The 40966-nt window shown below is 40.3% G+C and carries 33 protein-coding genes, 3 tRNA genes, 1 rRNA gene and 1 pseudogene; 34 read left to right on the top strand and 4 right to left on the bottom strand.

Annotation, left to right across the window (positions count from 1 at the left end):
* A pseudogene (locus A3GI_RS11785) lies at positions 1-185 on the bottom strand (IS5/IS1182 family transposase); the annotation flags it as partial.
* Positions 186-450: 265 nt separating this feature from the next.
* Between A3GI_RS11785 and A3GI_RS0104445 the strand changes: the two are divergent.
* On the top strand, positions 451-1293 hold the full coding sequence (locus A3GI_RS0104445) for a hypothetical protein (protein ID WP_026215935.1): 843 nt from the start codon (positions 451-453) through the stop codon (positions 1291-1293).
* A 308-nt stretch (positions 1294-1601) separates the two neighbouring features.
* Positions 1602-1683: transfer RNA gene (locus tag A3GI_RS0104440), tRNA-Leu, on the top strand.
* 92 nt (positions 1684-1775) lie between these two features.
* Here the strand turns inward: A3GI_RS0104440 and A3GI_RS11165 are convergent.
* The 3 genes from A3GI_RS11165 to A3GI_RS0104425 form a co-directional block, all read right to left on the bottom strand.
* On the bottom strand, positions 1776-3413 hold the full coding sequence (locus A3GI_RS11165; RefSeq protein WP_081612802.1) for a S41 family peptidase: 1638 nt from the start codon (positions 3411-3413) through the stop codon (positions 1776-1778).
* Positions 3414-3506: 93 nt separating this feature from the next.
* Positions 3507-5573 (bottom strand): hypothetical protein, encoded by a 2067-nt coding sequence (locus A3GI_RS0104430; RefSeq protein ID WP_115087391.1) that lies wholly within the window; start codon positions 5571-5573, stop codon positions 3507-3509.
* 114 nt (positions 5574-5687) lie between these two features.
* A complete protein-coding gene (locus tag A3GI_RS0104425; protein ID WP_025079585.1) occupies positions 5688-6818 on the bottom strand; it encodes an ISAs1 family transposase in 1131 nt (376 codons plus the stop codon).
* Between the two features lie 777 nt (positions 6819-7595).
* Here A3GI_RS0104425 and A3GI_RS0104415 point away from each other — a divergent pair.
* The 32 genes from A3GI_RS0104415 to A3GI_RS0104250 all read left to right on the top strand — a co-directional run.
* On the top strand, positions 7596-8777 hold the full coding sequence (locus A3GI_RS0104415) for a proline dehydrogenase family protein (protein WP_018360272.1): 1182 nt from the start codon (positions 7596-7598) through the stop codon (positions 8775-8777).
* Positions 8778-8947: 170 nt separating this feature from the next.
* Positions 8948-9018 (top strand) — tRNA-Cys (locus tag A3GI_RS0104410).
* A gap of 237 nt (positions 9019-9255) precedes the next feature.
* Complete coding sequence (locus A3GI_RS0104405) at positions 9256-11298, top strand: transketolase family protein (RefSeq protein WP_025079586.1); 2043 nt, start codon at positions 9256-9258, stop codon at positions 11296-11298.
* A 15-nt stretch (positions 11299-11313) separates the two neighbouring features.
* The gene (gene rpiB / locus A3GI_RS0104400; RefSeq protein ID WP_018360269.1) at positions 11314-11754 is read left to right on the top strand and encodes a ribose 5-phosphate isomerase B; all 441 of its coding nucleotides are present in this window, start codon (positions 11314-11316) and stop codon (positions 11752-11754) included.
* A gap of 297 nt (positions 11755-12051) precedes the next feature.
* Positions 12052-12633: an RNA polymerase sigma factor gene (locus tag A3GI_RS0104395; protein ID WP_018360268.1), complete on the top strand. Its 582-nt coding sequence runs from the start codon at positions 12052-12054 to the stop codon at positions 12631-12633.
* Positions 12634-12694: 61 nt separating this feature from the next.
* Positions 12695-13087: a hypothetical protein gene (locus A3GI_RS0104390; protein WP_018360267.1), complete on the top strand. Its 393-nt coding sequence runs from the start codon at positions 12695-12697 to the stop codon at positions 13085-13087.
* A 120-nt stretch (positions 13088-13207) separates the two neighbouring features.
* Positions 13208-13567, top strand: coding sequence for a hypothetical protein (locus A3GI_RS0104385; protein ID WP_147277721.1), 360 nt, complete (start codon positions 13208-13210; stop codon positions 13565-13567).
* 55 nt (positions 13568-13622) lie between these two features.
* On the top strand, positions 13623-14207 hold the full coding sequence (locus A3GI_RS0104380; RefSeq protein ID WP_018360265.1) for an FKBP-type peptidyl-prolyl cis-trans isomerase: 585 nt from the start codon (positions 13623-13625) through the stop codon (positions 14205-14207).
* Between the two features lie 116 nt (positions 14208-14323).
* Positions 14324-15397, top strand: a complete 1074-nt coding sequence (gene aroC, locus A3GI_RS0104375; RefSeq protein ID WP_018360264.1) for a chorismate synthase — start codon at positions 14324-14326, stop codon at positions 15395-15397.
* Between the two features lie 15 nt (positions 15398-15412).
* Positions 15413-16930 carry a lipopolysaccharide biosynthesis protein gene (locus A3GI_RS0104370; RefSeq protein WP_018360263.1) on the top strand — a complete coding sequence of 506 codons (1518 nt, stop codon included), beginning with the start codon at positions 15413-15415 and terminating at the stop codon, positions 16928-16930.
* Between the two features lie 3 nt (positions 16931-16933).
* Positions 16934-18052 carry a glycosyltransferase gene (locus tag A3GI_RS0104365; RefSeq protein WP_018360262.1) on the top strand — a complete coding sequence of 373 codons (1119 nt, stop codon included), beginning with the start codon at positions 16934-16936 and terminating at the stop codon, positions 18050-18052.
* On the top strand, positions 18049-19335 hold the full coding sequence (locus tag A3GI_RS10515; protein WP_018360261.1) for a glycosyltransferase: 1287 nt from the start codon (positions 18049-18051) through the stop codon (positions 19333-19335). Before A3GI_RS0104365 ends, A3GI_RS10515 begins: the two co-directional genes overlap by 4 nt.
* An 11-nt stretch (positions 19336-19346) precedes the next feature.
* Positions 19347-20087, top strand: coding sequence for a glycosyltransferase family 2 protein (locus A3GI_RS0104355; RefSeq protein WP_018360260.1), 741 nt, complete (start codon positions 19347-19349; stop codon positions 20085-20087).
* A 425-nt stretch (positions 20088-20512) separates the two neighbouring features.
* Positions 20513-22846 carry a TonB-dependent receptor gene (locus A3GI_RS0104345; protein WP_018360258.1) on the top strand — a complete coding sequence of 778 codons (2334 nt, stop codon included), beginning with the start codon at positions 20513-20515 and terminating at the stop codon, positions 22844-22846.
* Positions 22847-22956: 110 nt separating this feature from the next.
* A complete protein-coding gene (locus A3GI_RS0104340; protein WP_018360257.1) occupies positions 22957-24444 on the top strand; it encodes a LysM peptidoglycan-binding domain-containing protein in 1488 nt (495 codons plus the stop codon).
* Positions 24445-24458: 14 nt separating this feature from the next.
* Positions 24459-25124, top strand: coding sequence for a porin family protein (locus A3GI_RS10510; protein ID WP_018360256.1), 666 nt, complete (start codon positions 24459-24461; stop codon positions 25122-25124).
* Between the two features lie 30 nt (positions 25125-25154).
* Positions 25155-26597, top strand: coding sequence for a cardiolipin synthase (gene cls, locus A3GI_RS0104330; protein WP_018360255.1), 1443 nt, complete (start codon positions 25155-25157; stop codon positions 26595-26597).
* Positions 26598-27099: 502 nt separating this feature from the next.
* A complete protein-coding gene (locus A3GI_RS0104325; RefSeq protein ID WP_018360254.1) occupies positions 27100-28737 on the top strand; it encodes a DUF6345 domain-containing protein in 1638 nt (545 codons plus the stop codon).
* A 275-nt stretch (positions 28738-29012) separates the two neighbouring features.
* Complete coding sequence (pyrB, locus tag A3GI_RS0104315) at positions 29013-29921, top strand: aspartate carbamoyltransferase (RefSeq protein ID WP_018360252.1); 909 nt, start codon at positions 29013-29015, stop codon at positions 29919-29921.
* 28 nt (positions 29922-29949) lie between these two features.
* Positions 29950-30405 carry an aspartate carbamoyltransferase regulatory subunit gene (gene pyrI / locus A3GI_RS0104310; protein ID WP_018360251.1) on the top strand — a complete coding sequence of 152 codons (456 nt, stop codon included), beginning with the start codon at positions 29950-29952 and terminating at the stop codon, positions 30403-30405.
* The gene (locus A3GI_RS0104305) at positions 30402-30989 is read left to right on the top strand and encodes a flavin reductase family protein (protein ID WP_018360250.1); all 588 of its coding nucleotides are present in this window, start codon (positions 30402-30404) and stop codon (positions 30987-30989) included. The genes pyrI and A3GI_RS0104305 overlap by 4 nt, the downstream gene beginning before the upstream one ends.
* 44 nt (positions 30990-31033) lie before the next feature.
* Positions 31034-31630, top strand: a complete 597-nt coding sequence (locus tag A3GI_RS0104300) for a LemA family protein (RefSeq protein WP_018360249.1) — start codon at positions 31034-31036, stop codon at positions 31628-31630.
* Positions 31631-31656: 26 nt separating this feature from the next.
* The gene (locus A3GI_RS0104295) at positions 31657-32970 is read left to right on the top strand and encodes a TPM domain-containing protein (protein WP_018360248.1); all 1314 of its coding nucleotides are present in this window, start codon (positions 31657-31659) and stop codon (positions 32968-32970) included.
* A 195-nt stretch (positions 32971-33165) separates the two neighbouring features.
* On the top strand, positions 33166-35691 hold the full coding sequence (locus A3GI_RS0104290; RefSeq protein ID WP_018360247.1) for a TonB-dependent receptor: 2526 nt from the start codon (positions 33166-33168) through the stop codon (positions 35689-35691).
* A 320-nt stretch (positions 35692-36011) separates the two neighbouring features.
* Positions 36012-36893 (top strand): cell division protein FtsX, encoded by an 882-nt coding sequence (locus A3GI_RS0104285; protein WP_018360246.1) that lies wholly within the window; start codon positions 36012-36014, stop codon positions 36891-36893.
* Between the two features lie 21 nt (positions 36894-36914).
* Positions 36915-37139, top strand: coding sequence for a DUF3098 domain-containing protein (locus A3GI_RS0104280; RefSeq protein WP_018360245.1), 225 nt, complete (start codon positions 36915-36917; stop codon positions 37137-37139).
* Between the two features lie 83 nt (positions 37140-37222).
* Complete coding sequence (gene uppP, locus A3GI_RS0104275) at positions 37223-38056, top strand: undecaprenyl-diphosphatase UppP (protein ID WP_018360244.1); 834 nt, start codon at positions 37223-37225, stop codon at positions 38054-38056.
* 48 nt (positions 38057-38104) lie between these two features.
* Positions 38105-38827, top strand: a complete 723-nt coding sequence (truB, locus tag A3GI_RS11780) for a tRNA pseudouridine(55) synthase TruB (RefSeq protein WP_025079591.1) — start codon at positions 38105-38107, stop codon at positions 38825-38827.
* Positions 38828-38830: 3 nt separating this feature from the next.
* A complete protein-coding gene (gene queA / locus A3GI_RS11775) occupies positions 38831-39880 on the top strand; it encodes a tRNA preQ1(34) S-adenosylmethionine ribosyltransferase-isomerase QueA (protein WP_018360242.1) in 1050 nt (349 codons plus the stop codon).
* Between the two features lie 8 nt (positions 39881-39888).
* A complete protein-coding gene (folK, locus tag A3GI_RS0104260; protein ID WP_025079592.1) occupies positions 39889-40356 on the top strand; it encodes a 2-amino-4-hydroxy-6-hydroxymethyldihydropteridine diphosphokinase in 468 nt (155 codons plus the stop codon).
* A gap of 158 nt (positions 40357-40514) precedes the next feature.
* Positions 40515-40587 (top strand) — tRNA-Gly (locus tag A3GI_RS0104255).
* A gap of 237 nt (positions 40588-40824) precedes the next feature.
* Positions 40825-40966: ribosomal RNA gene (locus A3GI_RS0104250) — 16S ribosomal RNA — on the top strand; the annotation flags it as partial.

Raw genomic sequence — 40966 nt, 5'->3', positions numbered from 1 at the left:
CGCGGATGGTAAGCACTGCGCCCACGAACGCGATAGAGACCTTGGATTGATTCTAAATTCAGCGAATCTACAATGCTGTTGACCAGGCGCACAGGGTCATTGGCATCAATATCTTGACCAAGTTCTGCAGGAAATAGCAGGATGGGGTCGGATATGTAAGGACGAAAGTGTAACTTTGTATTCATTAAGTAATTGATATTTGCTAAGTTACTCAAACTTAGTGAACGAACGAAGCCCTAGCTTGTGAAAGTTGGGGCTTTGTCGTTGGATGAGGAATAAAAAAGGAGGCTGCCCCAAAAATGAATTTTGACACAGCCCCTTTTTTGTTTTGAGGAGGAATCAGTTTCGACAAAAATATTAAAATACAATTCTCTTGATAATAATACACAAACTTATTTTGCGTAGCTTTGTCGAAAATATTATTGAGTATTAACCGATTAAAATTCTTTTATGATGAGAAAAACAATTTTGACTTTCTCGGTATTTTTTGCACTGTTTGGTTTTATCGTTTCAGCTAATGCCCAACAAAAACATGATATTGTTTTGAAAGTGCAAAAGGGAGAAAACTTTGACATGAAAAGTGAAATAAAAATGGCGATGACCATCAAGATAGCCGGCCAAGCTGTATACACAGAAATGAATATGAACTCAAAATTCAATTATAAATGTCAGGATCGTGTCAATGACACCTTTGACTGGATTTATAATATGAGTGAAGTGACTACAGATGTAAGTACGATGGGTATGAAGCAACGCATTAGTTCTTCGGATGCTCCGAATGCGATGAATAAGCCCGTAATTGCCATGATTAATAAACCGGTTAAATATAAAACCAATAAATATAATGTCCTTGTCGGCAAGATAGATGCTGCCGATATGGAAAAAGCCATAAATGAAGTTATGCCGGGTCAAAGCAAGCAATTGCTTAAGCAAATCGAAAGCACGCTTACTTTTGGAAACCTTTTGCCGCAAAAGCCCATTGCTCAAGGCGAAGAGTTTAAAATTAGCTATCGTCAGGAATTAGGTATGGGAGGGGCGAATCAAATATCCGGTACCGGAAAATTAGTGAAAATTACAGACACGGATTTTGTTCTTGAATACAAGATTACCAATGTTGCGGAGATACAGGGCAGTACTATTTCCGGCGACGGCAAGATGACTGTTTCTGTTGACAGAAAAAGCGGTATGGTTAAATCTCAATATTTGAAAATGCCTTTGAGTGGCGAAATGAATGTTCAAGGGCAACAGGCAGAGATGAACATGGAGTTAGAGCAATCTACGAATATTTTGTAAGAAAAAGCTATATTTTGTTTGTAGAAAAGGGGGGTAAAACATGGAATTGAGAGAAGTTTCCTTTCATATCGATAGTTAATACCCTTTCTAATCAAATAAAACAATCGCTATCATTGAGTTTTTGGCTCTTTGATAGCGGTTGTTCTTTACAAATGACAGTTGATTTAGGGAGAATGGAGTTTTGACACAGCTTCTTTTTCTATGCTCGAAACTTTCGATAGAGATAGATGCTATCCAGTGTAAGAGATATAAGTACATTGTTTTTCTCAAAGAAAAATTTAACTTTGTGGCGTTTTAGAAGAAACACTGCGGCTGTGGTGTAATTGGTAGCCACGCCAGACTTAGGATCTGGTGGAGCAATCCGTGAAGGTTCGAGTCCTTTCAGCCGCACTTGTATAAGAAGAAGGTATGTCAAAATAAAAGGCATACCTTCTTCTTTTTTACCAGGATTCTGAATGCCGGATATTTGAAGTTCGTACTTTTTACTGCTGTTTTTGTAAAATTTTGCCTTGTTTGATTAGGTCCAGACAGTAGAGAATTTCTGCATCTTCTACAAAATTGTATTTGGCATAATCATTTATTGTCATCGGATAGGTCGGTATAAATACAATTCCTTTTTCTTCGTCGTTGGGAAACATGATTTGAATTGCATTTGAAATACTGCCGGCTATTCCGCTATATGGCAATTCGAACCGTGTGCTTTCCATATATGTATTGCCCGCTTGTGACGAAGGTACTCCAATTATCGTGGCATTGCCTATTTCGGTTAGGAAATACATAAAATGATAGGCTGCGCTAAATGTCGCAGGAGAGGATAAAACAATTACGTGTGGACGATATACCGGACGACCTTTCAGGTTTATGGTGTATTGTTTGCCCGTGCCGTTTTCGTATGATATAAGTGAAAGATCTGTTTGTTTTTGGGATAGAGGAATATCTTTATAAGGAAAGAAAGGACTAAACACATAATCGCCCATTTTATAATCCTTACCCTCTTTTTGATTGAATTTCTCAAGTGTTGTTTTGTATTTTTTTAATAATAAAGGCGATATCAGAGTATGATATTCGGCATCGGAGTGGTAGTTTAGATAGTCATTGCCGTATAGCATATAGAGAAGTGGCATACAAAGCGGTGTCATTCCGCCACCATTCTTGCGTAAATCGACAATCAGATACTCCAGTTTGTTTTCTTTCATCTCCGTAAGCATACGGTAAAATGTACCGTAAAGTTCGGGCAGTCCATCGATTGTTTCGGTAAAGTTTTTCGGTTTTGGTCTTTTCATTATGCCGTAGAGCCAATTTATTGCCCGGTTGGTTTCTTTGTCAGTCGAATCAGCTTCGATAAATATTTCGCGGGAAGCGATGGTATTCCAACGGAAGTAAGCTGCATTGCAATCCGGTAAGAGCCGATAGCTTAACAGCCCGTTGCCTTCATTCAAATTCATTTCTTGAGAAATTGGGGTGAATGTGAATTTTTCTTCAAGTTCTACAGTTATATTTTCGATATTATTTACTCTGTTTTGCAAGGTCAGACATAAATTCTCCACCCTTTCTTTCTTGAGGAGTTTTTCTGCTCCTTTTTGATGAGCGATGACATTTTCCAAAACATTCCAGGCACCGTATTTATTTTCTATCGGAGCGATGACTCTCATTCGTTTTGCCAATGAATCGGTGGTTATACCGTCGACAGCGATCAGTTTATATCCAACGTACTTTTTGTAATTTTCCGTTGTTCGCGCTACGAACAGTCCGTCGGTGGCTGTTTTGAAAGTCAGAGGCAAAAATTTTGCTTGAACAGACAAATTCTTTTTCTTTGAAGAAGCGTAAATAAATGTATGCCCGTCTTCTAAGCGTACAAGCAAATTTCTAAGTATTTGTTCGAATTCATCGACAGATTGAATGTTTTTTATTTGTTCCCGTATCTCCTGTACAGTTTTCCTAAAATAGATTTTTCCGCCGAAGGCTGTATAAGGATCCGGGTGCGTCTGTTCCAAGTAATTTGTAAATAAATCAAAATCAGACAAGTAAGAGGCTGACGATATGGAGTCGTGATTGTTCTGTCCTTGCATAATGAGGCAAAACAAGCTTAGCAGCAGAAAGAAATATTTTTTCATTCTCATTTTGTGCTTGATTTAATCTAAAATGAGGCTGTTCCGGAGTTTGCTGAAAATCTACAAGGGGAACAGCCTCAAAATCTTTGTATGGCAATAAAACTATTTGCCGAATTTGGTTAGAGCCTTATCCACAGCTTTCAACACCGGTTCCACGCCGATCGGTTTACCCACGGCACGTTGCATCCAAACTTGCGGTACGAGTCGTCCCTGTATGTACATCCGTTGCAGTTCATCAGCTATATTTTTTCCTCTCACCTGATCTTCCAACTGGAAGTCGATCAAATGCCCCATCGGATAATTGGGGAGATATAACGGGTTGTCGATCATGTGCGAATAGATTGCCAAAAGCGGCTGGTCTTTGCCTCCCAAAACATCCGCATAGTATTTATTCCAAACCTCTTTGGCTATTGTTATGACCGCCTCTTTCAATTCCGTTTTATTGCAGCCGGGGTTTGCGTACATCCATTCCCAAACTTTCATATCTACCAGCGAAACTCCCATAATTTCATAACAATCCCAAATTGCTTTCAGTGCCATAAAATCTTCCTTGTCCTGATCATCATTGTTTGTCATGCCCAGTAAATCCAAATCGCGTTTTTGAAAGAGGAATGCAACGGCCTCCGTAAATGCCGTGTTGGGTACTCCGTTCAGAACGAAGTAAGGCACATCGTTCATGGTAATCGTTTGTTCCACATTATGTCCGAATTCATGAATGGCAATGTTGTAACCTTTGTAATCCATACCCGTGGGCTGTATACGTGTGCGCAGGTGTGCCTGATCGTTTTTCATCTGAGCCCCCCACGCATGTCCGGAGCCTCTGGCGGCATCGACTGATACCAGACTGGCTATTTCTTTTGCCCGTTCGGGTTTCCAGCCCAGTTTTACCAATATATTGGGCAGGTCAGCCTTTAGAGCCATGTTGTTCGGATATAGTTTTTGTGTGATGGCTGTAAGTTTTTCTTCCGGAAGCGGTTTCGGAGTGAAACCATTATACCAGATATCGAATGGTTCCAACGGTCTGCCCAAGCGTTCGCTGATGAGCGATGCCACACGTTTGATCTGCGGAGAAGATACCAATTCCACAAACAGTGCTCTCACGTCTTCTTGTGGAATTTCCATGTTCAGTTCAAAAGCCCGGCGGATATAAGTCGATGAATCGGGATAGTAAACATCCTCCTTTTTAAGAGCTATAAAGTTGTCCAACAGCACCTGATAGCGTATATCTTCTTCAGCAATTCCTTCTACTTCTTTACCGTTTTGAAGCACTCTGTTTGTCACAGGGTTCCAGAGGTAATTATTGCTATTGATAACTTGAGACGGAATGCTTTGGTCGATGATACGCTTCATCACCTCGTACACCATTCGTTGTTTCTCCAAGCCTCTTTCCACTGCTCCATAATTCGATTTGAGTTCATCTCTCAATCCCCAGTGGGTAATTAATGCCATATCTTTCGGGAAAAGCTGTTCTCCTGTGTCATTAATCAGGCAACCCATATAAATATTATAATTGGAGATGTAGTTGTCCGCCGAAGTCAAAGTTTGCGATGTGTTTTGCTTTATGTTTGCAGGAATACGTGTTTTGAACATGTCACCCATTCTGGCATAAGCCCATTGGCGTGTATTCCAATTCTTACCCAGATTTGTCTTTTCTTCAAGAGTATAATAAGGAAAGTTTAATGCGGTAATTAAACCGATTTTACTGTCGTACATATCATCCTGGAAGTGTGCAGAAACATCGTATCCTCCGAAAAGTTCATCTATAGGGGTTACTTCCGGCCCCACCAGATGTATTCGTTCTTTCAGTTTTAAGTCTATACGGTTGAAAAAACCGAAAAGTGTTTCAAAATTCCGGTCTAAAGAGGAAAACAGATCGTTCAGTTGCATAGAATCGGCAATGAAATTCATTTTGCAGAATGCTGTCCATGCAGATTCATCTCCGTCTTCTTTTCTCCACAGGCCGGCTGTTTGTTTGATGCCGCGTTCGATACGTAATGTCTGACTTTTGCCTATACTGTCTGTCATTTCTTTTATCAGGTTTTTTACAGCATTGGCAGAGATAACCGTCTTTTGATCCATCCTTTCTGTTGTTTTACTGTTTTCTCTGGCACATGCACCTGCTGCAATTGCCATGGCGACAATAAGAAAAATTTTGTAGAGTTTATTCATGTTTTTACGCATTTATAAGGTTGTCAAGTCTTTCTATATCACAAGAATACGAAATAATATGAAAAGTCGGAGTGTTTTTGTTCGGATTTCGGCGTTTTCTACAGGGCTGACGCATTAAAATTGTATTGTCATTAGTTGTTGTGGCTTCATTCGAGCAAGTTTTTTCTGAATACGAGGGATTGAAGACTTCATATTCGTCTTCAATCGCTCTATAATGAGTAAATTAATCTTTTGAATGATATCCATAATCTGCGCCACATTCTTCGTTCTCTTGTGCGAGGCATCGTGTCCGAAATAGACATCCAAACAGTGATGCAACTTGTTCTCTATCGCCCAATGCCCACGAATAGCCTGCTTCAATAAAGAAAGATCTGTCAATGACGAAATGTAGCAGGCCACTTCTTCACTCGTTTTGTCGCTCTTTTTATCCCTTCGTTTGCGTACAACTCTGTGTATCGACCTTAAGCCTTTCCAGCGAGTTAATACCTCGTTGGCTTCTATCTCCAAGGGATTGAGAATACTTTCATAGCGACGTGTTTCTATGCGTCCGTGAGATAGTTCCGTCTGCTCGTCAAGGAGGATATGTTTCTGAAACAGAGGGCAGAAACAGGCTTCCATCTCTTGCAGACTCAAACTTTGATTCGCTTTAACACACAATACATAGTCTCCGCCCTTATCGATAATTTGTTCGGCAATGGCAGTTTGTGTGCCTATGGCATCAATGGAGACAACAGCCCCGTTCAAGTCAAGCAAATGAAGAAGTTGATGTATAGCCGGTATTTCGTTTGTTTTTCGGTCGATGTAGAGTTGGGCAAGACTGCACATATCTTGAGGCGAAAAGGCAGAGACGACATGGGATTGTGTATCAAAAGAGAGTTTCTTGACACCTCGCATCGTCTTGCCATCAATGCAAATATGCTTACCCGAAGTGGCCGGGATAAACCCTTCAATCCATCGCTTATAGGCCCCTTCAAAGGCTTCTACATCCAACAGACTGATGCTCCTGTTGAGGGTATCATGAGAGGGCATGGTATGCGTAAGCCGATCACCGGTAAGCTTTTCGTATAGGCTTTTCAATTCTTCCTCATATTCCTCGGCATAATCTTCAATCTCATACCAAGAGGTGTTGCCTGAGAGTGTAGAGAGGAAAACGATCAGGAGTAAAAAGTCAAGAGGATAAACTTTTTTACGATCTATCCGTGGGTCTGAGACCATGCAGAGGCTTTCCAATAGAGACTGATACATAACTAACGCCCTTTTAACGACCATAAAAATACTTAGAAAGCTGCTTTTTTAATGCGTCAGCCCTGGCGTTTTCTACAGACCGCTTAGTCTTGTATGGCGATTGGCTTTAGACTGTAAAAACAAAAATTGGTTGTCTCCCGACAACCAATCTTTTTCGTTAACCTTAAATCTAATACCATGAAAAACACATTGCAAATATAGTCATAATTTTATGTTATACAACATACTTTGCAGAAAAATCTTGAATTTTTTTAAGTTTTTGGTTCTAAAAAGTCTGATTTTTGAGTTTTTATTCTGTTTACCCTCTTTTTGAAGGTTTGTTTTTTGCATTTGTTTTCTATTCAATAAAAGATAGAGGAGTCATTTTAACGAGAATTCGACTTAAGTACCGCAGTGTAAAGTTTGTTTGCGAACGATTTCGATGACGTGACGTGTGATGACGTGTACTGAGTATGACGTGACGTGTACTGAAAAATTTAGGGACAATAAAATCCATAGCGCAAAGAATAAAAATTCTGTACCTGCTCGTTGAAAATTCTTAGCGCTACGGATTTTCAACGAAGTTAACTTGGATTTTTTTTCTTTGCCTGATGGATTTTCAACCATCAGGCAGATTTTTTTCAGTACACGTCACGTCATACTCAGTACACGTCAACACGTCATGGTTTTAAGAAAATTTGCATTATTCTCAGTTAAAGTTGTCGATTAAAGAATGAATGCAAACACACCTCTCTCTTTGCTTGTTATAATTCTATATCACTTAATTCAAAATAATTTATGATTGACTTTTCTAACACTCATATAGCATTCGAAGGCAAATCGGACCGAGATCTGAAAAAAGCCGAAATATTATTTAAGGCCATGGCATCCACAAGCCTTGTTAAAATCGGCAAAATATTATCGAATATCGCTTTGAGTATAAAATTCCCTATAGGTTGGGCTCTTCGTCCCACCATATATAAACATTTCGTAGGAGGCGAAAGTCTGGAAAACACACGTAAAACGCTTGAAAAATTAGGCCGGCGTAAGGTAAAAGCAGTGTTGGACTATTCTGCCGAGGGGGGAAGTACTGAAAAAGATATTGAAGAAACATACAATGAAACCGTGCGTTCTTTAATGTTTGCCAAAAACAATCCTCATATCAGTCATGGTGTTTTTAAGGCCAGCGGAATAGGCCCCGTGGATGTCCTGAAGAAATATTGCAAGAAACAACCTTTGACAGCGGAGGAGGAAATCCGGTTTAATGCTTTCAAAAACCGTTTTTTCGAGCTTTGTAAGATTGCTTATCAAAATGATATACCCGTTTTGGTCGATGCCGAACATGTTGCTTATCAAGATATTATCGATGAACTTTCCGATGAGGCCATGGCAAGGTTCAACAAAGAAAAAGCTGTTGTCTTTGCCACTTTGCAGATGTATCGGCATGATAGACTTGCCTATTTGAACCGTATTGACGAAAACTCACAAAAACAAGGTTTTATTCCCGGAATCAAATTTGTTCGGGGGGCATATATGGAAGAAGAGCGAATGCTGTCACGGCAGGAGAATTATCCGGACCCGATTTGTAAAGATAAACAGGCTACGGATGAGAATTACAACAAAGGTGTAAGTTTTGTCCTTGAGAGAATAGACCGTTTCGAACTTTTTATCGGAACACATAATGAGGCGAGCTGCCGGTTGGTTGCAGAAAAAATTCAAAGTTTAGGAATCGCTTCCGGCGACAAACGTATATTTTTTGCTCAATTGTACGGCATGAGCGATAACCTTTCATTTAATCTGGCCAAAGCAGGTTACAACGTAACCAAATATCTGCCTTATGCTCCGGTTGATAAAGTTCTTCCTTATCTCATCAGGCGTGCTGAGGAAAATACAGCTATCAAAGGGCAAACCTCACGGGAGTTGCAGCTTATTCGCGTGGAACTTGAAAGAAGAAAAAATGAAAGATTGAACAAAAAATAGTTGTTCATAAGGAAGCAGAAAGCACATAATTATTCGATATAAATCAAATCTCTGATTTTAAGGCTAAATCAGGGTTGTTTATTTATTCTCTATTCGATTGATGAAATGTGCATAAATGAAATTTGTTTACTACAATAAGTTTACTATCTTTGCAATCGCAAATGGGAAATGGTACCTTGGCCGAGTGGTTAGGCACCGGTCTGCAAAACCGTCTACGGCGGTTCGATTCCGCCAGGTACCTCTCAGAATCCTCTAAACTGAAAGAAGTTTGGAGGATTTTTGTTTTTATCGGTTTCTTCTTCCCGAAGCCTTCGCATATAGAGTTTTATTGTTTGCTTCAATCTTCCTTTGCTCCATCTATTTATTTGTATATTTGTTTGCAAATAACGGTTGCCCATGTGTTGTCTATTGCATCATGGCAATAAACGGCTTCTTCTGTTACTTGAGTATATCGAATAAATCTAATAATATCATTACAATGAACGACAACAAGCTAATGCTGAAAGCTGCTGATAACATACGGATATTAGCGGCATCTATGGTTGAACGAGCAAAGAGCGGCCATCCGGGTGGTGCCATGGGAGGAGCTGATTTTATCAATGTCCTTTTTTCCGAATTTTTAATTTTTGATCCTGAGAATCCTGAATGGGAAGGACGCGATCGCTTTTTCCTCGATCCGGGGCACATGTCTCCGATGCTTTACAGCCAGTTAGCTATGATTGGTAAATATTCGATGGAAGATTTGAAAAACTTCCGTCAATGGGGTAGTGTGACACCCGGTCATCCCGAACGAGATGTAAAACGTGGGGTAGAGAATACCAGCGGTCCGCTGGGGCAGGGACATACTTATGCTGTAGGTGCAGCCATTGCTGCCAAATTTCTGCAACAGCGTTTGGGATGGGTGATGAGTCAAACGATTTATGCCTATGTCTCTGATGGCGGTATTCAGGAAGAAGTATCTCAGGGGGCAGGCCGTATTGCGGGGCATTTGGGATTGGATAATCTGATTATGTTTTATGATGCCAATAATATTCAGCTCTCTACTACGGTTGAGGAAGTGAACAGTGAAGATATTGCCATGAAATATAAGGCATGGGGTTGGCATGTGATTGACATCGATGGTAATGATACGGAGGAAATACGCTCTGCACTGCGTGAGGCTAAAGCCACTGCATGCAAACCGGTATTGATTATCGGACATACTGTTATGGGAAAGGGTGCTTACGGCAATAATGGCGAATCGTTTGAGAATCTGGTATCCACGCATGGGCAACCGCTGACTGCAGCCGGAGCTTGTATAAAAAAGACTATTGAAAATATGGGAGGTAATCCTGAAGATCCGTTCGTTATCTTCCCTGAAGTTAAAGCTATGTACGATGCTCGTCTTTCTCATTTGAACGAGTTGATGTCGAAACGTCGTGATGAAGAGTTGAAATGGAAAGCCGATCATCAGGAATTGGCAGCCAAGATGGCAGATTGGTTTTCCAATGAAGTTCCTCATATCGATTGGGCTGCCATTCAACAGAAATCCGATCAGGCGACACGGGCAGCTTCTGCCACAGTCCTTGGAGTATTGGCCGGGAAGGTTGAAAATATGATTGTAGCTTCTGCTGACCTTTCCAATTCTGATAAAACTGATGGTTTTTTGAAGAAAACAAAGATGCTTACCCGTGATGATTTTAGCGGAGCTTTCCTGCAACCCGGTGTATGTGAGTTTACAATGGCTTGTCTTTGTATCGGTATGGCATTGCATGGAGGAGTGATTCCGGCCTGCGGAACGTTCTTTGTTTTTTCCGATTATATGAAACCGGCCATTCGTATGGCTGCGCTCATGGAGCTGCCTGTTAAGTTTATCTGGACGCATGATGCTTTCCGCGTTGGAGAGGATGGGCCTACTCATGAACCGGTGGAACAGGAAGCTCAAATACGTTTGATGGAAAAATTACAAAACCACAGCGGAGGAAACAGTATGTTGGTTTTGCGTCCGGCTGACGTGTATGAGACAACCGTTGCCTGGCAAATGGCCATGGAGAATACAAAAACTCCTACGGGGCTTATTTTTTCTCGTCAGAATATCAAAGACCTGCCTCTGAACTCATCTTTTGAGAGTCATTATCAACAGTCTTTGCAGGCCAAAAGAGGTGCATATATTGTGATGAAAGATGAAAATCCCGATGTCGTGATGGTAGCTACCGGATCTGAGGTCAGCACTTTGGTTGCCGGGGCCGAACTTCTTCGCAAAGACGGCAAAAAGGTACAGATCGTTTCCGTGCCTTCTGAAGGAGTTTTCTCTATTCAGGAAAAGGCTTACAGAGATCAGGTTTTGCCGAAAGGAATCAAACGTTTTGGATTAACTGCCGGATTACCGGTAAATCTTCTGGGGTTAGTCGGTGAAAACGGAATGATTTGGGGGCTTAACTCTTTTGGCTTTTCTGCTCCGTATAAAGTTTTGGATGAAAAATTGGGTTTTACGGCAGAACATGTACGTGAATTGGTGCTGAAAATGTTGAATAAACAGTGATTCATATTTTTATCTATGGAAAAACAAACGATAGGCCTTTGCTGCGATCATGCAGGTTACGAGATGAAGGAGCATGTGAAAAATTATTTGGACAAGAAAGGTTTGCGATATAAGGATTTTGGCACATACTCGGAAGAGCGGTGCGACTATCCCGATTTTGCCCATTTATTGGGACGTTCTATCGAGCGGGGCGAATTGTCCGCAGGTATTGCTGTTTGTGGGTCGGGTAATGGTATTTCCATGACTTTGAATAAGTATCCTAAAGTTAGAGCTGCGCTTTGCTGGGATAAAGAGTTGGCTATGCTTGGGCGTGCTCATAACGATGCCAATGTTTTGTCTATTCCCGGAAGGTTTGTTTCGGAAAATACTGCCGAAGAAATGGTGGATGCTTTTCTGGATACGCCTTTTGAAGGCGGACGGCATACGAATAGAGTTCAGAAGATACCCATACATTAAAAATATTGGCATACTTTCTTGATAACATCTGCATATCTGCATAAAAGTATGATGATTGAGCCGGTTGGGTAAATGTATTTTGTTACCGGCTTTTCTGAACCTGTTACCTTAGGATCCGAAAGATTTAGATAAGCTGTGGTGTATGCCGCCGGCTTGGCTTAATCTTCGGATTCTTTTCCTTTGTGCAGGAGGAGGATGAACGGATATGTTTAGAATAAGGACATGTCTCTGAAAGTGTATAAGTTATGGATAATGATTATCTTTCTAAAGATATTTGATCTTATAAAGTGCTCTTAAATGGGAGATACAATAACGATACCGGCAGACCAATTGACAGATGAGCAACTGCAGAAGATGCTCATCGATCCGCAAAAGACACGTCAGGCTTTCGGTATAATAGTGAAACTTTACAGTGAGCGTATCTATTGGCAGATACGACGCATGGTTTATGATCACGAGGATACCAATGACCTGGTGCAGCAAACTTTCTTGAAGGCCTGGGGAGCAATCGGCGGTTTCAGAGGCGACGCCAAGATTTCCACATGGTTATATCGTATAGCTTTGTATGAGGCATTGAATTTTCTGAACAAACAAAAGAAGGAGAATGAAAACCGATTATCTTTGAATGATGAAAATGCCTATTTGATGGAACGTCTGGAGGCGGATCCCTATTTTGATGGAGATACTGCAGAAAGAGACTTTCAAGCTGCCATAAACGAATTGCCCGAAAAGCAGCGGCTGGTATTCCAATTAAGATATTATGATGAGTTACCGTATGATCAGATTTCGGCAATCACGGGTACATCGGAGGGAGCTCTGAAGGCCTCATATCATCATGCGGTGAAAAAGTTGGAGAGATTTCTTGTTCCCGAGGATTAAACTTCTCGCAGTGTTTGTTGTCTATATTTTTGAGTGTGGAAAGTTATAAAGCACGGAAATAATGAATGAAAAAGATTTACGCATAAAAGACTCGAAAGAAAGCATGAAGCACTATTCTGTGCCGGAGAATTATTTTGATGACTTGGTCGACAATATCATGAATACTCTGCCGGAAGAGCCGGGTATGGTGCACACTGAGGATACACCGGTGAAGATTTCCTTGTTTATGCGTCTTAAGCCTGTCTTATATATGGCAGCTGCATTTATATTTACTCTGGGTGCTTTCCAATTGCTTAAATGGCAGAGTAACCGATTGAGTGTACACGAGGATAATCGTGTTGTTCTTCGTGCCGGAGCCGAGTCTTCTGTAAACTTGGATTCCTTGTATATGGAGTATTTTTATGACCAATGTTCCGAACTGGTCAGTGAAGAATTGAATTTAAGTGACCTTTAATAAATATTTCTAATGAAAAAGAGTCTGTATATCGCACTAACTTTTTTCTTTGTGTTAAGTTCCTCTTTGGCTAATGATTTGCATTTTGAAGTATTTCATTCTCAAAAAACTCGCAAGGAAATGATGCAATTGAAACGTGATTTCTTTGTGAAAGAACTTAATCTTACAGAAAAAGAGGCTAATGATCTGATGCCTGTTATGCAGGAACTGGATGAGAAACGTTTTGAACTGTGGCGTTCGACAGCTGAAATGCATAAACGTATCAGAAATAATGATCCGAGCATAACCGAGGCCGAAATGGGCAGGTATATGGAAAAGGTTGCTGATAATAAGATTAAAGAGGCCGAGTTGGAGAAAGAGTTCATAAAGAAATGTAAAGAGATTTTACCTATGGAGAAAGCTGTGCGTTTACCACATGTCAACCGGAAGTTCGCGGGTGAATATATGAAAAAACATCGTGCCGAAAATTCAGATAAATAATTTATACTCCTTTTATTGTGTTATCTTTGTTCGTTATTAATTTAATATTTTGTATATGACTATTTCTCCTAATAAATTTGTTGCTTGCACCTATGAGTTATTTGTAGGCGAAGAGCAGGAATTGATGGAACATGCTCCTAAAGAAGCACCTCTCAAATATATTCAGGGCATGAATATGATGTTGCCCGCTTTTGAAAAAAATCTCTTCGGTTTATCTGTCGGTGATAAGTTCGATTTTGTTTTACCTGTGGTCGATGCCTATGGTGAAGTAAATGAAGATGCTGTTATTGAATTGCCAAAAGAAGTTTTTAAGAATGAATCCGGCGAGTTTGACAGTGAAATTGTCGCAGAAGGCAATATGGTTCCTATGCGTACCGCTGACGGACAGGTTCTTCAAGGCAATGTTTTGGAAGTAAAAGACGATGCAGTGATTATGGATTTTAATCATCCGCTGGCTGGTGAAGATTTACATTTCGTAGGTGAAATTGTTGATGTTCATGAAGCTACGGCAGAAGAGATACAAGACTTTATCGGCGGTTCTTCCTGTGGCTGTGGTTGCGGCGATGAAGAAGGCAGCAGTTGTGGTTGTGGTTGCGGCGATGAAAATACCGGAAGTTGCTGTGGTGGCGAATGCCGGTAATAAATAAAGCTTTCGGTTATATTTATACTGGATATTGAAGCAAAAATACGAGGCTGCCTCAAAAGTCGGAGACTTTGGGCGGCCTCGTATTTCATAAATAAGGATTTTGCAGCATTATGAATACATTCGGCCGATTGTTCAGGTTGACTTCATTCGGAGAATCTCATGGCATTGCACTCGGAGGTGTTGTTGATGGATGTCCTGCTGGTTTGCCTTTGGACTTTGATCAGATAAAACATGCGGTGCAGATGCGCAGCCCGGGGCAATCCGAATTCATGACTTCGCGTAAAGAAACCGACGAGATTGAATGGCTTTCCGGAATCGTAGACGGAAAGACAACGGGAGCTCCTATTGCATTTATCATTCGTAATGAAGATGTGCATAGTGCTGATTACAGCTGTATGACAGAAGTATTCAGACCGGGGCATGCAGATTATACTTATTTCCAGAAATATGGTATTAAACCTCAGCCGGGAGGGGGGCGTTCTTCTGCCAGAGAAACGGTTGTACGTGTAGTTGCCGGAGCGATAGCCAAACAACTTTTAGGTAATAAGGTCGACATTTTGGCTTATGCTTCATCCATAGGGTCTGTGTCTGTACCCAACGATATTGTTCCTGATAGAGATTCAGTGGAAGATTCTATTGTGAGATGTCCGGACGAAAAAGCCACAGAAGCAATGAAGCAATTGATAAAGAAGGTTAAGAACGAAGGTGACAGTATAGGTGGGGTTGTTTCCTGTATTGTCAAAGGAGTTCCGGCCGGCTGGGGAGAACCGGTTTACGATAAACTGCCTGCCAGATTGGCTTCAGCCATGATGAGTATCAATGCAGCCAAAGGATTTGAGATGGGCGACGGCTTTGGGATTGCTGTAAAACAAGGTTCAGAAGTGAATGGCAGTATAACGGCCCATTCGGGTACTGTTACCTTTTCGAGTAATCATTTTGGTGGAACTTTGGGTGGAATATCTACGGGTCAGGATCTTTTTTTCAGGGTTGTTTTCAAACCGGTGCCGACAATAGGAAAAGCACAGCGGACTATTGATGCTCACATGCAAAACGCTGTGTTGGAATGTGCAGGACGGCATGATCCCTGTGTTGTCCCCCGGGCTGTCCCTGTTGTGGAGGCTATGGCAGCTTTGGTTTTGGCAGACTTATATCTATTGGCCAAATCGTCGGAATATTTTTATTGACAATATTCAGTATAAATGGGACAGGTAGTAGCACAAAGCGTAAAAGGTACCATCATTTCTTACAGTGGAGCTTTTATAGGCTTCTTGACTACTTTCTTCATTCTCACGGCATTTCTTTCTCCGGAAGAGATCGGTCTCACACGTGTTCTGCTTGAAGCTGCAAACTTATTGTCTGCTTTGGCTATGTTAGGTATGACTTCTTCCATTTACCGCTTTTTCCCATATTTTAAAGAAGAACAGACTCATTCGAGAGAGAAACCTCCCAAACATCATGGCTTTTTTTATTACATAATGAAAGTCGCTTTGTGCGGCGGGCTTTTGATAACTCTGATTTATATTTTACTGAGCCATCCTATCGGTCTCTTTTTCAGTAAAAACAGTGCTTTGTTTTTAGACTACTATTATTCCGTTATTCCGCTGACATTCTTTCTGCTTTTTTGGTTGGTTTTTGAAGTCTATGCAGTGCAAATGATGCGTTTGGCCGTACCTAAATTTATTCGGGAAGTTTTATTGCGCTTGCTGCTGATAGCCGTATATCTGGTTTATGCCTTTCGCTGGGTAGACCTTCGTACGATGATTTTTCTTTTTATCGGAGTTTACGGGTTATGTATGTTTGTTTCTTTTCTTTATCTCCGAAAAATAGCTTATACCGGTTTCTACCATGATAAATCTTTTCTTACGCCGGCCATTAAAAGCAGCTTTGTTAAGTATACAGCCTTGTACGTGATTGCCTCTTTTGGTTCTACGCTGGCGAGCAGGATGGATTTGTTCATGGTCAGTTCATTGGATACCGGAGGCCTTTATGCTGCCGGTGTTTTTTCCATTGCCTTTTTCATTGCTTCTGTCATAGAAATACCGTCCAGATCTATTCTCAGTATCTCCACTCCCCGAATGTCGGAAGCCATGAAAGACAATAATATCGTCGAGGCAAACAGACTCTATAAGCAGGTTTCACTGTATCAACTCATGATAGGAGGCATTCTTTTTTTGATAATTTGGTTTAATATTCATAATATATTTGCCATCCTGCCTAATGGGGAGAATTATAAGGGTGGGGTTTATGTCGTTTTCTTTTTAGGGTTGTCTAAATTGGTAGACGTTACCTTTAATTACAGTCATCCTATCGTTAGCTGTTCCAAATATTATCATTGGAATTTATATTATACAGGTATTGTTACGGCCATTTCAATAATTCTCAATATTTGGTTTATAAGCCGATGGGGAATAACGGGAGCTGCTGTGGCTACACTGATTACAATGCTGTGCGGATACGGTTTTCAGCAGTTGCTTTTACTCAGATATTTGAAAATACACCCTTTTTCACCTGCATTATTTAAACTTCTTGTCGTTTTTCTGGGGTTGATAGGTGTAAATCCTTTGTTGCCGTGTATAGCCAATCCCTGGCTGGATTTGTTATTAAGAAGTCTGATATTGCTGACTATAGCTTTTTCCGGATTATATTTTTTGAGGCTTACTCCCGAAGTTTTCGATATCTTAGGTGGAAAGCTCCGCCATAAAAAAACTGTTGATTAGAATATGACAAAAAAGCTGCTGATTATTCATAGGGCATTGGCTCCTTACCGGATAGATTTCTTCAATGAACTTAGCCGGGCTTTCGATACCCGAATCTATTTTGAAAATCATAGTCCCGATGAACAGAGTTTCAGAAAAGATTTATTAGCCGAACGTATCTGTTTCTCGTATGACTTTTTAGATGAAGGAGTTTTGGGTATAAAAAATATGCGCATCCAACTGGTGGATATAGTCCGTGATTTCAGGCCCGATATTATTCTCAGCAGCGAGTTCAATTTCATAACACCCATACTCCTTTTTGCCCGTACTCTGTATGCAAAAACAGCTAAAATAGTGGTGATGTGCGACGATAATTTTATGCAAAGCAAGGCCACGGCGTCGGGCATAGGTGCCAAACAGTTTTTGATACCTAAAGTAGACGGTTTAATTTTATGCGACAGTCGTGCGACAGAGGTGTATCGTACCCGCTTCAATTTGATGGATAAATTCTATACTTTCCCGATAATTCAGGATGACTTATATATTCGCCAGCAGATTCATTTGCAATCATTTTTGGCAAAAGAACTGCGTAACAATATTTTAGGGGGTAGTTCCGGACGGATTATTTTGTATGTTGGGCGCTTATCCGAGGAGAAAAATCTGACGGAGTTGATCAGTACGTTTAGCGGTTTACTTAGAGAAGCCCCCGATTTGCATTTGGTGCTTGTGGGAGATGGACCGCAAGAGCAACAACTAAAATCGCAGGTGGGGCAATTGAAAATTTCCGAGCATGTGACTTTCACCGGCAAAAAAGAGGGCAGTGAACTGTATGCTTATTACCGTATTCCCAATCTGTTTGTTTTGCCAAGTATACGCGAGGCTTTCGGAGCCGTGGTCAATGAAGCTTTACTTGCCGGAGTTCCGGTCGTATGCAGTGAAGTAGCCGGAGCTTCCACCTTGATAACACCATCTAACGGGATGACTTTTAATCCTTTCAGTCCGTTGGATATGGGACATGCTATTCAGCGTGTTTTGCAAGAAAATAATTTTACTCATTACTCTTCGGATATTCTTCCGAAATCTTTGATGAATCTGACCTTTCGGGAAGAAATGGATAATCTGATTAATTATCTTAAACAATGAAAGTGCTTTTCCTTAGTACTTTTACTTCCGGGGGAGGAGCTGCCAATGCTGCAATTCGTCTCATGAACGCACTTCGGGAGGAGGGAGTGGACGTACATATGCTTACTCTGAAAGAAAGTATGCCGGCGAATCGGAATGTGACCGGTGCAGTATGCGGTAAATGGCAACGAATAAAAGCCTTTGTGCGATTTGTGTTCGAGCGGTTACAAATCTTGTTGTATAACGGATTTCACCGGAAAGATATTTTTAAGGTTTCCATTGCTTCCACCGGTTGTAATGTGGTTGAACATGAATGGGTTCAGAAAGCGGATATAATCCATCTTCACTGGATCAATCAGGGATTTCTGTCCATCGATCAGATAGAAAGGCTTGCCGGTTTGGGTAAACCTGTTGTTTGGAGTTTGCATGATATGTGGCCTGTCACAGGAATTTGTCATTTACCTCTGTATCTTAAGGATAATTGTCCGTTTTTTTGTCATGGTTATGAGCAGCGATGCGGCCGTTGTGTGCAAATTCACAGCAGGCGGGAAAAAGATCTTTCTTACCGTGTATTGCAAAAGAAGAAACGACTGGAGTTTGACTCGTTTCATTTTGTACCGGTCAGTAACTGGTTGGCCGGAATGATTGCTAAAAGTGTATTGGTGAACGGGGAGAAGATTTATGTGGTACCAAATACTTTGGATACGACCATCTTCAAACCCTGCGAATCCAGTCAAGATTTAAGCGATTTGCCGCCTGGCGCCATCCCCCTTGTTCTATCTGCTGCCCGCGTGGATCATGAGTTGAAAGGTCTTTCTCTTTGTGTGGCTGCACTGAATGAGTTTTGTAAGCGTTATCCTCATTGGGCTTCATTGTGTTATTTTATACCCGTTGGAGATTTGAGAAATCCACATTGTCTCGATGGACTTGATATGGCCGTTCACCGCATTCCCAAAGTCAGTGATGCCGGTAGATTGGCTGCAATCTACTCTTCCGCCGTTGTTACTCTTTCTACCAGCTATGTGGAGACGTTCGGACAAACTCTTATCGAAGCATTGGCGTGCGGATGCCCTGTGGTGAGTTTTGATTTCGGTGGGCAAACCGATATTATTTCTCAAGGAGTAAATGGATATCTTGTAAAGGCTTATGATGTTTCTGCCATGGCTGATGCCATAGCAAAGGCCATAGAGATGGGGCTGTCTGAAAATGGGCGCAGGCTTTGTATCGAGAGTATACGGAAATTCAGATCGGATGTCGTAGCTTCATCCATGATCGATGTGTACAAAAAAGTATTGAAACTTTAACATACCAAATAATGCAACCGAAATTTTCAATTATAACAGTCTGTTATCAGGCAGAAGATTGCATAAAAAAAACACTTTTAAGTGTTATAGAGCAGACGTATCCGGAAATTGAGCACATCATAGTAGATGGAGCTTCCACCGATCATACATTGGAAATTGTTAATGCACTCAGTACTCATGCAAAAGTACTCAGTGAACCCGATAACGGTATATATGATGCAATGAATAAAGGTCTTTCTATGGCTACCGGAGACTATGTATGGTTTTTGAATGCCGGCGATACATTCGACTCCGAGTATACGGTGCAGCGAGTGGCAGAATGTTGCATGGAATATGGTTCGATGTCTGAACAGTGGCCTGATGTGCTCTATGGAGATACCCGTATCGTGGATGACCAGGATCGTGACATGGGGCTGAGACGTTTACGTCCCCCTAAGAGATTGAACTGGAAGAGCTTCAAAAACGGTATGCTGGTTTGCCATCAGGCTTTTGTAGCCAAGCGTGAAATAGCGCCCCCATACGACCTTTCTTATCGTTTTTCTGCCGATTTCGACTGGTGTATTCGTATACTTAAGAAATCCCGTCTTGTAGTCGATACGGATCAGGATTTGGCAAATTATCTGAATATGGGAACAACAAAGCGAAACCATAAGGCCTCGTTGATGGAGCGTTTCCGGATTATGAGAAAATATTATGGCTTGTTTACGACTCTGTTCCGACACTTTACTTTTATTTTTATTCGCACTCGTTAACTTCGAGTCGTTTAGCATGCGGAAAACTCTCTGCCTGACACTTAGAAATTTTCTGCCGGATGGATTTTTAATCAAGTTAACTTGAATTTTCTTTCTTTGCTTGAGGTGTTTTCAACGGGCAGACAGACTTTTTTTGTTACTCCCGTGAGTATCATAAATCTCTGATTTATAAAACTGTATTTTTATCAGGCTATCTTAATTCTTTTTCAATATCTTTTTCCTGATTTAGGATGTATTTGTTCTAAATAAATGCTAAAATAACGTACGTTTCTGTTCGTAAAGTTATTTTGTTTGGCCATTTTTGTTCAGATACGTATTTGTTTTGATTTATTTTTCTATTTTTTGCTGAATATTTTTGTACAAATACAGCGTATCTATATATTTGAGGGTTTAAAAGAGAGTAGGTTATTTAAAATCACATTTATATGAAACGGATTTATACATTATTTTTCGGTTTGTTTATGTTTTTGCTAACATTGCCTTTTCGTGTTTATGCCTTTAAGTATGTCGATCATGAGCCGGTCGACTCTTTGATTACACATGAATTGGAGGAAGTGGAAATTATAGGATCTTCTTTTATTATGCGTCAGGCAGGAACATTGAACAAAATGCCGGGAACTTATTCATTGATAACCCCTCTTCAGATAGAGCAGTTTGATATACATTCCATTACCGATTTGTCTTCGGTTGTTCCTAACTTTTATATGCCCGACTACGGTTCTCGCTTAACCTCTGCTATTTATGTGAGAGGTATTGGAGCACGAAGTAGCGATCAAACCATTGGGTTGTATGTGGATGGGGTGCCGGTGATGAATAAAGCCGGTTTTAATATGGAAATGCAGGGTTTGCAGGCCATAGAGGTGCTGAATGGTCCACAAGGAACGTTGTATGGCCGTAATGCCATGGGTGGTATCATAAACCTGTACACCTATTCACCGATAGATAAACCGGGAACCGATTTACAGTTTCGTGCCGGCAATTACAACAGCTATCGTATCCGTGCAAATCACAGGATGAAGTTTTCTGATAATTGGGGGCTGACGATAGGAGGATATTTTAGTCGTAGAGACGGTTTTTTCAAGAATGAATATACAAGGAAATATGCTGATGACAATCTTGATGCCGGCGTGAATTTGAAGTTGGAGTGGAGATCCCGAGAGGGCGATAAGCTTGCTTTTTCTTCTCAGTTTGATTTTACGGATCAGGGGGCTTTTCCTTATCGTCGTCTGAGAAAAGACGGCTTGCTCGAGAAAATAAATTACAATGACCCGGGAAGCTATTTGCGCAGAATGAACGGCAACAGACTCCGCTATACGAAAGAATGGAATGAATTTGTTTTGGAGACAGCCACGGGATACAGTTATCTGTCCGATGAAATGAATATGGATCAGGATTATACACCTTTAGACGGTTTTACCATAACCCAGAAGCAGAAGATGAACGGTTTGTCTCAGGAACTTTTGATAAAGAGTAAAGAGAGAGATTTCTACGAATGGAGTTGGGGGGTATTCGGCTTCTATGATCGTAATGAAATGGATGCTTCGGTCAGATTCAAGCCCGAGGGGATAAAAATGATTTTACAGCGTTCGTTCGACAAGTTGAACAGTTCGGGTAAACTGCCATTTATACTGACGGCAGACACTTCGAAGGACGCACTGAACAACAATTTCTTTATCAAATCCAATAAGGGGGTGGCACTTTATCACCAAAGTACCCTGAAAGATTTGCTCATTCCCGGTTTTTCGGTTACGGGCGGTATTCGCTTGGATTATGAGAAACAATCTCTGACCTACCATAGCGATGTGGCTTTTCGTGTAGGCCTGACTCCTCGGAATAAGCCCGGGGCACAAACAAAATGGATTGAAACTCCGGCGATTTTAGAAGGTGAAGGCAAGAAGGATTTTGTGCAAATCTTACCGAAAATAGCATTCAAATATACTCGGGGAAATATGCTGCTGTTTGCTTCGATGGCTAAGGGATATAAAGCCGGTGGATATAATGAACAAATGATGAGCGACGCTGTACAGTTGGAGTTTCAAAGGCAACTGATGTCTGCAAAGAAAGGAACTGACCGAAAGGAGGATCATGCCGGAAATGTCGGTTATGCTCCCGAACATGCCGTAAACTATGAGTTGGGTATGCGTGGTAAGTGGTTTGATAACAGACTTCATGTTTCTCTTGCCGGTTTTTATACCGATATTGCCGATATACAGTTGACACAATTTGTGGCTTCCGGTGCCGGGCGTGTAATTTCTAATGCCGGCAAGGCTAATACTCGTGGTATGGAGTTGACCGTGAGAGCAGGTCTTTTCAGAAGTTTGATGGCTACGGTAAACTATGGGTATACGCACACAGCTTTTGTTCGTTATTTTAAGGAACAGAAAACAGATCGGGGTATTGTACAGCATGATCTTTCCGGTAATTTTGTTCCTTATATACCTCGTAATACATACAACGTTATACTTAGTATGAACGAGGCTCTGGCCAAAAACTTTTTTATTGAACGGGTATTTGCTTCTTTAGATTTACAAGGTGCCGGTCCTATTTATTGGGATGATTTCAACACTGTAAAACAGAAAGCCTACTATTCTTTGAACGCCCGTATGGGTTTTTCGCATGGTATGGTGTCGGTTTCTTTTTGGGGAAGAAATCTTACAAAATCTGATCATACTGTATTCTATTTTGGATCCTTTGGCAATAAATTTCTGCAACAGGCAGCCCCGATGCAGATAGGTGTGGATCTGAATGTTCAATTGTAACGTTATATTTATCTTTTATGGCATATCATGTTTCTTTTTGGGAGGTAAGTAAAAGATTGAAAGACCATTTTAGTATATTTGTTTTTGTATAACTAAATAAATGACAAAGCATGAAACTAAGTTTGGTTTATCGTATCGTCGGCTTATATCTGTTTTTTTTATTTTTGATTTCACTTGCCGATGCATCTGCCCAACAAACCCGGTATCATATTGTACAGCCTCAAGAAACCGTATATTCAATAGCTAAAAGATATAATCTTTCGATTCATGATATTTATAAATTAAATCCTTCATCCAAAGAAAAAATTCGCTCTGGAGAAAAACTTATTTTACCCGATTCGAGAATTTTGCCTCAGCAGGGTCGGAATGGTAAAAAAACGCACACCATAGTCAAGGGAGAAACACTATATTCGGTGTGTAGAAGATACGGTGTTTCTGAAGAGCTTATGATGATTACGAATCCTGGACTTACACCTCGAAATTTTAAGATTGGAGATGTTATAACTATTCCTGAAAAGAACAAGAGAGATACGGTTATTGCAAAATCTTCGGGCGGAGATGATGAGCATGCGTCGAAGAGCATACAGGTGCATAACCGGCAAGTGAAAGTAGCTTTATTGCTTCCGCTGTCTAAGGGAGCACCTTCTCGTTACATGGAGTTTTATGAAGGGTTCCTTATGGGGCTTTATGACTTGAAGAAAAACGGAGTTTCTGTAGATTTAGTTGTGAAAGATGTTGCATCGCTTCTTGACATCCAAAGGTTGGAGCGCTCTCTGATTTTTGAAGATAGAGATTTGGTCATTGGTGGAACAGGTGATGACCAGATAGAATACATGGCAAAAATTGTGGGACAGGCATTGTATGTTGTTCCTTTCAATTCCCGTGAGAAGCTTGCGATGTACAGCTCCAAGCTATATCAGGTCAATTCGCCTCAGGATTTACTGTACAAGGAGGTTTTGGAGGGTTTCCTTTCTCAATACAAGAATCATAAAATCTATCTGGCAAATGCCGATAAAGTAGACTCTGATGGTTTTTATGATTACCTCAAACGATATTTGGATAAAAACAGCATTGATTACCGGATGGTTGATTTTGCCGGTGATGCAGCCATAAGCATTGATTCGAGAGCGGTTATCGTTCCGGCAAATCAAACGCCTCGCATGGCAGAACGTATTTTCAATAAACTGGGGAACAGTAGCTGTTCGATATTTGCCTCTCCCCGTTGGCAATCTTTTAACAGTAGCCTGATACGACAAATGCATAAGTATAATACCACTATTTATACTTCTTTTTTTATGGATAATAAAGATGCGCTTTCTGTGGATTTCTATACGAAATATAATGCCTGGTTCGGGCATCCTATTGCAAATACATATCCTAAGTATGGTGCCGTGGGCTATGATGTGGCAAGATATTTTATTAGGGCTATAGCTTCGTATGGGGCAGATTTTTTGAAATACAGCTATCAAATACCTTCCGATGGCATACAGACCGATTTTAAGTTCAGAAAAGTGTCTTCGACCGGAGGCTATGTCAATCAGAATGTGTTTTTTGTTACCTATCATCCTAATGGCAGGATAACCAAAACATCGCTGTAATAAAAAGGAGTACAATGAGAAAATATGTTTGGTTTTCGGTTATGTTCTTTTTAGTGTTGCCCCTTGTACGGGCACAGCGTCCTGTACAGTATGATTACAAACTGTGGATCGGTATGGGAGGAGGGGTAAATGCTGAGACGGTTTCCTTTAAACCTAAGGTTCAGCAGGAAACATATATAGCACCGATGGGTAGTTTCCTTTTGCGTTGGGATGTTGAGAAACATTGCAGTTTGCAGATTGAGGCGAATTATTCCATTCAAGGTTGGCGCGAACAGTTCGATAAGCCCGGGAAAAAATATGCAAGAGAATTGCGTTATGTAGAGTTCCCCTTATTGACTCATTTGTACATCGAAAACAAAAAAGCCCGTTTTTTTCTTAATCTCGGTCCTAAAATAGGTTATCTGCTGTCTGAAAAGGAGAAAGAAAAAGAGGGTGAGTTTAATGATTTTGAACTTCGCAGACACGAATTGACTGTCGAAAATAAGTTGGAGTGGGGTTTAGTTGGAGGAGTAGGTATCAATTATGCTGTGAACCGACGTTTGGGCGTGGAGTTAGAGGGACGTTTCAGCTACAACTTTAATGATTTGTATAGTACACGGCGTGCAGATCTTTTCGGACAAGCCTCCGAGATGTTTGGCACTGTCCGTATCAATCTTTTTTTTCTGCTATATAAACAATAGTTTTCTATGAAATAAACCTGAACTTCTAAGATGTTAAGTACTCTTTCACCTTGGTTTGTCGCTCTATATCTCATTACCGTATTGAGTTTGATTGGGGTTGTGTTGAGTGAGAACAGAAATCCACTCAAAGCTCTTGCCTGGGTCTTGGTGATAGGGTTTGTTCCGTTTCTTGGCCTGTTGATTTATATTCTGTTCGGACAGGATCAAAGACGCAGGCATATTATCAGCAAAAGGGTTTACAGGAGAATAAATCTCAAGCCTAAAATTGCTTCTGTTATCTGGACCGATAAGGTGGATTACGATACTCCTCATTGGCAGACATTGAAGGATTTGATCAAAACCAATGCAGACAGTCCTGTATTGATAAGTGATGATGTCAGTGTTTACCATGAAGGGCGAAAAATGTTCGCATCTTTGTTTGATGACATACGAAACGCCCGCAGGCATATTCACATAGAAAGTTATATTTTTGAAGAAGATAGTTTGTTTAATGAGCTCGTGGAACTGTTGCTTAAGAAGGTAGAGCAGGGTGTTAAGGTCAGGTTGATATACGATCATGTAGGCTCATGGGGTGTTAAGAAAAAAACTTGGAATAAATTGAGGAAAGCCGGAATTCAAGCCTATCCTTATATGCCTGTTGTGTTTCCTCTTTTTTCAAACTCCGTAAATTATAGAAATCACCGTAAGATTACGGTCATAGATGGTACCGTTGCTTATATTGGTGGAATGAATATTGCAGAGCGATATCGGGGACAAGAGAATGCTTCTAAAGTTTGGTGTGACAGTCATTTCCGGATTACCGGGCCTGCCGTGGCCGGAATACAGAGTACGTTTCTTGTGGATTGGTATGTCGTTTCCCGAAGAGTGATTAATATTGACAGTAGTTTTTCTGATGAATGGACGCCCTCTATTTTTAACCCGAATGGGATAAAAATACAGTTTCTTGCCGGCGGTCCTATTTCCAAATGGCGTACGATCGATCAGGCTTTTACCACAGCTATAGCCCGTGCTTCCAAATATATCTATATACAAACGCCATATTTTTTACCGACGGAAACTTTGGGGAATGCACTTATTGCTGCAGCCTTGTCGGGGATCGATGTCTGGATAATGTTGCCCGGGAAAAACGATTCTGTGGTAGCCGGTTTGGCGTGTGAGTCTTATTATGGTAATTTATTGGCTGCGGGAGTGCATGTTGTACTTTATAAACCGGGCTTTTTACATAGCAAGTTGATGATGATAGATGGAGAGATTTGCTCTATAGGCTCGGCCAATATGGATTTTAGAAGCCTTGAGCATAATTTTGAGTTTAATGCTATCATTTATGATGTTAATATCACTCATCAATTAGATGAGCTTTTTATGGCAGATTTGGCCGAATGTAGAGAAATTTCCTTGGAAGAGTGGAAAACCAGACCGATGAAAAGAAAAGCTTTAAATTCTTTGGTGCGTATTTTCTCTCCATTATTGTAGTTGTTACCTTTCACAATGCCTGTCTTTTTAGGGTTTACCAATATAATATAAGTTTTATATCTGCTTAAAAGGTGCAATATAAGTTCAATTAAACCCAATAGAAAACCTGTTTGAGATTCTTTCTTTGAAATTTCAAAGGATTTTTAGGCTAGCGAAGTTGTTGTCAAATTGAGGGTTGGCAATTCATCCTTCGGTAGAATGCTGGATTATTATGGGAATGGAATTTATTTAAAAGATTCAGCTCGCTTTATTTTAATATATGCTCTATTTCTTTTCGCTCAATATGTTATTGTTTGTATTTTTATGTGAATTATTTATTTATTTACGTGTTTTTTTGTTTGTTTAACTAACAATTTGTATATTTCAATGTGAATTTAATCTTAATGGGTCTTTTGCTCTTTTATATGAAATGGATCCCGATTGCTAATCTGTCGTTTGGGAGGTTTTCATATTTTGATTGTTGTTTTAGTTATAGAAGTTTGAATTTTAATTGTTTTTAATTATGAGTTACAAAAAAATTATTGATCAAAACCCTTTTGCTCCTAAAGAAGAAGCAGGGGTAACCGGTGTTAATTTAGGTGGAACGAGCGGTTGGTATGGTGCTTGTAGTATAGAGGATTTTTTAGGGAATATTAATGATTTGCGTTCGACACACGAAGATGTAGAAGATTTTCTGAATTATCCAACTCAATTTACCCCCGCAAATTTTTGGTATAAAGACCGAGGTGTGGGCGTTTGGCTCTATGAGGAGGAGTATGATAATTGGCAGAATCGTTATGGAATGGATGCCGTAACAGTATTTTATCATGCGGGGCATGGAGATATGGATCCTGATGGAACCTTTTGGGCACCGACAGGAAGTATATGGAACGGTCGTTCTTGGGCTTGTTCTCGTAACATGGCTTTTGCCAATGAGGAGTTAAGATACTTGTTTTGGTCTACATGTTTGGGGCTCAGAGTAAATGATGGGCATTCGCCTATTCGTACATGGTCGAATCCCAATAAAGGTGGATTGAGAATGATTTTCGGGTACGACACCGTTATTACAGATAGTCGTAATTATGGGAAGTATTTTTGGCAAGAATGGAGAAAAAATCGCACTTTTAAGAATGCTTTTATTGAGGCCAGTTGGAGAATTTCGCATAATCAGACACCTGTTGTTTGTGCAATGGGGCGTGATTATTGGGAAGCAAAATCGAGGCTTGTTAATGAGCGGATTTTTGATTGGCCGTCTGTAAGTTCTTGTTGCTGGGCTTGGGAATGGCGGGTTCGGAGCCATAAAAAGAAACGCAAAATGATGACACAAGAACCGGATAATAACAATGCGCTGATTCTCTACCCGAATATGATAAATGACACCCTGCTTTCCACGATGGCCAATAAGGTTGGAATAACTCAACGTACGGCTGCGTCTATTAAGCTCGATAATATTGGAAATCGCATAGTCGGAACCAAAGATATACAAGTAAGTTTGAGCGGAGACGGACAATTAAGCTTTCAGTTGGGGAAAGCCAATTATCAAAATGAAAAGCAAATAGAAGAGAAGAATGCAGTTAAAATTGCAGAGAGCTTGATTTCTGATTTGGGTCTCTCAAAAGGTGTAAAATTAGTACAAGGAACTACTTATAACTCTATGCTTGGAGGTGGAAGCACAAAGAATGAAGAACTGCTGGAGCCTAAAGTAATGGAGACGATTATCCAGTTCCGACAAGAACACAGTGGTATTGAAAGTGTTAACTCTGAACACGGATTGATTTCGGTGGCAGTGGATAATGACGGTAAAGTTACCAGAGTATTCAGTTCTCTTAAACCGGTTGTTGATGAACGTAAGCAAGTTGAATTCGGTGTAAATCGTAAATCCGCATCTTTAAAGCAAAATGCAAAATCAAGGGAGGAGCAATTTCAACAAAAAATCGACAATATCATAGGACAGACAAAAATTTCTTCGAAAATCTCTGATAAACTGGCTGATTCATTGTCTTCGGATGATCAAGCGGAAATGAAACCTTCTGTTAAAATCATCGATGAAAAGATTGGATATGATTTTTCTTCAAATTTTGCAAAACCGGTACATCAACGTGAAGTTGAGATAAAGGTCGGCAGATTTGCAAAACGTTACAAATTAAGAGTTGATTTATAATGACAGCACTCCGATGGTTCTAAGATGGGATTAGCTGGTGGTTTATGATCTTACAATCCTGATAACGGAAGCTTTTTTAAGAGGTATGCACAGATTTCTGCATACCTCTTTTTTAAGAATAGACTGTTTTTTATGCTTCAAGAGAAAGAAAAGGTCGATTGCTTTTTTCATTATTTTATCTTTGTATGTAAAGTGTTTATCTTGGAGAAACAGAATAAACGAATACTTTTACCATATAAAGAAACATTATATAATAATCCTAAATAAGTTGGAACATGGATCATTTAGTCTCAATCAATCAACTTAGTCCCGAGGATATCTTGCGTATATTAGACCGGGCGGCACTTTTTGAGCAGAATCCCAATCAAGCACTCTTAAATGGGAAAGTGGTAGCTACGCTTTTTTTTGAACCGAGCACTCGTACCCGTTTAAGTTTTGAAACTGCGGTCAATCGTCTTGGTGGCCGTGTTATCGGGTTCTCGGATGCAGCCACTAGTAGCAGCTCCAAAGGAGAATCCCTGAAGGATACTATTTTCATGGTTAATAATTATGCCGATCTCATTATTATGCGCCATTATTTGGAGGGGGCTGCTCTTTATGCTTCTGAGTTCAGTCGTATTCCGATTGTCAATGCCGGCGATGGTGCCAATCAGCATCCGTCTCAAACATTGTTGGATTTGTATTCTATACGAAAAACACAGGGAACACTTTACAACCGTACAGTGGTGATGGTGGGCGATTTGAAGTATGGGCGCACCGTGCATTCTCTTATTGAGGGCTTGTCTGCTTTCAACCCCCAATTTGTTTTTGTGGCGCCTCCCGAGCTTTCTTTGCCGGATGAATATCGTCAATACTGTCGTGAGCATAATTTGCCTTTTGAAGAAACTGCGGAGTTTAATCAAGACGTTATCAACCGGGCGGATATTCTTTACATGACTCGGGTGCAAAGGGAAAGATTTACGGATTTGGAGGAGTACGAGCGTGTTAAGAACGTTTATGTGTTGGATGCTGCGATGCTTGCCAACAGCAAAGAAAATCTAAAAGTATTACATCCGCTTCCTCGTGTCAATGAGATTACCTATGATGTGGACGATACGCCTAAGGCATATTATTTTCAGCAGGCGCGGAATGGGCTTTATACGCGACAGTCTATAATCTGTGAAGTGTTGGGGATAGAAATCTGATTATCTGAAATTAAAACTAAATAAAACTATGCATAAGGAAGAAATGATGGTAGCAGCCATACAGAATGGTACTGTGTTAGACCATATACCGCCCTGTCGTCTTTTTAAGGTTGCTTCCATGCTTGGACTCGAGAATTTGAGTGAAAGCATAACCATCGGTAATAATCTCAAGAGTAAGAGGTGCGGTTTGAAAGGAGTAATCAAAGTTTCCAATAAATATTTTTCGGATGAGGAGTTGGGGCGAATAGCACTTTTGGCTCCGAGTATTCATTTGAATATTATTAGGGATTATAATGTAATAGAGAAACGTACGATAGAATTACCTGAAGAAGTAGAAGGTTTGATACGCTGTCCGAATCCTAAGTGTATTACGAACAATGAGCCTATGTACTCCCGCTTCAAAGTCATAGACCGAGATAACGAAATCTTTCGTTGTCATTATTGCGGAAGAAAGCTTAAACAAGATCAAATCGAACTGTTATGAGAGTCGACTGGAAGCCTGGAACATTGATTTATCCTCTCCCTGCTATCCTGATCAGTTCGGGAGACGATTGTGAGAATTATAATTTATTTACAGCTTCATGGATTGGTACGGTTTGCTCCAATCCGCCCATGTGCTATGTTAGTATTCGCCCTGAGCGACACTCTTATCAGTTAATAAAAGACCGGATGGAGTTCGGTTTAAACTTAACTACGGTATCTATGGCTCGTGAGACGGACTGGTGTGGAGTCGTCTCCGGCCGGGAGCATAAGAAATTTGAAGAAACCGGTCTGACAGCGGAGAAAGCCCGATTCATTGCTGCCCCTTTAGTTCAGGAAAGTCCTGTCAGTTTAGAGTGTCGTGTTCGCGATATTATTCATTTGGGCAGCCATGATATGTTTCTTTCGGAGATTATCAACGCTCGTGCGGATGAACGTTATATTGATCCAAAAACCGGTGCCTTTGATATGGAAAAAGCTGGTTTATTGGTTTATTCGCATGGTGAGTATTTTTCTCTTGGTGAGTTCTTAGGGTATTTCGGCTGGTCCGTAAAGAAAGGTGAGAGACCTCTTAAACGACGGAAATAACTATCTTTAATAAATTTGAATATCAATTTTATAAACAGATCATTATGAAAGGAAAGAAAACATTAGTAACAGTCGTTGTAATTATAGGTATTGTGGTCCTTCTGTTCGGATGGGGCACTAAAGTTTATAATGGACTGGTAGCCGGTCAGGAGAATGTAAATACTGCATGGAGTCAGGTGGAGAACCAATATCAGCGTCGTGCTGATTTGATACCTAATTTGGTGGAAACCGTAAAAGGCTATGCTGCACATGAACGTCAAACGTTAGAGAGCGTGATCGAGGCACGCAGTAAAGCTACTCAAACCAAAATAGACCCTACAAATCTTAATGAGGAAAGCATGGCTAAGTTTCAGGCTACACAAGACCAGTTGGGACAAGCTTTGTCAAGGCTTATGGTTGTGGTGGAGCGTTATCCCGACTTGAAGGCCAATGAAAATTTTAAGCAACTGCAGGCTCAACTGGAGGGAACGGAAAACAGAATAACTGTAGCAAGAAAAGATTTTAATGAAACAGCAAAGCAATATAACACAAGAATAAGACGATTCCCCACAAATATTTTAGCCGGAATGCTCAACTTCGGTGTGCGTCCGTATTTCAAAGCAGAGGTAGGAGCAGAGAAAGCTCCTGAAGTGAAGTTTTAGTATTTTGAACAATTCTTTGCCATTTGATGAATAATTCCTTGGTTTCTCCCCTCCGGTTTCTCCTCTGTATTATTTTTATTGCAGTACTGTCGTTCTCCGGGCAAACTCTGTTTGCCCAAAAAGAATACACTCCTCAGTCTGTGCCTAACGTTCAGTCGGCGAATGCGGAGGAATATATCAGCGATCCGGAAAATGTGCTGGATGTTCAAGTTAAATCCGAGTTGAATAGACGGCTCAAGCATATTCGTTCTGCATATGGAGTTGAGTTTGTTGTCGTTATTGTTCCGTCTATTGGAGATGACAATATGGAAGAGTTTGCATTAGAGCTTTTTCGTTTGTGGGGATTAGGACATAAGAAAGAGAATACAGGGCTTTTATTCCTTGTGGTTCAGGATAAAAAAAAGTCGCGTATCGAAGTTGGTTATGGTCTGGAGGGTGATTTTCCTGATGCTTTGGTTTATATGATGCAGCAGAATTATTTTAATCCTTATGCGAGAAAAGGAGACTATGCCGGTGGGGTGGCTGCAATCATAGAAGCAGTGGATAACAGACTCGGTAATGTGGATTTTGCTAAACCGGAATCGTTGTCGAATAATGAAAATGAGCAGATATCTTTAAAAACTTTTTTCTTTTTCTATGTCGGTTTTATGTCTCTGATTACCATTTGGATGATTTTATATCTATTCAATAATACAAAAGTCGGTAGTAATTCGCATAATACGGCTGTGGTTGCTTATGACTATTTGAGACATAATAGCCGTATGATTCCTTTGGTGATGTTGGTGCTTTTTTTACCGGGAGGTCTTTTGCTTTGGTTACTATATCAAAATCGATTGATTCGTTTGAAGAAAGCTGCGAGTTTTTGCACTCAATGCGGGAGTAATACCATGAAGATGGTTGAAAGTCATGCTGAAGCTTATTCTTTGATAGATGGCGGTATGCAGATGGAGGAACAGCTTGGTTCTGTAGCTCATAATGTTTATCGATGTGGAAGCTGTGGTAATCAAGAGATTGTTTCCAGAGATTTGGGAGGCCGTTACAGCACCTGTCCGAATTGCCATTACAAAACATTGAAACTCGTTAGTACACAGCGTGTGTATGATAGTCGTAGAACTCCTTATATCCGTTCTAATTATAAGTGTTTGTATTGTGGACACAATCATTTTCGAGATCAAAAAGATCACTCTGAAGAAGAAGCCGCTTTAGCCGGTTTGGTCTTAGGTTCTTTGCTTGGCCGTGGCGGTCGTGGCGGAGGTTTTGGTCGCGGCTTCGGAGGAGGCTTTGGGGGTGGTTTTGGAGGAGGATCATCAGGCGGTGGGGGAGCTACCAGCGGTTGGTGATTGTGGTTATTATGAGGATGCTTTTATTACCTTTCGATAGGTAGTAAAAGCATCTTTTGCATACCTATGATTAGGTATATTGGGGTCAGGTGGAATATAGTCCTTAAATCTTTAATTATAAATCTCTTTTTACTCGTATTTTTGCACACCTTAATACGGAAAAGATTCTGTTGAATTTAATTTATATAATACGAGATGAAAAAACTTATACTCTTTTTTACTGCACTTGTATTCTTCTTTACTTGTGCCATTGCTAATCCGGTAGATGTTGTACCGGAAAAAATTCCTTCCGATGCCAATATCTTTGGGCATGTGATTGATGCCAAAACCGGTGAACACGTTCCGGGTATGGTTATTATGATTAAAGGTACCCATCTTGGTACGAGTACGAATTCTTCCGGTCACTTTTTCTTTTCCAATTTGAAACCCGGTCAAATTACTTTGGTAATGCAAGGAGTGGGGTATATCAAACAGGAAAAGACAATTACGTTAAGCTTGAATAAAGTTGTTGAGGTTAATTTTGAAGCACAACCCGACGAGTTCGATTTGGAAGAAGTTGTTGTTTCAGCCAACCGCGAACAGACGATTCGTCGTTTTGCTCCCACCTTGGTTAATGTGCTTGACAATAAGACTTTTGTTAATGCCAATGCTCATAATCTTGCTCAAGGTCTGGTCTTTCAACCTGGTGTACGTGTGGAGAATAACTGTCAGAACTGTGGTTTCAATCAGGTACGTATAAATGGTTTGGATGGTCACTTTACCCAGATTTTGATTGACAGCCGTCCGGTCATGAGCTCTCTTGCCGGTGTTTATGGTTTGGAGCAGATCCCCGCGAATATGATCGAACGTGTGGAGGTGGTTCGAGGTGGCGGATCGGCGCTATTCGGTTCATCTGCCATTGCCGGAGTTATTAACATAATCACTAAAGAGCCTGTTTCCAATTCTGTTTCTTTCTCAGAATCCATGGGCTTTACTGATTTTAAGAACATAGACAATAACCTGTCTTTCAATGCCTCTATGGTTAGCGACAATGCCCGTGCCGGTGCAATGGTCTTTGGTCAGGCGCGTTACCGTCAGGCTTGGGATCAGAATGGCGATGGTTATAGTGAATTGGGTAAAATAAATGCCCGTTCCATGGGAGCACGTGCTTACCTTAAAACCGGTGATTACAGTAAACTGATTGGTGAAATACATATCATTCATGAGGATCGTCGTGGTGGTGACCACTTAAATTGGCCGGACCACGTGGCCGGAGTTTCCGAGCATGTCAGACACTCTATTTATAGTGGGAACCTGAAGTACGATCTCTTTTCCGAGGGATACAAACACCACTTCCAGGCTTATACTTCTGCGCAGGATATTCGTCGCGAAAGCTATTATGGAGGAATAGGCGAGATTGAAATTGGTGGAAAGAAATCCGGTACTATAGGAGTGCCCATTCCGAAAGAAGAATATGGTGATAATTATGGTGATACCCATGGTTTAACTGTTATGGGTGGTTTGCAGTACAGCTATAATATGGATAAACTCTTTTTCCTGCCTGCTCAATTATTAATCGGTGCAGAGTATAACTATGACCGACTGACCGATATTATGCCTATTCGGAATTGGCACATAAATGATAAAGGAGAATCTCTTTATCCTGAAATGGATCAAATCATCCGTAATGCCAGTCAGCTTGCTCAAGTTGAATGGAAAAATGAACATGTAAGTCTTTTACTCGGTGCCCGTCTGGATGAAAATTCAGCACTCGACAAACCTATTCTCAGTCCGCGTACTACGCTGCGTTATAATCCTACTCAAGATATAAACATTCGTGCCACTTATGCCAAAGGATTCCGTGCTCCGCAGGTTTTTGACGAAGATCTTCATGTGGCTGTTGTAAATGGAGAATCCAAAAAGATTATTAACAATAAAGATCTTAAACCCGAAGTTTCTCATGCATTCAGTTTGAGTACTGACATGTATCAACGTTTCGGCAATGTGCAGACCAATTTTATGATAGAAGGGTTTTATACCAAAATTGTGGATGTATTCACTACCAATGAAATTGGTTACAAGGATGGGTTCTTCCTGAATGAGCGTATCAATGGGTCCGGTGCTTCTGTATATGGTGTCAATTTGGAAGCCAAACTGGCCTACAAATGGATGAAATTCCAAGCCGGTATTACCTTCAGCAAGAACCGTTACGACGAAGCTAGCGAATGGGGGCTGAACACCAAACGTGAAAACGGTAAATTTATCAAGGCGAAAAATGATGAAGGCAAAATGGCTTATGTGAATGAATCGATGGTATCCGGAGAATATACACGAACACCTTCTGTGTATGGTTACTATACGTTGAATTTCAATCCGGTCAGACCTTTGAATATCTCGGTTACGGGTACCTATACCGGACGCATGTATGTTCCTCACGTAATAGGCTATGGTCAACACAGTGCTATTAGCGATATCAATACCGTACCGGAAGTCGATGAATTGAATGAAGCTCCGCGTGTGGATGAATTACTGAAAACAAAACCGTTCTTTGAGTTTGGAACTAAGGTCAGCTATGATTTTACGATTTACGATTCCATCAGATTGCAAGCATTTGCCGGCGTAACAAATCTTTTCAATGCTTTCCAAAACGATTTCGACCGTGGTCCGTCTCGTGATTCCGGATTTATATATGGTCCTACACAACCTCGCACGGGTTATTTAGGCTTGAAGTTCAGTTTCTAAATAAGTTTTAGATCAACTTTCATCCAAGTAAAAACGGAAATCGCAGTAAGTTGTAGTCTTACTGCGATTTTTTTCTTTTGCCACTACTCTTTATTAATATAATAGTTTTATTTAATATTGTCGGTATGTTTGTTGAGAGTTGAGCCGTTCGTTTGATAATGGATAAAGCATTTTAGTAGCCTTTCTTTTTAATAGATTTTATAAAAACTTGGTGGCAAGATGTGAAATGATTATTTTTGCGTGCAAATTAGGCTATTTATGTTCATATGGTTCTTTGCATCCGTATTTCATAGAAGTTAAAGTATAATATATATGTTATTATGACCTCGCGTAAAAAGTATCGAGCCGCATCCTTTTTTCATACAAGATTGCTGAGTATTGTAAGTATAACGCTTGCTCTGTTTATTTTGGGAGGAATTGCTTTGGTTCAGATTGCCGGATGGCAAATAGAACGAAAGGTCAAAGAGCAAATTTCTTTTACTCTTCTTTTGCCCATAACAAACACCGAAAAGCAAAATGCTGAAATTTGTAAGAATTTGGAGGCTAAACCTTTTGTAAAAGCTGTACGCTATATTTCTGCTGATGAGGCAGCTAAGGAGTTGGAGGCAGAATTAGGAGAAAATCCGTCGAATGTGTTAGGGTACAACCCCTTGCAACCTATGGTTGAAGTTAACTTGAAGTCGGAATATACTCACACGGATAGTTTGGGTTTAGTGGAGGAAGAAATGAGTAATATGAATACGGATGTGGGGTTGACGTATCGGGAGGACTTGCTTGATCAGGTCCAGCGTAATATGAATACTTGGCGAATTGTTCTTTGGGTATTAGGGGTTTTAATGCTGATAGTCTGTTTTATTCAGATTAACAATACCACGCGTTTGGTTATATACGGTAAACGTATGCAAATACGTACCATGTCTTTGGTGGGTGCTACTCCGGGCTTTATTCAGCGCCCTATTATTGGCCAAAGTGTGTTGGATGGTTTAATCGGTGCTTTGTTATCTGTTGTTGTATGGGGAATTGTAATTATTGTTGTCAAGTCTTATTTATTCCTCGATATATTATCCTATTTACCTTGGCTTCATTTGTTATTGGGAGGAGTGGTAATATTAGTTTTGGGCACAATAATATCCGCTCTAACTTCTTGGCGGGCAACACGTAAATATATCCGAATGGATAGCGGTAAGATTTATTTGATTTGATTTATATTGAAATTAAGAGATATGCTATACGGAAAAAAAAATTATTTCATTATGGGATTGTCTGTCCTATTGATTATTCTTGGTTTTATCCTTATGTCAGGGGGGGGATCTGTAGATGGCATAACTTATAATCCTGATATTTTCAGTGCAAGACGTATTGTTGTGGCTCCGATAGTTTGTCTTTCAGGTTTCTTCCTTATGATTTATGCTATTTTGGTAAATCCCGATAAGAAAGATAAGAAATAATTAATGATATAATATGTATGTCAGATAAATCGAATTGACTTTTTATTTTCGGATATCATTTTTTAGCTGTAATCTAAGATAGGATGACATTACTTGAGAGTGTGATTTTGGCTGTTGTAGAAGGTTTGACAGAATTTCTGCCGGTTTCTTCTACCGGACACATGATTTTAACTGAAGGCCTGCTTGGTATGGAAAGTACTCCTTATCTGCGTGCTTTTATCGTGATGATACAGTTTGGTGCTATTCTAAGCGTCGTAGTGCTTTATTGGAAACGTTTTTTCAATTTTCGCAAACCTTCAGTTGGAGAAAGAGGCGGCCGATATGCGGGGTTGACTGGTTGGAACTTGTATTTACTCATGATCATCGGTTTGATACCTGCGGCTGTTATGGGACTTCTTTTTGAGAGTTATATTGATAGGCTGTTGGGTAGTATGTGGGTTACTGTGGCGATGCTTTTTGTCGGTGGAGTGTTTATGCTTTTCATGGACACATTCTTTATTCCGGAGAAAAAACCTGTCGTTACACCTAAAAAGGCTTTAATTGTAGGTTTTTTCCAATGTATAGCCATGATACCAGGAGTTTCTCGCTCTATGGCTACCATTGTGGGAGGTATGCAACAGCGACTGACGCGCAAACAAGCTGCCGAGTTCTCTTTTTTTCTGGCTGTTCCCACAATGTTTGGAGCTACTATGCTAAAAGGATATAAATTGTATAAAGAATTCGGCATACAGATTTTTTATGATAATATGCTTACTCTGATTACGGGTAATGTGGTGGCATTTATTGTGGCTATGTTTGCCATAAAGTTTTTTATAGGTTATGTAACCCGTAAGGGATTTAAAATATTTGGTTATTATCGCATCGTTATAAGTCTATTGTTTATGATGTTGTTATTGACCGGAGTAGTTACTGCCTGATCGGATTAAGATTTTTGCTTTTTATTACTTATGTCTGAAGTTGAGAAGATAGATTTATGTGAGGGGGCAGTACTCTGTTTCGATAAACCATATGGGTGGACTTCTTTTGATCTTGTCAATAAGTTCCGCTATCAGGCTTGTCGTTATATGGGAATAAAAAAACTTAAGGTAGGGCATGCCGGTACACTGGATCCTTTGGCTACCGGTGTTATGATTTTATGTACCGGAAAGAATACAAAATTGATAGATCGGATACAGGCGGAAACAAAAGAATATATAGCAGAAATAATTCTTGGGGCAACTACGCCTTCATTTGATTTGGAGCATCCTGTGGATGCAACTTTCCCCTATCAGCATATTACGGAGGATATGGTTTGCCAAATTTTGACTGAGCGGTTTCTTGGTTCTATAAAACAAATTCCTCCTGTGTTTTCTGCTGTCAAGGTAGACGGTAAGCGTGCTTATGAACTTGCCCGTAAGGGGGAAGATGCTGAACTTAAGGCTAAATTATTGGTTATAGATGAAATAGAACTATTAAAATATGATTTGCCCAAGATTACGATACGGGTAGTATGCAGTAAGGGTACATATATACGTGCTTTAGCTCGCGATATTGGTATCGCTTTAGGTTCCGGGGCTCATTTGGCCGCACTTAAGCGTACACGAGTGGGGCAGGTAACATTAGAGCAATGTAGATGCGTTGACGATATTGCTGACTTCTTACATCAACATGTACATATCCCTGAGAAGGAAATAAAGAATAATATATAAAAAATGAAACTATCTCAATTCAAATTCGACTTGCCGGACAATCTTGTTGCAAAAAAGCCTGCCCATTTTCGTGATGAAGCTAAGCTAATGGTTCTCCATAAAGAAACAGGAGAAGTGGAGCACAGAATTTTTAAGGATATTTTGGACTATTTTCAAAAGGATGACACTTTTGTTTTTAATAATACACGTGTCTTCCCGGCCAGACTGTATGGCAATAAAGAAAAAACCGGAGCGCGGATTGAAGTTTTTCTATTGCGAGAATTGAATGAACAGCAGAGATTATGGGATGTTCTCGTAGACCCTGCACGTAAGATTCGCATAGGGAATAAATTGTATTTCGGTAAAGATGACTCTATGGTTGCGGAGGTTATAGATAATACCACAAGCCGTGGGCGTACTCTTCGTTTCTTGTTTGATGGTTCGCACGATGAATTCAAAAAACAATTGTTTGATTTGGGTGAAACCCCGATACCGAAGTATATGGAACGCGAGGCTATCCCTGAAGATGCAGAACGCTATCAAACACTTTTTGCTGAGGTGGAAGGTGCTGTAGTAGCACCGGCTGCCGGGTTGCACTTTAGCCGTGAGTTGCTCAAGAGAATTGAGATAAAAGATGTACGCAAAGCTTTTTTAACCGTACACAATGGTTTGGGAAATTACCGCGATATCGAAGTTGAGGATTTGACCAAGCATAAGATGGACAGTGAGCAGATGGCTATCAATGCGGAGTGCTGTCAGATTGTAAATAAGGCTTACGATATGGGACGGCAGATTTGTGCTGTGGGTACATCTGTTTTACGTGCCATGGAAACGGCTGCAAGCACTGATAAGCATCTTAAAGAATATGAAGGTTGGACGAATCGTTTTATATTCCCCCCTTATGAATTTCAGATAGCTACATCTTTAATCAGTAATTTTAGTCATCCGTATTCCACTTTGCTCATGATGCAGGCAGCTTTTGGTGGTTACGAAAATGTAATGGAGGCTTATAAAAAGGCTATTAAGCATAAATATCATTTCGGGGGATATGGTGATGCCTTGTTAATTATTTGATTTATCCGATGTTATATTTAGGATTGGGAAGTAATGCCGGAGATCGTGAAGAAAATCTTCGGCATTCCATATTATTAATAGAAGAAAGAGTAGGATCTGTTGCTGTCTCTTCAGATGTTATTGAAACAGAACCTTGGGGGTATCAAAGTAATAACCCTTATCTCAATCAGGTAATTGGTGTGGAAAGTAAAAAAAGTCCGGAGGAAATACTTTTAATAACTCAGGATATTGAACGTCGGCTTGGACGCACACGGAAAAGTGTCAGTGGTGTATATAATGATCGTACTGTAGATATTGATTTACTGATTTGGGACGATAGGGTAGTGAATCGACCTCATTTGCAAATACCGCATCCTTTAATGCACCTCCGTTCTTTTGTGCTCGAACCGCTTTCCAGTATTGCTCCTGATTTGGTTCATCCATTATTAAAGAAAAGCATGACAGACCTTTATCTGTCACAGCAAAACGACGAATAGAGAAAAAGATATATTTTTCTTTTTTATTGACTAACTGTTTTGTAGAGAATTAATTAAAAAATCTTGTCAAAAAAATATTTTTCTTTTTCTCAATTTTATTTGTGTGATTAAAAAAAACATTATACATTTGCATCGCTTTACCGAAAAGTAAAGACATTGCGGAAGTAGCTCAGTTGGTAGAGCACAACCTTGCCAAGGTTGGGGTCGCGGGTTCGAATCCCGTCTTCCGCTCAATACAAAGCAATATTCTTTTGATCGTTGTTGTTAATTCGAAAAAAGAGTTTAACTTTGTAGTCCGACACCAAAATAAAAGGTGTTTAGCGATCTTCGACATAATTCATATTAGAAACGAAAAGTGTAGTACAGGGGAATATATATTTTCCCGTCAGAACTTAAAGGTTTCGATAAGATTCGATAACGGTGGTTTATTTTTGGGCGTATAAGGAAAAAACGAAATAAAAAGATATAACAGAGAAGAGTTTGATCCTGGCTCAGGATGAACGCTAGCGATAGGCTTAACACATGCAAGTCGAGGGGCAGCATGGTCTTAGCTTGCTAAGATTGATGGCGACCGGCGCACGGGTGCGTAACGCGTATGTAACTTGCCTGA

The sequence above is a fragment of the Porphyromonas macacae DSM 20710 = JCM 13914 genome, assembly GCF_000379945.1.
Lineage (GTDB): Bacteria > Bacteroidota > Bacteroidia > Bacteroidales > Porphyromonadaceae > Porphyromonas > Porphyromonas macacae.
The sequence above is the reverse complement of the archived record's forward strand: the minus strand, read 5'-3'. Positions and strand labels throughout refer to the sequence as shown.

What these genes read in the sequence shown, in the direction of transcription:
- cls (WP_018360255.1), top strand. Translation starts at nt 25,155, where the DNA reads ATGTTAAGTACTCTTTCACCTTGGTTTGTCGCTCTATATCTCATTACC.
- A3GI_RS0104295 (WP_018360248.1), top strand. Translation starts at nt 31,657, where the DNA reads ATGAATAATTCCTTGGTTTCTCCCCTCCGGTTTCTCCTCTGTATTATT.
- A3GI_RS0104415 (WP_018360272.1), top strand. Translation starts at nt 7,596, where the DNA reads ATGATTGACTTTTCTAACACTCATATAGCATTCGAAGGCAAATCGGAC.
- A3GI_RS0104445 (WP_026215935.1), top strand. Translation starts at nt 451, where the DNA reads ATGATGAGAAAAACAATTTTGACTTTCTCGGTATTTTTTGCACTGTTT.
- A3GI_RS0104390 (WP_018360267.1), top strand. Translation starts at nt 12,695, where the DNA reads ATGAATGAAAAAGATTTACGCATAAAAGACTCGAAAGAAAGCATGAAG.
- pyrB (WP_018360252.1), top strand. Translation starts at nt 29,013, where the DNA reads ATGGATCATTTAGTCTCAATCAATCAACTTAGTCCCGAGGATATCTTG.
- A3GI_RS0104395 (WP_018360268.1), top strand. Translation starts at nt 12,052, where the DNA reads ATGGGAGATACAATAACGATACCGGCAGACCAATTGACAGATGAGCAA.
- A3GI_RS0104370 (WP_018360263.1), top strand. Translation starts at nt 15,413, where the DNA reads ATGGGACAGGTAGTAGCACAAAGCGTAAAAGGTACCATCATTTCTTAC.
- A3GI_RS0104305 (WP_018360250.1), top strand. Translation starts at nt 30,402, where the DNA reads ATGAGAGTCGACTGGAAGCCTGGAACATTGATTTATCCTCTCCCTGCT.
- rpiB (WP_018360269.1), top strand. Translation starts at nt 11,314, where the DNA reads ATGGAAAAACAAACGATAGGCCTTTGCTGCGATCATGCAGGTTACGAG.
- A3GI_RS0104285 (WP_018360246.1), top strand. Translation starts at nt 36,012, where the DNA reads ATGACCTCGCGTAAAAAGTATCGAGCCGCATCCTTTTTTCATACAAGA.
- A3GI_RS0104385 (WP_147277721.1), top strand. Translation starts at nt 13,208, where the DNA reads ATGATGCAATTGAAACGTGATTTCTTTGTGAAAGAACTTAATCTTACA.
- A3GI_RS0104290 (WP_018360247.1), top strand. Translation starts at nt 33,166, where the DNA reads ATGAAAAAACTTATACTCTTTTTTACTGCACTTGTATTCTTCTTTACT.
- A3GI_RS10515 (WP_018360261.1), top strand. Translation starts at nt 18,049, where the DNA reads ATGAAAGTGCTTTTCCTTAGTACTTTTACTTCCGGGGGAGGAGCTGCC.
- A3GI_RS0104280 (WP_018360245.1), top strand. Translation starts at nt 36,915, where the DNA reads ATGCTATACGGAAAAAAAAATTATTTCATTATGGGATTGTCTGTCCTA.
- uppP (WP_018360244.1), top strand. Translation starts at nt 37,223, where the DNA reads ATGACATTACTTGAGAGTGTGATTTTGGCTGTTGTAGAAGGTTTGACA.
- A3GI_RS0104340 (WP_018360257.1), top strand. Translation starts at nt 22,957, where the DNA reads ATGAAACTAAGTTTGGTTTATCGTATCGTCGGCTTATATCTGTTTTTT.
- A3GI_RS0104430 (WP_115087391.1), bottom strand. Translation starts at nt 5,573, where the DNA reads ATGAATAAACTCTACAAAATTTTTCTTATTGTCGCCATGGCAATTGCA.
- A3GI_RS0104355 (WP_018360260.1), top strand. Translation starts at nt 19,347, where the DNA reads ATGCAACCGAAATTTTCAATTATAACAGTCTGTTATCAGGCAGAAGAT.
- A3GI_RS0104380 (WP_018360265.1), top strand. Translation starts at nt 13,623, where the DNA reads ATGACTATTTCTCCTAATAAATTTGTTGCTTGCACCTATGAGTTATTT.
- A3GI_RS0104365 (WP_018360262.1), top strand. Translation starts at nt 16,934, where the DNA reads ATGACAAAAAAGCTGCTGATTATTCATAGGGCATTGGCTCCTTACCGG.
- A3GI_RS0104325 (WP_018360254.1), top strand. Translation starts at nt 27,100, where the DNA reads ATGAGTTACAAAAAAATTATTGATCAAAACCCTTTTGCTCCTAAAGAA.
- A3GI_RS11165 (WP_081612802.1), bottom strand. Translation starts at nt 3,413, where the DNA reads ATGAGAATGAAAAAATATTTCTTTCTGCTGCTAAGCTTGTTTTGCCTC.
- A3GI_RS0104345 (WP_018360258.1), top strand. Translation starts at nt 20,513, where the DNA reads ATGAAACGGATTTATACATTATTTTTCGGTTTGTTTATGTTTTTGCTA.
- A3GI_RS0104425 (WP_025079585.1), bottom strand. Translation starts at nt 6,818, where the DNA reads ATGTATCAGTCTCTATTGGAAAGCCTCTGCATGGTCTCAGACCCACGG.
- pyrI (WP_018360251.1), top strand. Translation starts at nt 29,950, where the DNA reads ATGCATAAGGAAGAAATGATGGTAGCAGCCATACAGAATGGTACTGTG.
- queA (WP_018360242.1), top strand. Translation starts at nt 38,831, where the DNA reads ATGAAACTATCTCAATTCAAATTCGACTTGCCGGACAATCTTGTTGCA.
- A3GI_RS0104405 (WP_025079586.1), top strand. Translation starts at nt 9,256, where the DNA reads ATGAACGACAACAAGCTAATGCTGAAAGCTGCTGATAACATACGGATA.
- A3GI_RS0104300 (WP_018360249.1), top strand. Translation starts at nt 31,034, where the DNA reads ATGAAAGGAAAGAAAACATTAGTAACAGTCGTTGTAATTATAGGTATT.
- A3GI_RS10510 (WP_018360256.1), top strand. Translation starts at nt 24,459, where the DNA reads ATGAGAAAATATGTTTGGTTTTCGGTTATGTTCTTTTTAGTGTTGCCC.
- aroC (WP_018360264.1), top strand. Translation starts at nt 14,324, where the DNA reads ATGAATACATTCGGCCGATTGTTCAGGTTGACTTCATTCGGAGAATCT.
- folK (WP_025079592.1), top strand. Translation starts at nt 39,889, where the DNA reads ATGTTATATTTAGGATTGGGAAGTAATGCCGGAGATCGTGAAGAAAAT.